Source organism: Streptomyces sp. NPDC037203 (genome assembly GCF_055605065.1).
In genome coordinates, this window is the sequence record NZ_JBVJUC010000004.1 from 113,325 (window position 1) to 169,680 (window position 56,356).

The following is a 56,356-nucleotide window of genomic DNA, read 5'->3' on the forward strand; positions in this document are numbered from 1 at the left end:
TGCGGGAGCAGTCCTCCTTCGCCATACCCGCCCACGGCCGGCTCGTCTTCAAGAGCGGTGGCAACCACCTGATGTTCGAGCAGCTCCGGCACCGGCCGAAGCAGGGCCAGACGGTCACCCTCAAGCTCACCTTCGCCAAGAGCGGGCCCGTCACCGTCACGATGCCGGTGAAGTCCGCCACGTACCACCCGACGACCGGCAACTGAGGGAAGGGACCACCGTGACCCGGACCATCACCCCCCGCCCGCGGACCCTGGCGCTGCTGTTCCTCACCGCCCTGGCCGCACTGCTCGCGGGCGCCGGACCGGCCTCCGCGCACGCGGCGCTGACCGGCAGCGACCCCGCGCAGGGGGTGGTGGTCCAGCAGCCGCCCGCCCGCGTCTCGCTCACCTTCTCCGAGAAGGTCGCGATGAACGGCGACTCGCTGCGCGTCCTCGACCCACGGGGCAAGGCCGTCCAGACCGGCGCCCCCGCGAACGTGCGCGGGACGACGTACGCCGTACGGCTCAAGGGCGGACTCGGCAAGGGCACCTACACCGTCACCTACGAGGTCGTGTCCGCCGACAGCCATCCGGTGGCCGGCGCCTACACCTTCTCCATCGTGGCACCCTCGCCGACCGTCGTCTCCGGCACCGGTCCGACCGTCGGCGGCGGGGTCGTCGGCGGCCTCTACCAGGCCGGGCGTTACGTGTCGTACGCCGGTTACATCGTGCTCGTGGGCGGCGCGGCCTTCGTCCTCTTGTGCTGGCGCCGCGGCGCGGGCGTACGGGCGCTGCAACGGCTGGTCGTCGGCGGCTGGCTGGCGCTGACCGCGGCCACCCTGTGGCTGCTGCTCCTGCGCGGCTCGTACACCACCTCCGGGAAGGTCGCCGACGTCTTCGACCTCGGCCTGCTCGGCCAGGTGCTGGAGACCAAGCCGGGGGCCGCGCTGGTCTCCCGGCTGCTGCTGCTCGCCGCGGCCGCGCTGTTCATCGCCGTCCTGTTCGGCTCGTACCAGCGGCGCGAGGAGGGCGCGGAGAAGCGGGACCTGGCCTTCGGGCTCGGGATCGGGGGCGTGGTCGTCGCGGCCGGGCTCGCGACCAGCTGGGCGCTGTCCGAGCACGCCTCGGTCGGACTCCAGCCGGGCATCGCCATGCCGGTCGACATCGTCCATCTGCTCGCCGTCGCCGCCTGGCTGGGCGGGCTCACCGCGCTGCTGGTCGCTCTGTACCGTGCGCCCGCCGAGACCCCGGTCGAGGCCGCCGCGGTACGCCGCTTCTCCCGGCTGGCCTTCGGCTCCGTGGTGGCTCTCGTCGCCACCGGCGTCTACCAGTCCTGGCGCCAGCTCGGCTCCTGGTCCGCCTTCACCGGCACCCGGTACGGACAGCTGCTGCTGGCCAAGATCGCCTTGGTGGCGGTCATGGTGGGCATCGCATCGGTCTCCCGGCGATGGACCGGACGGCTCGCGGATGAGGGCGCTGCGGGGGAGCCGGCAGCGGAGGAAGAGCGGGCCGCGAAAGGGGAACAGGCCGCGGGCAAGGCAAATGCCGGGAAGGAGTCCGTCACCGCGGTGCCGACGACCGCCGGCCGGGACACGGGGACGGCGGAGACCGAGACGGCGGACCCGACCGGGCACGGCCCCGCCACGGCTGACGCGGCCGAGCCCGACCCCGAGGCCCCCGGCGACTCCCGGCGCGCCGCGCAGCTCGCTCGGCAGCGGGCCGCGGTGGAGGCCGCCCGGCGCAAGCGGCTGCGGGACGGTGACGCGGGGCGTTCCGGGCTGCGCCGCTCTGTGCTCGCCGAGGCCGCCATCGCGGTCGTCCTGCTCGCCGTCACCACCGCGCTGACGCAGACCGAGCCTGGCCGCACCGAGCAGGAGGCCAAGGCCGCCACCGGCGCCGTCACGGCCCCCGCGAACGGCTCCCTGTCCCTCAGCCTGCCCTTCGACACGGGCGGTACGAACGGCAAGGGCGTGGTCGCCCTCGACATCGACCCCGCCCACGCGGGCGCCAATGCGGTGCACCTGTTCGTCCGCAAGCCCGGCGGGCAGCTTTTCGACGTCCCGGAGGTGACGATCGCCCTCACCCTGGAGGCGAAGAAGATCGGTCCGCTCTCCGTGACCCCCGAACACATCACCACCGGCCACTGGTCGGCTGACGGGGTGCAGATCCCGATGGCCGGCGACTGGAAGGTCGCCGTCACCGTCCGCACCTCCGACATCGACGAAGTGACCGTCTCCAAGAACGCGCAGATCGGCTGAACCAGACCATGACCGACCAGTCCACCCAGCAGGCGCGCGGCCCCGAGGCCCCGGCGCATGAGGCCCGTTCCGGGGGCGTCTCCCGGCGCGCTCTGCTCGGCACCGCAGGCGCCACCGGGCTGGTGCTCGGCGCGGCGGGCGGGGCCGCCGGCTATGCCGCCGCGCCCGCCCCGGCCACCCCGCTCACCTCGGTGGGCACCGACCGTGCGATGTTTCACGTGAAACACCAGCCCGGCATCACCGAGGGCCTCCAGGCCTGCGGTCATCTCATCGCCTTCGATCTGGCGGCGGGCACGGGCCGCAAGGAGGCGGCAGCCCTGCTGCGCCGCTGGTCGGCGACGGCCGAGCGGCTGATGGCGGGCGAGCCGGCCCCGCACGACGACACCGATGTGGCGCGGGACGCGGGGCCGTCCTCGCTGACGGTCACCTTCGGCTTCGGGCACAGCTTCTTCGCCCGCACCGGGCTGGAGAAGCAACGGCCCGCCGCTCTCGATCCGCTGCCCGCCTTCTCCTCCGACCACCTCGACAAGGCGCGCAGCGACGGCGATCTGTGGGTGCAGATCGGCGCGAACGACGCCCTGGTCGCCTTCCACGCCCTGCGCGCGATCCAGAAGGACGCCGGGGCGACCGCGCGGGTGCGCTGGCAGATGAACGGCTTCAACCGCACGCCGGGCGCCACCGCCCGCCCGATGACGGCCCGCAACCTCATGGGCCAGATCGACGGCACGGGCAACCCGAAGCCGACGGACCGGGCCTTCGACAAGCAGATCTTCGTGCCCGCCTCGGGCGAACCCGCGTGGATGGCGAACGGCTCCTACGCCGTCGTACGCCGGATCCGCATGCTCCTGGACGACTGGGAGAAGCTGTCCGTCCCCGCCCAGGAGCAGGTCATCGGGCGCCGCAAGTCGGACGGGGCGCCGCTGACCGGGGGGCACGAGACGTCCCCGATGGAGCTGGAGAAGACCGACGCCAAGGGCGATTACGTGATCGCGCTCAACGCGCATGCTCGGATCACCCGGCCGGACCAGAACGGCGGGGCGGCGATGCTGCGGCGCCCGTTCTCGTACCACGACGGCATCGACGCGGACGGGGTGCCGGACGCCGGGCTGCTCTTTGTGTGCTGGCAGGCGGACCCGCTGCTCGGCTTCGTACCGGTCCAGCGCAAGCTCGACCGGGGCGACGCCCTGTCGCGGTTCATCCGGCACGAGGCGAGCGCGCTGTTCGCGGTGCCGGGCGGGGCGGCCAAGGGCGAGTACGTGGGCCAGCGGCTGCTGGAGGGCTGAGCGGGACTCCGGCCCGGCGGGGCAGACAGCCGGGCCGGAAGGCCGACACCTCACGAATTCCCTTAGCCGACATTCCACCGGCTCTGCGGATTTTCCATTTCCAAACCACCCGGTCGAGTGGTCATCTTGAGACGCCTGAGCTACGACGGCCCACGGCCATTAGGGTGAGGACCATGCCAGCGAGTTATGCGTATCTCGGCCCCGAGGGCACCTTCACCGAGGTGGCCCTGCGGACCCTGCCGGAGGCGGCCACCCGTGAGCTGACCCCGTACGTGTCGGTGCAGTCCGCGCTCGACGCGGTGCGGGCCGGCGAGGCCGAGGCCGCGTTCGTGCCGATCGAGAACTCGGTCGAGGGCGGCATCACCGCCACCCTGGACGGACTGGTCGCGGGCGAGCCGCTGACGATCTACCGCGAGGTGCTGCTCTCCATCACCTTCGCGCTGCTGGTCCGGCCGGGCACCCGGCTCGCCGACATCAAGACGGTGTCCGCCCACCCCGCGGCCCAGCCGCAGGTGCGCAACTGGCTGAAGGCCAACCTCCCCGAGGCCGTCTGGGAGTCGGCCGCCTCGAACGCGGACGCGGCAAGGCTGGTCCAGGAGGGCCGCTACGACGCCGCCTTCGCGGGCGAGTTCGCCGCCGCCCGGTACGGCCTGGAGGCACTGGAGACCGGGATCCACGACGCGGAGAACGCGCAGACCCGGTTCGTGCTGGTCGGCCGCCCGGCCCGGCCCGCCGCGAAGACCGGTGCCGACAAGACCTCGGTGGTGCTCTGGCAGCGCACCGACCACCCCGGCGGACTGCGCGACCTGCTCGGCGAGTTCGCCTCGCGCGGCATCAACCTGATGCTGCTCCAGTCCCGGCCGACCGGTGAGGGCATCGGCAACTACTGCTTCTGCGTGGACGCCGAGGGCCATATCTCCGACCGGCGGATGGCGGAGGCGCTCATGGGTCTGAAGCGGCTCTGCCTGGAAGTGCGCTTCCTCGGCTCGTACCCGCGTGCCGACATCACGCCGGACGAGGCACGCGCCGTACGGCCGGGGACCTCGGACGAGGAGTTCATGCGGGCCGCGGACTGGGTGGCGCGCTGCCAGGACGGCCGCTTCTAGTTATCCACAGGAGTTATCCACAGGCCCTCTTCTCGACCTGGGGACAAGTCGACAGCGAAGCGCGACCCGGTCGACAAATCGCTCCACAGCGAGCCGACGGGGTGGCCGTCGGTCGACTCACCCTTCGTCCACCCGTTTCCCTTGGTTCATCTTTTGGGGCGACCGTTTTCCACCCGAAAGTGGGTGTCGATCCACTTTGGCCGGGGAATTCTGCAAGGCGGCCAACGGATCCGGAATGATCAATTCCCGCATCCACAGAGCTTCCCCACACCCTGTGGATAACTCTTCGGCGGGTGTGGATTTCTGTGGACAACCAGGTCGCCAAGTCCCGCTCTCCACAAGGAAATCGAGTCAACCAGGCGCCCGCCGCATGCCCCGTCCCAGGGAGTGAGACACTTTCCCTTGACACGCGCGGCAATTAGCGCATAACGCACGGTAAGCCGCAAATCGAAGCGCGCCGTAATAGGGGTTCGTGAGCGGCATCCCGGCACCGGTAGCCTTGGGCCTGTGATTGACCTTCGCCTGCTCCGTGAGGACCCCGACCGTGTGCGCGCGTCGCAGCGCGCCCGTGGAGAGGACGTCGCGCTCGTCGACTCCCTCCTGTCTGCCGACGAGCGGCGCAGGTCTTCCGGCGTCCGCTTCGACGAACTGCGCGCCGAGCAGAAGCAGCTCGGCAAGCTGATCCCCAAGGCCGACGCCGTCGAGAAGGCCGAGCTGCTCAAGCGCGCCGAGCAGCTCAAGGCCGACGTCAAGGCCGCCGAGGCCGAGCGGGACGCGGCCGACGCCGAGACCCAGGAGCTGCTGCTCCGGCTCGGCAACCTCGTCCACCCCGACGTGCCCGTCGGCGGCGAGGAGGACTTCGTCACCCTGGAGACGCACGGCACCATCCGCGACTTCGGTGCCGAGGGCTTCGAGCCCAAGGACCACCTGGAGCTGGGCCAGCTGCTCGGCGCGATCGACGTCGAGCGCGGCGCCAAGGTCTCCGGCTCCCGCTTCTACTTCCTCACCGGTGTCGGCGCCCTGCTGGAGCTGGCTCTGGTCAACGCGGCGATGGCCCAGGCCACCGCGGCCGGCTTCACCCCGATGCTGACCCCGGCGCTGGTCCGCCCGCAGTCCATGGCCGGCACCGGCTTCCTCGGCCAGGCCGCGCAGGACGTCTACCACCTCGACAAGGACGACCTCTACCTGGTCGGCACCTCCGAGGTGGCCCTCGCGGCGTACCACATGGACGAGATCATCGACGCCGACAAGCTGCCGCTGCGCTACGCGGGCTTCTCGCCCTGCTTCCGCCGCGAGGCCGGTTCGCACGGCAAGGACACCCGCGGCATCTTCCGCGTGCACCAGTTCGACAAGGTCGAGATGTTCTCGTACGTCGACCCCGCCGACTCCCAGGCCGAGCACCAGCGCCTGCTCGCGTGGGAGAAGCAGTGGCTGTCCTCGCTGGAGCTGCCGTTCCGCGTGATCGACGTCGCCTCCGGCGACCTCGGCTCCTCCGCCGCCCGCAAGTTCGACTGCGAGGCGTGGATCCCGACGCAGGGCAAGTACCGCGAGCTGACCTCGACCTCGGACTGCACCGAGTTCCAGTCCCGCCGCCTGTCCATCCGGGTCCGCGACGGCAAGCAGGTCAAGCCGCTCGCCACGCTCAACGGCACGCTGTGCGCCGTACCGCGCACCATCGTCGCCATCCTGGAGAACCACCAGCTGGCCGACGGCTCCGTCCGGGTCCCCGAAGTGCTGCGCCCCTACCTGGGCGGCCGGGAGGTCCTGGAGCCGGTGACCCGGTGAGCTTCCCCTACAGGCTGGTCGCGACCGACCTGGACGGGACGCTGCTGCGCGCGGACGGGTCGGTCTCCCAGCGCACCCGCGACGCGCTCACCGCGGCCACCGCGGCGGGCGCGGCGCACATCGTCGTCACCGGCCGGGCCGTCCCCTGGACCCGTCATGTCCTCGACGACCTCGGCTACGACGGCCTCGCCGTCTGCGGACAGGGCGGACAGGTCTACGACGCCGGGGCGCACCGCCTGCTGACGTCCGTCACCCTGGACCGTCAGCTGGCGGGGGTGGCGCTGGCCAAGATCGAGGCGGAGGTCGGCCCGCTGCACCTCGCGGCGAGCCGGGACGGGCTGGACGGCGAGGTGCTCGTCGGGCCGGGGTACGCCGTCGCGGGGCCGCTGCCCGCGGTGCCCTTCACCGACGCGTCCGACCTCTGGGCCGCGCCGCTGAACAAGATCTACATACAGCATCCGACGATGGGCGACGACGAGCTGGCCGAGGCCGCCCGGCAGGCGGCAGGCGGCTTCGTCTCGGTCGCGATGGCCGGCGCGGGCATCGTGGAGCTGCTGCCCCTCGGCCTCTCCAAGGCGACGGGACTCTCCCTGGCCGCGCGCCGCCTGGGCCTCAGGGCCGCGGACACGATCGCCTTCGGCGACATGCCGAACGACATCCCGATGTTCGGGTGGGCCGCGCGGGGCGTGGCGATGGCCAACGCGCACGAGGAACTCAAGGCGGTGGCCGACGAGGTGACGTCCTCGAACGAGGAGGACGGCATCGCCGAGGTACTGGAAGGTCTGCTGGCGTAGCGCCGTCCGGGGTGCCCGCCGTGACCGGCCGCGGCTCCGCCCCGGCTGGTCGCGCGCCCCGCCGGCGCGGGAGGCTCACCGCCGCCGGCGCCATCCCCGTCGCCGTGCCCGGCTGAAGAACCAGCCCGTCGGCGGCTCGTCGGAGCGCCAGGGCTGCGGTTCCGGGGCCCGGGCGCGCCAGCGGGCGGCCAGCATCCGGGCGCGAGCGGAGGGCTCGGCGGTCTCGGCGGACCGCACGAAGTCCTCGTCCAGGACCAGCCCCTCGAAGGCGTCTCCCTCGGCGCCCCCGCCACCCCCCGTTATCTCCTCCGTCATCCCCGGCCTCCTAGACGTACGTCCCGATTTGCCCAGTCTGCCCGGCCGGGGATGAAGTCCCCGTCAAAGATCCGGGGCCCCTGAAAACTGCCCTACTCCTCCCCCGCCAGCTTCAGCGAGCGCAGCTTCTGGCCCGCGTACCAGGTGGCCAGCACGGTCACCACGATCAGCAGCACCACCGCCGTCGTCAGCCCGACGTCGGACGTGACCAGATCGCCCCCGGTCACCTTGTGCGCGACCGCGAGCGCCCACTGCTGCACGCTCAGCGTGCGCGCCCCCGGCACCAGGGACCCGAACAGCGCCTCCCAGACCAGGGCGTACACCAGGCCGAAGACGACCGCGTGCCGGGACACCGTGCCGAGCAGCAGGAACAGCGCGGAGTAGGCGATGGAGGCCACCAGCGCGGCCACCGTGTAGGCGACGGCGATCTGCTGGCCGTTGCCGTTGAGGATCAGCCCGGCGATCATCGTGGGCACCGCGGAGAACACCATGGTCACCGCGATGGCCACGATCAGCTTGGTGAAGATGATCGTCGGCCGCTTCAGGGGTTTGGCCAGCAGATAGACGACAGAGCCGTCGTCGATCTCCGGACCGATCGCGCCCGTGCCCGCGATGACACCGATGATCGGCACCATGGTGGCGAGCGCGAACCCGCCGAGCACGTTGGCGGCCGTCTGGTCGTCGGCACCGCTGAGGGCGCGTACGGCCACGGCGATCACGATGAGCAGCAGCGGCAGCGCGCCGAGGATGAGGGCCCGGCGGCGGCCGAGCAGGGCCCGGTAGGTGAGTCGGGCGACTGTGGGGTCGTACATCTTCGGCCTCCTACGCCGCGACCAGGTACGAGAACACGGACTCCAGGGACTCGTCCGACGGCGAGACCGTGAGCAGCCGGATGCCGTGGTCCCTGGCGACCTTCGGCAGCAGAGTGGTGAAGCGGCCGAAGTCGACGGCCTGGATGCGCAGCGCGCCCTCGGTGTGGTCGACCTCGATGCCGGCGGTGGACGGGTCGGCGATCAGCGCCGCCGCCAGGGCCCGGTCGTCGCTGGAGCGCACCAGGTAGCGGTGCGGGCGGTCGGTCATCAGGCGGCGGATCCTGCGGTAGTCGCCGCTGGCCGCGTGCCGCCCGGCGACGACGACCTCGATGTGCCGGGCGAGCTGCTCGACCTCCTCCAGGATGTGCGAGGAGAACAGCACGGTGCGGCCCTCGTCGCCCATCTTCCGCAGCAGGTCCATCAGCTGCATGCGCTGGCGCGGGTCCATGCCGTTGAACGGCTCGTCCAGCAGGAGCAGCGAGGGGTCGTGCACCAGGGCGCTCGCCATCTTCACGCGCTGGCGCATGCCCTTGGAGTACGTGGCGATCCTGCGGTCCTGCGCGTACTCCATCTCGACGGTGGCGAGGGCCCGCTGGGCGGCCTTGTCGCCGAGGCCGTGCAGTTCCGCGTTGGCGACCACGAACTCGCGCCCGGTGAGGAAGTCGTACATCGCCTCCCGCTCGGGCACGATGCCGATGTGCCGGTAGATCCCCTCGTTGCGCCACACCGGCTGCCCGTCGAGGGTGACCGTGCCGGTGGAGGGGGCGAGGAAGCCGCCCATCATGTTGATCAGGGTGGACTTGCCGGCGCCGTTGGGGCCGAGCAGGCCGGTCACGCCCGGTCCGATGGTCATGGTGATGTCGTTGACGGCGACCACGTTGCCGAACCAGCGGGAGACATGGTCGATGCTGAGGGTCGTCACAGTCCCACCTTCTTGTAGCGGCGCACCAGGAGGCCGTAGCCGCCGGCGATCAGTGCGAGGGTGACGAGGACGTAGACGATGCCCTCTCCACTCGAAGGAGCGACCCCGCCGGGGTTTGCGGCGGTGGCGCCCAGGAAGGCGGACTGCACCCCGTCGATCAGGGTGACCGGCGAGAACAGGCCGATCCACGGGATCGCCCCGGAGTGCCCCTGGACCTCCGCGATGCCCTGGAGGGTGGAGACCGCCCCGTAGGTGATGACCAGGACGGCGATCACGGCGGCGATGCCGAAGCCGCGGCGGGGGGTGACGGCGGCGATGACCAGGCCGATGCCGGCGAAAAGCAGGGAGAGCAGGGCCACGGAGACCAGTCCCTCGGCGAATTCCTTCGTCTGGTGGGCGAAGCCCAGCTTGGACAGCAGCGCCCCCACGTACATCACCAGCAGGGGAGCGGCGGTGAGGATGAAGATCGCCGAGGCCAGCGCGGCGAACTTGGCGCGCACGTAGTCGGCGGTCTCGATCGGCCGCGAGAAGTACAGCGGCACCGTCTTGAAGCGCAGGTCGCGGGAGACGGCCTGGGGCGCCTGGGAGGCGACGTACAGGCTGATGACGGCCTGGAGCATGATCGCGTACCGGGTGTAGGCGACCGGCAGTTCGTGCGCCTTGGTGGCGACGGCGACGGCCACCATGATGGCGGCGGGCACGCACATGACCGCGAACAACAGCATGGGCAGCACCTTGGACTTCGCCGAGCGGCCGAGGCCGTAGGCGCCGCGCAGGGACTGCGAGTACAGGGAGCGGCGGGCGTAGGCGCGGCCGAGGCGCGGTCCGTCGTAGCCGCGGTAGCCGATGTCGTGGATCCGGGTCGTCTCGCCCGGAGGCGAGGTCAGGGGCTGTTCAACCGCCATGGCCGACGGCCTCCTTCCGCTGCTCGTCACCGCTGCCTTCGGCGGCGTCGGTCGTGAAAACCTCGGAGATGTGGTGCCGGCGCTGCTCCATGCGGACCAGGCCGAGGCCGAGGTCGGCGACCACGTCGCGCACCAGGTCGTACGTCTCCTCGCCCGCGGCGGTCAGCAGCAGGATGTGGCCGGCGCCGGGCAGGCCCGCGCCCTCGTGCCGGGTCTCCACCCCGCGCTCGCGCAGCGCCTCGCGGACCGCGGCGGTGCCGTCGGGGTGCGTGTCGCTGTCGGTGACCTCGATCGCGAGGGTGGTCGTGGTCTGCGTGAAGTCGGTGGTGGAGCTGGAGCGCAGCAGCTTGCCGCCGTCGATGACGACCACGTGGTCACAGGTCCGCTCCAGCTCGCCCAGAAGGTGCGAGGTGACCAGGACGGAGATGCCGAAGTCGGAGTGGACGCGGCGGATCAGGCCGAGCATCTCGTCGCGGCCGACCGGGTCGAGGCCGTTGGTCGGCTCGTCCAGGAAGACCAGCTTGGGGTCGTGCACCAGGGCCTGCGCGAGCTTCACGCGCTGCTTCATGCCGGTGGAGTAGCCGCCGATGGGGCGGTAACGCTCCTCGTAGAGGCCGACATGGCGCAGGATGTCCGCGGTGCGCTCGCGCGCCGCCGTGGGCGGCAGCCCCGACATGCGGGCCATGTGCACGACGAACTCGGTCGCCGAGACGTCCGGCGGCAGGCAGTCGTGCTCCGGCATGTAGCCGACCTGTTCGCGGATGGCGGCGCCCTCGGTGGCGATGTCCAGGCCGAGCACGCGGGCGCTGCCCTCGGTGGCGGGGGACAGCCCCAGCAGGATTTTGATCAGGGTGGACTTGCCGGCGCCGTTGGCTCCGACGAGTCCGGTCACCCCGGAGCCGATGTCCACGGACAGCCGGTCGAGCGCGGTCACCCGTGGGAACCGCTTGCTCAGGCTTTCGGTCGCGATCACAGTCACCCGGTGAACGGTAGTGACCCCGGCCACGCGGGTCATCAGACCACAGAGCCGTCTTCGCGTCCGACCCAGGTATTACAGGGCCCTAGGGGCCGGCCATCCCCCAGGGGTCACCCGGAGTCGTCCCCGGTCTCCACCCCCGCCTATTGACGCCACCTCTAACAACTGCGAGATTCTGCCTGTCAAGTTACGAACGCGTACCGCAGCCGACGTGAATCGGCCGGACCACGGGACGAGGCGGCATGACGACGGCAGTGAGCAGTGGGCTCCCCACCGGGCTGCGGGGGTTCAGAAGGGTGCAGCGCCTCGCCTACGAGTGCGCGGAGGCGGTCGCGGCGCGCCTGGAGCCGGGTGTGACCGAGCGTGCGGCGGCGCGGATGCAGCGGGAGTGGCTGCGCGAGCGCGGGGTGCGGGACTGGTTCCATCTGCCCTTCGCCTGGTTCGGGGACCGTACGGCGTTCGTGAACTTCCGGGTCCCGCTCCAGTTCTTCCCGACCGACCGCGAGCTGGCGCCCGGAATGCCGTTCATCCTGGACATGGCCCCGGTGTTCGAGGGCTGCACGGCGGACATCGGCTACGCGGGGTCCCTCGGGGTGAACCCCGTACAGGACCGGCTGATGTCCGACCTGGAGGCGCACCGGGAGCTGATCCTGCGCGAGGTGCGCGAGCGGCGCTCCCTGCGCGAGATCTACGAGGACGTGGAACGGCTGATGGTCCGGCAGGGCTACGCCAACCGGCACCGCGCCTATCCCTTCGGGGTGATCGCCCACAAGGTGGACCGGGTGCGGGAGCGCCGCTGGTCACCGCATCTCTTCGGATTCGGCGTCCAGTCCCTGAAGGGCCTGGCCGCGGACGCGCTGCACGGCCACCGCGAGGGCTGGTCACCGCTGTGGTCGCCGTACCGCTTCTCGGACCATCCGCCGCAGCCGGGCCTGTGGGCGGTGGAACCGCACCTGGGCTTCCGGGGCACGGGGGCGAAGTTCGAGGAGATCCTCGTGGTCACCGACTCGAAGGACCCCGAGGAGAGCGCGTTCTGGCTGGATGACGACCTGCCGCACGTGCGGCGCTGGGCGGAGGAGAAGTGACGACGCTGAAGGGTGCGCGCGAGCGCACGGTACGGACCGGCGGAATCGAACTGTGCGTGGCCGAACTGGGCGACCCGCGGCAGCCGACGGTGGTCCTGGTGCACGGCTATCCGGACAGCAAGGAGGTGTGGTCCGAGATCGCCCCGCGCCTCGCGGAGCGCTTCCATGTGGTCCTGTACGACGTCCGGGGCCACGGCCGCTCCACCGCGCCGCGGCCGTTGCGCGGCGGCTTCACGCTGGCCAAGCTCACGGACGACTTCCTGGCCGTGGTGGACGCGGTGAGCCCGGAGAGCCCGGTGCACCTCGTCGGCCACGACTGGGGCTCGGTGCAGTCCTGGGAGTTCGTCACGGTCGGCCGCACCGAGGGCCGTATCGCCTCCTTCACCACCATCTCCGGGCCGTCCCTGGACCACTTCGGGCACTGGATCAACGACCGCCTGAAGCGACCGACGCCCCGCCGCCTGGCCCAGCTCCTCGGCCAGGGCGCCAAGTCCTGGTACGTGGGCATGCTGCACACCCCGGCCCTGCCGGAGCTGGCCTGGCGCGGCCCGCTCGGCAAGAACTGGCCGAGGCTCCTGGAGCGGACCGAGGGCGTCCCCACCGGCGACTACCCGACCGCCTCCCTGCCCACCGACGCGGCCCACGGCGCCTGGCTGTACCGGGACAACGTGCGCCCACGGCTGCGCCACCCCCGCCCGGACGCGTACGCGCACGCGCCGGTGCAGCTGATCACGCCCCAGGGCGACGCGTTCCTGTCCGAGCGGCTCTACGACGACCTGGACCGCTGGGTGCCCCAGCTGACCCGGCGCACGCTCCCGGCCAAGCACTGGGCGCCGCGGACCCGGCCCGACCAGCTGACCGCCTGGATCGAGGAGTTCATCGTGTCGGTGGAGGGCGGGCGGCCCGAGCCGGGGGCGACCGGCCCCCATGCGGCGCGATTCGGCGGGCAACTGGTGCTGGTCACCGGTGCGGGCAGCGGGATCGGCCGGGCGACGGCGTTCGCGTTCGCGGAGGCGGGCGCGCGGCTGGTGGCCGTCGACCGCGACGCGGAGGCGGCGGCCCGCACGGCGGAGCTCGCCCGGCTGATCGGCGCGCCCGAGGCCTGGGCCGAGACGGCGGACGTCTCCGACGAGCAGGCCATGGAGAAGCTGGCCGAGCGGGTCCACCGTGCATACGGCGTGCTGGACGTGTTGGTCAACAACGCGGGCATCGGCCTGTCCGGGTCCTTCTTCGCCACGACCACCGAGGACTGGCGCAAGGTCCTCGACGTCAACCTCTGGGGCGTGATCCACGGCTGCCGGCTGTTCGGGGCGCGGATGGCCGAGCGGGGTCAGGGCGGACACATCGTCAACATCGCCTCCGCCGCCGCCTTCCAGCCCTCCCGCGTCCTGCCCGCCTACAGCACCTCCAAGGCGGCGGTCCTCATGCTCTCCGAGTGCCTGCGCGCCGAACTGGCCTCGCGCTCCATCGGCGTGACGGCGATCTGCCCCGGCATCGTCAACACGAACATCACGTCCACGGCGCGCTTCGCCGGTGCCGACGCGGCCGAGGAGCGCCGCCTCCAGAAGAACTCCGCCCGCCTGTACGGCCTGCGCAACTACCCGCCGGAGAAGGTGGCTTCGGCGATCCTGGAGGCGGTGGTGCACAACCGCCCGGTGGTCCCGGTGACGCCGGAGGCGCGGGGCGCGCACTTCCTGTCGCGGGTGATGCCGGGGGCGCTGCGCCGGCTGGCGCGGGTGGAGCCGAAGATGTGAGCCGGGCCGGGTGCCGGGGGCGCGCACCCCAGGGGGGTGCCCGGTGGCGGCGGTTCCCAACACCCCGACCGCGCGGCCCAGTTGTCCACAACGTCGTCCATTCCCCTGTGGATAACCGGGGTTGTCTGTGGATCAAACCTGACCGCGGAAAACGACATGCGTGATCCGCGTCTCCCGCCCACCCTGAACCCATGGACGAAAGACGCACGGTCAAGGTCTCGAAGTACCTCTCCCGGCACCTCCGCCACCAGCCGGCCCGCATCGGCCTCGCCCCCGACCCCGCGGGCTGGGTGGACATCGACGCCCTGATCACCGCGGCGACCGAGCACGGCTTCCCCCTCACCCGCGAGGAGCTCGACCGGGTCGTCGCCACCAACGGCAAACAGCGCTTCACGATCGACGGCACCCGGATCCGCGCCAGCCAGGGCCACACCATCACCGTGGACCTGGGCCTGCCACCGGCCGTCCCACCGCCGTACCTCTACCACGGCACCCATCCCCGCGCCCTGGAGTCCATCCGGGCCACCGGTCTGAAACCCATGGACCGGCACGCCGTGCACCTCTCCCCCGACCGCGACACCGCCACCCGCGTCGGCGCCCGCCGGGGCCGCCCCGTGGTCCTCGTCGTCGACGCCGGCGCCATGCACCGCGACGGCCATGTCCTCCACGTCAGCGCCAACGGCGTCTGGCTGACCGCCGCCGTCCCCCCGCGCTACCTGCGCTTTCCCGGCCCCCGCTGACCGCGCCACCTGGATGCGCGCCGAGCAGTCGGAGTTCCGCGAGGCGTACACCGCTACCCGGACCTGTGCCGCCGACTGGCGCATCGGTGGCGACGCAGGCCCGCGTATCGTCGGGGCCATGCGTCTGAGCACGGTGATCCTCCCCATCCACCGATGGGCCGAAGGACAGAAGATCTGGCGGCAGGCCGAAGACCTCGGCTTCCACGCCGCGTACACCTACGACCATCTCTCCTGGCGAAGCTTCCGCGACGGGCCGTGGTTCGGCGCGATCCCCACGCTGACGGCGGCAGCGACGGTGACGCAGCGCATGCGGTTGGGCACCCTGGTCACCTCACCGAACTTCCGCCACCCGGTCACCCTCGCCAAGGAACTGATCTCCCTGGACGACGTCTCCGGCGGCCGGGTCACCCTGGGCATCGGCGCCGGCGGCATCGGTTTCGACGCCACCGCCCTCGGCCAGGACCCGTGGACCCCGCGCGAGCGCGCCGACCGGTTCGCCGAGTTCGTAGCGCTGCTCGACCGGCTGCTCAGCGAGGACGCGGTGACGTACGAGGGCCGCTTCTACTCGGCGGACGAGGCGCGCAACATTCCGGGCTGCGTCCAGCGCCCCCGGCTGCCGTTCGCCGTCGCCGCCACCGGCCCGCGCGGGCTGCGGCTCGCCGCGCGCCACGGCCAGGCATGGGTGACCACGGGCGACCCGAAGCTGTACGAGACGGGCACCCCGGAGCAGTCCGTCGAGGCGCTGCGCGGACAGCTGGACCGACTGGCCGAGACCTGCGCGGAGGCCGGCCGGGACGCCGCCGGCATGGAGAAGGTCCTGCTCACCGGCTTCACCCCGGACCGCAGCCGCCCGCTCGGCTCGCTCGACGCGTTCGTGGACTTCGCCGGCCGCCACCGGGACCTCGGCTTCACCGAGATCGTCCTGCACTGGCCCATCCCGGACTCCGACTTCGCCGCGGACGAGAAGGTCTTCGAGCGGATCGCCGTGGAGGGCCTCGCGCAGCTGGGCTGAGGTGTCCCGGACGCCTCGTGGGGCGGCAGGGGCACCTGGAGCGTCATCTGTGTCTCATCTGTGCACTCTTCCGCACGCCCGTGCGGGCATATGCGCGAGAATGACCGGATGACCTCAGCGACCAGGCAACCAGGGACCCCCGCCGCCGCGATCCGCCCGCGGCTGATCGCCACCGACCTCGACGGCACCCTGCTGCACGACGACAAGTCGGTTTCCCCGCGGACCGTCGCCGCCCTGGCCGCCGCCGAGCAGGCCGGCATCGAGGTCTTCTTCGTCACCGGCCGCCCGGCCCGCTGGATGGACGTCGTCAGCGACCATGTCCACGGCCACGGGCTGGCCATATGCGGCAACGGTGCCGCCGTGGTCGACCTGCACGGCGGGCCCGGCGCCCACCGGTTCACCAAGGTGCGCGAGCTGGCCCGCGCCAACGCCCTGGACGCCGTCCGGCTGCTGCGCGAGGCCGCGCCCGGCACGGTGTTCGCGGTCGAGCAGACTTACGGCTTCCACCAGGAGCCCGCCTATCCCCGGCTGCACATGGAGGTGCCGGGCCACCGGATGCCCGCGGAGGAACTGCTCGCGCCGGACGGGCCGACCGCCGCACAGCCCGTGCTCAAGATCCTCGCCCACCACCCCACCCTGGACCCCGACGCCTTCCTCACCCTGGCCCGCCTGGCCGTCGGCGAGCGCGCCACGGTCACCCGGTCCAGCCCCAGCGCCCTGCTGGAACTCAGCGGTCCCGGCGTCTCCAAGGCCAGCACGCTCGCCCTGTGCTGTGCCGAGCGCGGCATCTCGCACGAGGAGGTCGTCGCCTTCGGGGACATGCCCAACGACATCGAGATGCTGACCTGGGCCGGGCAGTCGTACGCCATGGGCAACGCCCACCCCGACGCGGTCGCCGCCGCCTCCGGCCGCACCGCCGCCAACACGGAGGACGGCGTGGCGATCGTGATCGAGCGACTGCTCGCCCAGCACGGCTAGACCGGCGCGACCGCGGGTGGGCCCGTCTGTCGGGCCGCCCCGTCCGCCGACGGCCCCTTCGCGGCGCTCCGGGGGTCACCGGGCCCCGACCAGTGACTCCGTCTCCGCCTCGCGGTGCAGCAGCGCGCGCAGCGGACCGTCCACCGCGGCCAGCTCCGCGTAGGGGCCCCGCTGGACGACGCGGCCCGCGTCCAGCACCAGTACCTCGTCCACCTCGTCGAGACCGGCGAGCCGGTGCGTGATCAGCAGCGTCGTACGGCCCTCGGTGGCGGCCAGCAGATCGGCGGTGAGGGCGTCGGCCGTCGGCAGGTCCAGGTGCTCGGCCGGCTCGTCCAGGACCAGCACGGGGAAGTCGGCGAGCAGCGCGCGAGCCAGTGCGAGGCGCTGCCGCTGGCCACCGGACAGCCGCGCCCCGTGCTCGCCGACCAGCGTGTCCAGGCCGTCGGGCAGCCCGTCCACCCAGTCGAGCAGCCGGGCCCGCGCCAGCGCCCCGCGCAGCTCGTCCTCGGTCGCGTCCTTCCTGGCCAGCAGCAGGTTCTCCCGCACCGAGCTGTCGAAGAGGTGCGCGTCCTGAGCGCACAGCCCGACCAGCCGCCGCACATCGTCGCCGGACAGCTCGCGGGTGTCCGCACCGGCGAGGGTGTAGGAGCCGGAGCACGGGTCGAGGAAGCGCAGCAGCACCTGGGCGAGGGTCGTCTTGCCGGCTCCCGAGGCCCCCACCACGGCGATCCGGCGGCCCTGCTCCAGCGTCAGGTCGAGCCCGGCCAGCGCCTCCCCGCGCTGCCCCTCGTGCCGCGCGGCCAGCCCCTTGAGGACGACCGGGAACGGGGTCGCGGGCGCCGGCCGGGGCCGCTCGGGCTCGCGCACCGACTCCGGCGCGTCCAGCACCTCGCGCACCCGCTCCGCGCTGCGCCGCACCCGCTGCCGGTGGCGGACGGCGAGCGGCATCCCGAGTACGGCCTCGAACGCGGCCAGCGGGGTGAGGACGACGACGGCCAGCGCGACGCCACCGAGCCGCCCCGCCGCCACCGCCTGGACGCCGAACAGCGCCATGGCCGTGACGGTCAGGCCCGAGACCAGCGCGGTGAGCCCGTCGCCGAGCGCGGTGACGGCGGCGGCGCGGGAGGCGATCCGGGTCAGCGCCCCGTCCGCCCGCCGGGCCGCGCCGGTACGGGCGGGCAGTGCTCCGGCCACGGTCAGCTCGGCGGTGCCGGTGAGCAGGTCGGTGACGCGGGTCGCGAGTTCACCGCGGGCGGGTGCGAGCCGGCGCTCGGTGTGCCGGGCCGCGGCCGCGGTCACCAGGGGCACACCGGCCCCGGCCGCGAGCAGGCCCACCGCGAGGGCGGCGCCCGCCTCGGGGAGCAGCCAGGCGGTGAAGCCGACGGTCGCGCCGGAGACGAACAGGGCGACGGCGGCGGGCAGCAGCCAGCGCAGCCAGTAGTCCTGGAGCTCGTCCACATCCGCGACCAGGCGGGTCAGCAGATCCCCGCGGCGGGCGTTGCGCAGCCCGGCGGGCGCCAGGCGCTCCAGACGCCGGTAGACGGCGACACGGGTGTCGGCGAGCATCCGCAGCACGGCGTCGTGCGAGACCAGCCGCTCGGCGTAGCGGAACACGGCCCGCCCGATCCCGAACGCCCTCGTCGCCGTCACCGCCACCATCAGGTACAGCACCGGCGGCTGCTGCGACGCCCTGGAGATCAGCCACCCCGAGGTCGCCATCAGCCCCACGGCACTCGCGAGCGCGAGACTCCCCAGCACCAACGCCAGCACCAGCCTCCCCCGCCGCGCCCCAGCGAGCCCCCGGACCCAGCCGAGGGGGCTGCGGGTGTGGTCTGCCGCCTCGGGCGAGCCGGACACCGGCGATGGCGCGAGGGGCGCGGCGGCCAGTGCCTCGGGGTCACCTTCCGGTGCCGGGCCTCGGGTGACGGGTGGGTGAGGACGGGGGTCCAGGGGGTGGCGTCGCGCGGTGGCCCCGCTGTCCCCACCTGCACCCGTCGGCTCCGGCCCGGCGGGCTCCAGCCGTACAACCCTGTCGGCCACCTCCAGCAGCGCGGGCCGGTGCACGACCACCAGCACCGTGCGGCCCACTGCGAGCCGCCGCACCGCCGAGACGACCTCCGACTCGGTCACCCCGTCCAACGCCGCCGTCGGCTCGTCCAGCACCAGCAGCGGGCGATCCGACAGAAACGCCCGCGCCAACGCCAGCCGCTGCCGCTGCCCCGCCGAGAGCCCCGCCCCGTCCTCCCCGAGCACCGTGCCGGCGCCCTCCGGCAGCGCGTCCACGAAGTCCAGCGCCCCCGCGTCCCGCAACGCCGCCCGGACCGCACCGTCGTCCGCGTCCGGCCGCGCCAGCCGCACGTTCTCCGCGATCGTCCCGGCGTACAGATGCGGCCGCTGCGGCACCCAGGCGATCCGCGACCGCCACTGGGCGAGGTCCAGCTCGGCGAGGTCGACACCGCCGACCCGTACCCGGCCGGCGGCGGGCCGTACGAAACCCAGCAGGACGTTCAGGAGCGTGGTCTTGCCGACCCCGCTCGGCCCGACCAGCGCCACGGTCTCGCCGGGCTCGACGGTGAACGACACCTCGCTCACCGCGTCCGCGGACCGTCCGGGGTACCGCACCGTGACCGACTCGAAGGCCACCGCCCCCGACGGCACCGCGCGGGTCCCGGACACCGGCACCGGTGTCTCCAGCACCTCGAAGATCTCCTCCGCGGCGGCCAGCCCCTCCGCCGCCGCGTGGTACTGCGCCCCCACCTGACGCAGCGGCAGATACGCCTCCGGCGCCAGCACCAGGATCACCAGCCCGATGTACAGATCCATGTCGCCGTGGACCAGCCGCATGCCGATCGTCACGGCCACCAGCGCCACCGACAGCGTGGCCAGCAGCTCCAGCGCGAAGGAGGAGATGAAGGCGATCCGCAGGGTCCGCATGGTCGCCTGGCGGTACTCGCCGGTGATCCGCCGGATGGACTCGGCCTGCGCCTTGGCCCGGCCGAACACCTTCAGCGTGGGCAGCCCCGCGACCACGTCCAGGAAGTGGCCGGACAGCCGGGACAGCAGCCGCCACTGCCGGTCCGTCCGCGCCTGCGTGGCCCAGCCGATCAGCATCATGAACAGCGGGATGAGGGGCAGGGTGCCGACGATGATCGCCGCCGACACCCAGTCCTCGGTGACGATCCGCGCCAGCACCGCCACCGGCACCACCACCGCGAGCCCCAGCTGCGGCAGATAGCGCGAGAAGTAGTCGTCGAGGGCGTCGACCCCGCGCGTGGCCAGGTTGACCAGCGAGCCGGTACGCCGGTCGCCGAGCCAGCCGGGACCGAGCGCCGCCGCCCGCTCCAGCAGCCGGCCCCGCAGCTCCGACTTCACCGCCGCGCTCGCCCGGTGGGCGGCGCGTTCAGTGAGCCATGCGACCAGCGCCCGCCCCGCGGCCACCGCCACCAACAGCAACAGAGGGCCGGTCAGTTCGGCGAGGGAGCGCCCGTGCCGGAAAGCACCGACGACCACCTCGGCGATGAGCATCGCCTGGGCGATGACGAGTCCGGCGCCGACGGCGCCCAGGGCGACGACCGCCACCAGGAAGAAGCGGGTGGCGCGGGCATACCGCAGCAGACGGGGATCGACTGGTTTCACGTGAAACAGGCCCTTCGGTCCAGAGGGTGTGTTTCACGTGAAACACACCCCCGGCGGACTCAGTGTGCGGGTTCGGCGATGTGCTGCGTGCCGATCCGCTTGCGGAACACCCAGTAGGTCCAGCCCTGATAGAGCATGACGAACGGGGTGGCGATCACCGCGAGCCAGGTCATGATCTTCAGGGTGTACGGGCTGGACGAGGCGTTGCTGACCGTCAGGCTCCACTCCGGGTTGAGAGTGGACGGCATGACGTCCGGAAAGAGCGACAGAAAGAGCATCGCCATGGCTGCCGCGATGGTGAGGCCGGACAGGGCGAACGCCCACCCCTCGCGCCCGAGTCGGTTGGCGACCAGCGCGCCCACCAGAGCGACGAGCGCCGCGACCAGGGCGACGAGGCTCTTGCCGTCCCCGCTGTCGGCCTGCGTCCACAGCAGGAAGCCCGCCGCCAGCACGGCCGCGACAAGACCGGCCCACAGGGCCAGCCGCCGTGCCCGCCCCCGGATGTCGCCGACCGTCTTGAGCGTGGTGAACACCGCCCCGTGGAAGACGAACAGGGTGAGCGTCACCAGCCCGCCGAGCAGGGCGTAGGGGTTGAGCAGGTCCCAGACGCCGCCGACGTACTCGAAGTGCCGGTCGATCTTGACGCCCCGCACGATGTTCCCGAAGGCCACGCCCCACAGGAACGCCGGGAGCAGGGAGGTCCAGAAGATCGCCGTCTCCCAGTTGCGCTGCCAGTTCTCCTCGGGCCGCTTCGCCCGGTACTCGAAGGCCACGCCTCGTACGATCAGGCAGACCAGGATGGCCAGCAGGGGCAGGTAGAAGCCGGAGAAGAGGGTGGCGTACCACTCGGGGAAGGCGGCGAAAGTCCCGGCGCCGGCCGTGAGCAGCCACACCTCGTTACCGTCCCAGACGGGCCCGATGGTGTTGATGAGCACCCGGCGCTCGGACCGGTCGCGGGCCAGCAGCTTGGTGAGGATGCCGATCCCGAAGTCGAAGCCCTCCAGGAAGAAGTAGCCGGTCCACAGGACGGCGATCAGGACGAACCAGACGTCGTGAAGTTCCATGACTGTTCCCTCGGCCTAGTACGAGAAGGCCATCGGCTTGTCGGCGTCACGCATGTCGCCGCCGATCTTCGTGGGCGGGTTGAGGTCGTCCTCGGTCAGCTCGGGCGGGCCGGCCTTGATGTACTTCGCGAGCAGCTTGACCTCGACCACCGCGAGGACCGCGTACAGCGAGGTGAAGACGATCATCGAGGTGAGGACCTCGCCCTGGGAGACGCCGGGGGAGACCGCGTCCCTGGTCTGGAGCACGCCGTAGACGACCCACGGCTGGCGGCCCGTCTCGGTGAAGATCCAGCCCCAGGAGTTGGCGATCAGCGGGAAGGCCATGGTCCAGGTCGCGATGCGCCAGTACCAGGGCGCCAGCCGGGAACCGAGCGCCTTCTCGCGGAACAGCACCAGGTGCGGCACCTCGTCCTCGCCGACGCGCAGGTGCTCCGGCAGCATGAACTTCTTGCGGGTCAGCCAGAGCCCGGCCAGGCCGATGGCGAAGGACGCCATGCCGAAACCGATCATCCAGCGGAAGCCCCAGAAGGCCACGGGGATGTTGGGCCGGTAGTCGCCGGGCCCGAACTTCTGCTGCTCGGCCTTGTTGACGTCGTTGATTCCCGGGACCTCCGACGAGAAGTTGTCGTTGGCGAGGAAGGAGAGGAGGCCGGGTATCTCGATCGCGACCGTGTTGTGGCCCTTCTCCACATCGCCGTAGGCGAAGATCGAGAACGGCGCCGGCTTCTGGCCGTCCCACAGCGCCTCGGCGGCGGCCATCTTCATCGGCTGCTGCTTGAACATGACCTTGCCGAGAGTGTCGCCGCTGACCGCGGTGAGCATGCCGGCGATGACCACGGTGATCAGACCGAGCCGCAGCGAGGTCTTCATCTCGCGGATGTGCTTCTTGCGGGCCAGGTGGTAGGCGGAGATGCCGACCATGAAGGCGCCACCGGTGAGGAACGCGGCAGTCAGCGTGTGGAAGGCCTGGCTCAGCGCGGTGTTCTGGGTGAGCACCGCCAGGAAGTCGGTGAGCTCGGCGCGTCCCTTGGCCTTGTCGATCTTGTAGCCGACCGGGTGCTGCATCCAGGAGTTGGCCGCGAGGATGAAGTACGCCGACAGGATCGTGCCGATCGAGACCATCCAGATGCAGGCCAGATGGATCCTCTTCGGGAGCTTGTCCCAGCCGAAGATCCACAGCCCGATGAACGTGGACTCGAAGAAGAACGCGATCAGCGCCTCGAAGGCGAGCGGGGCGCCGAAGATGTCACCGACGAAGCGCGAGTAGTCGGACCAGTTCATGCCGAACTGAAACTCCTGCACGATGCCGGTGACCACGCCCATCGCGATGTTGATCAGAAAGAGCTTGCCCCAGAACTTCGTCGCCCTGAGGTACTTCTCCTTCTCCGTGCGCACCCAGGCCGTCTGCAACCCGGCCGTGAGAGCGGCCAGGGAGATCGTCAGCGGGACGAACAGGAAGTGGTAGACGGTCGTGATGCCGAACTGCCAGCGCGCCAGCGTCTCCGGCGCCAAAGCCAGGTCCACGTCGTCACTCTCCTTACTACGCCGTGGTACTGCGGCGATTCGCCCCGTCTGTCACCTACAAACGGGGCAAACGGGACGCGCTTGTGAACGCGTTCACATTCACAAGCCATTATGGCGCACTGGTTTTCGGCCAGGAAGTCCGGGGTCGCTCCCTTGCCCCGAAGTCAAGATCCCGGATGTCCCCCAGGGGCCCCTCCGAGGGGGACGTCCTGCGGGCATGGAGCTTCGGACCGTGGGTAACCCCCGCCCTGAGCAGCGGATATGTCGCTGATGCCCCGTTTCACGTGAAACGGGCACCCGGCAGAGCCGGGTGCCCGTGGTCGTCTCCGGCGTGAGCCGGATTACAGCTGCTTCGTGAGGCGGACGACAGATGCCTCGTGAGCGGGATTACAGCTCCTTGCGGAAAGCCTCCGCCACCTTCAGGAAGATGTCGTTCGCCTCGGCCTCACCGATGGTGACCCTGGCGCCCTCTCCCGCGAACGGCCGCACCACGACGCCGTGCTCCTCGCAGACCTGCGCGAACGCCGTCGTACGGTCCGCGAGCCGCATCCACACGAAGTTGGCCTGGGTCTCCGGCACGGTCCAGCCCTGCGCACGCAGCGCGTCGACCACGCGGTTGCGCTCGCAGACCAGCGAGCCGACCCGGCCCAGCAGCTCGTCCTCGGCCCGCAGCGAGGCGATCGCCGCCTCCTGCGCGAGCTGGCTCACGCCGAACGGCACGGCCGTCTTGCGCAGCGCGGCGGCCACCGGCTCATGGGCGATCGCGAAACCGACGCGCAGCCCGGCGAGGCCGTACGCCTTGGAGAAGGTCCGCAGGACGCAGACGTTGGGCCGCTCCCGGTACAGCTCGACGCCGTCGGGCACCTCGGGGTCGCGGATGAACTCCCGGTAGGCCTCGTCCAGCACCACCAGGACGTCCTTCGGCACCCGGTCCAGGAAGCGCTCCAGCTCGGCCCGCCGCACCACGGTACCGGTCGGGTTGTTCGGGTTGCAGACGAAGATCAGCCGCGTCCGGTCGGTGATCGCCTCCGCCATCGCGTCCAGGTCGTGGACATCGCCGGGCGTGAGCGGCACCTGGACCGAGCGGGCCCCGCTGATCTGCGTGATGATCGGGTACGCCTCGAAGGACCGCCAGGCGTAGATCACCTCGTCGCCGGGGCCGCTGGTGGCCTGGATCAGCTGCTGGGCGACACCCACCGAGCCCGTGCCGGTGGCCACGTGGGAGGCCGGCACCCCGAAGCGCTCCGCCAGCTCCTCCGTCAGAGCGGCACAGGCCATGTCGGGGTAGCGGTTGAAGGACGCCGCGGCCGCGGTCACGCTCTCCAGCACACCGGGCAGCGGCGGGTACGGGTTCTCGTTCGAGGACAGCTTGTAGGCGACCGGTCCCTCGGACGCGGCCGGCTTGCCCGGCTTGTAGGTGGGGATACCCTCCAGCTCGGCGCGCAGCTTGGGGCTCGTCTCGCTCACCGCAGTCCTCCTCGCGACCACCGGCGGACCGTCGACGCCGCCGGCTTCCAATACTGCTCACCATATGAGGATTCGGCTGCCCTGAGTACTGCCCATGGGCAAAGCTCTCGGGCCCCTCACCACAAGAAGGGCATCACCGGGCATCGCCCCCGAAGGCGGAACATTCAGGGGGCGCGTCGCACATATATCTATGCGCCGGTGGCTTGCGCCGTAGCGCGCATCCCCCGTGCAGGTGAGTTGAGACCTCTTCGAAACATCGGACCATTGGCAGGCCCATGCGCGCCGTTACGCTATGTCTTGCAAAGAAAGCGCCCAACTTCCTTTGATTCAGAGGCAGTTAGCGCATCGTCGCCATGCAGAAACGTGCCTGTCAACGCGTGCATATGCGTCCGCACTACCCCACCGCATGAGCCCTACTATCGGCTCGCCATGACAGCAGCAGGGAAGCACCAGGTGAGCCGCGCGGAAACCTCACGACGAGGCAGCCGGCCGGGCCGGGCGGGCATCAGGGACGTGGCCGCCGCCGCCGGGGTCTCCATCACGACCGTCTCCGACGCCCTCAACGGCAAGGGCCGGCTCCCGGACGCCACCCGCCGCCATGTCCGCGAGGTCGCCGACCGGCTGGGGTACCGTCCCTCGGCCGCCGCCCGCACCCTTCGTACCGGCAAGTCGGGGCTGATCGGCCTGACCGTGACCACGTACGGGGATGAACCTTTCACCTTCACGGAGTTCGCGTACTTCGCCGAGATGGCGCGGGCCGCCACCTCGGCCGCGCTGGCACGGGGCTACGCCCTGGTCATCCTCCCCGCGACCTCCCGCCACGACGTCTGGTCCAACGTCGCCCTCGACGGCACCGTCGTCATCGACCCCTCCGACCAGGACCCGGTGGTGAGCGAGCTCGTCCGCCAGGGCCTGCCCGTCGTCTCCGACGGCCGCCCGGCCGGCGCGCTCCCGGTCACCGCCTGGGTGGACAACGACCACGAGGCCGCCGTCCTCGGCATCCTCGACCACCTCGCCGCCGCCGGCGCCCGCCGGATCGGCCTGCTCACGGGCACCTCGACCGACACGTACACCCATCTGTCGACCACGGCCTATCTGCACTGGTGCGAACGGGTCGGCCAGGACCCGGTCTACGAGTCCTATCCCGCCCACGACCCGTGCGCGGGCGCCGTCGCCGCCGACCGGCTGCTCGCCCGCCCCGACCGGCCCGACGCGGTCTACGGACTGTTCGACCCCAACGGCACCGATCTGCTCGCCGCCGCCCGCCGCTACGGGCTGCGCGTCCCGGACGACCTGCTGCTGGTGTGCTGCAGCGAATCCACCGTGTACGCCAGCACCGAGCCGCCCGTCACCACGCTCTCCCTCAAGCCGCGCCGCATCGGTACGGCCGTCGTCCAGCTGCTCATCGACGCCATCGAGGGCGTGGAGTCGGAGCAGCCGGTCGAGCAGGTGATACCGACCGAACTGATCGTGCGCACCTCCTCCCAGCGGCGGCCCCCGCGCACGACGGTCAGCCCGCCCCGGACCCCGGACGACGCGTAGGGGGCGGGCCGGGCGGTGGCGGCGCGGTCACCGCCCGGCGGCGGTGCGGAGCCCTTCCGGCGGTGACGCCGCGCGGGCCGCACCGGGCCGGCGGCCCCCGACCACCGGCGAACACCTGCACAAACGGGACGAAAGCCACGGCGAAGCGGACTCTTGCTCCGATTCACCACCCCTGGGTCATCACATGGCGCGACGCGCATTCCTATGATGGGCCCACGACACCGCGGACCGCTGCGACCAGGCAGTCCGAAGCGGTGCAGATGCGGCGCGATGGTGGAGGGGTCTGATGACTCAGGGGGCCGGTCAAGGACCCGAGGTGGAGCGGACGGCGACGCTGCGCGACTTCCGGGTGCCCGCGTACGTGCACGAGACCGGTCCGTACGTCGCCCACACCCAGCAGGACGAGATCGCGCCGCCCGCCGAGGAGTCGTACCCCGACGGTTACACGCCCACCCAGCGCGATCTGCCCGTCGTCCACCGGGGCGACACGGTCCAGGTCCCCGTCGGCACGGCGCCCGCCGCACCGGCCGCGGGCCCCGCGGCCGGCCCCGGCCCGCTCTACGTCGTCGGCGATGTGCACGGCTATCTCGACGAGCTGATGGCCGCCCTGCGGGAGCAGGGGCTGATCGACGAGGCGGGCCAGTGGTGCGCCGGCACCACCCGGCTGTGGTTCCTCGGCGACTTCACCGACCGCGGCCCGGACGGCATCGGCGTCATCGACCTGGTGATGCGGCTGTCCGCCGAGGCGGCCGCGGCCGGCGGCTACTGCAAGGCCCTCATGGGCAACCACGAGCTGCTGCTGCTCGGCGCCAAGCGGTTCGGCGACACGCCCGTCAACTCCGGTGCGGGAACGGCCACCTTCCAGGCGGCCTGGCTGCTCAACGGCGGCCAGAAGACCGACATGGACCGCCTCCAGGACCACCATCTCCAGTGGATGGCCCGCCTCGACGCGCTGGAGGAGGTCGACGGCTATCTGCTCGTGCACTCCGACACCACCGCCTACCTCGACTACGGGGACTCGATCGAGGCCGTCAACGACACCGTCCGCGAACGGCTCACCCGCAATGACGCGGACGAGTGCTGGGACCTGTTCCGCAAGCTCACCAAGCGCTTCTCCTTCCGCGACGAGGGCGGCGCCGACGCCGTGCGCTCCCTGCTGGACACCTACGGCGGCACCCGGATCGTGCACGGCCACAGCCCCATCCCCTACCTGCTGGGCGAAGTGGGCTCCGAGGACGGCGAGGAGAGCGACGACCCGGTGGTCGAGGGTCCGCACGTCTACGCCGACGGACTCGCCATCGCCATGGACGGCGGAGTGACCATGGCCGGAAAGCTGCTGGTGAGGCAACTCCCCCTGGAGCACTGACCGTTCTCCTGTACGGCCCCGTCGCACCGGAGTACGCGCAGGCCGGGACGCAATTTCCGGCAATCCCCTGTCACCACGCGCCGTCACGGCTCTACCATCGGCTTACCCGTAGCAGGCTCCCCTCCGTCTCTACCCGACGGCTCGCCGCTGCGCGAGCCCCAAGCCCTACGGAGCATCGGGGGATGCACATGAACAGCCTTCCGCAGCACCTGCGGAGCGAGGACCGCCGGGAGTTCGAGCGGCTCCTCGACGAGGTTCTGCGCTCCGCACCGCACCGACCGGAACTGGCCGCCGTGGGACAGCGGCTCAACCCCGCGCAACTGCGCACCATGGCCATCGCCGCCTCCGCGCTCATCACGGCGGCCGCGGCCACCGAGTACCAGCGCTATGTGCGGATACGCGACGAACTACGCCACCCCGAGCAGGCCCCGAGTACGGCCGGTGCCGCGCTCGGGGAGCCGGATCCGGCCGCGGCGGACCTCGCCGCCGCGCACGGCGCGGGCGCGGTCGCGGTCGTCGCCGTCCTGGCGCCGCTCCTGTCCGCGACCGCGGCGGTGATATTCCTGCTCATCGGCTACATCCTGAGAACCCTGGACCCCGGCCAGTCCCTCGCCGGCACCATGCTCACCACCGGCTGGATGTTCGGGGCCCTGGCCGTGGCCGCGATCCTCGTCGCCGCCGCCGGACTGCTCCTCACCGCCCTGCGCAACGGCTCCTCCCCCGAATCACGGGCCCGCGACGCCGCCGCCGAAGAGGTAGCCAGAGCCAGAACCGCCTGGGAGAACGCCCTCCTGGAACGCGGCATCATGCCCTTCCTCCGGGAGGCACTCGCCGACCACCCCCACTACACCGGCTCCGACCACGCCGACCCGGAACGCCAGCCGGACTGACCCCGACCGGGCGGGGGCCTGCGGCTCGACGAGACGCCGCTCCGGGACCGCTGGCCCGGCCGGAGCGGCGCCCCCCGCCTCGTCAGTCCGCGATCGGCAGGTACACCCGGTTCCCCGCCTCGGCGAACTCCTTCGACTTCTGGGCCATGCCCTCCTCGATCTCGGCCCGGTTGCCGCCGTGTTCGCGGCGGATGTCCTGCGAGATCTTCATGCTGCAGAACTTCGGTCCGCACATGGAGCAGAAGTGGGCCGTCTTGGCGGGCTCGGCCGGAAGGGTCTCGTCGTGGAAGTCACGGGCCGTGTCCGGGTCGAGGGCCAGGTTGAACTGGTCCTCCCAGCGGAACTCGAAGCGCGCGTCCGACAGCGCGTCGTCCCAGTCCTGGGCCCCCGGATGCCCCTTGGCGAGGTCGGCCGCGTGGGCGGCGATCTTGTAGGTGATGACGCCGGTCTTGACGTCGTCCCGGTTGGGCAGGCCCAAGTGCTCCTTCGGTGTGACGTAGCAGAGCATCGCCGTGCCCCACCAGGCGATCATCGCGGCGCCGATGCCGGAGGTGATGTGGTCGTACGCCGGTGCGATGTCCGTGGTCAGCGGGCCGAGCGTGTAGAACGGCGCCTCGTCGCAGATCTCCTGCTGGAGGTCGATGTTCTCCTTGATCTTGTGCATCGGGACATGTCCGGGGCCCTCGATCATCGTCTGCACATTCAACCGCCGGGCGATCCGGCCGAGTTCCCCGAGCGTGCGCAGCTCCGCGAACTGGGCCTCGTCATTGGCGTCCGCGATGGAGCCGGGCCGCAGTCCGTCGCCCAGCGAGTACGTGACGTCGTACGCGGCGAGGATCTCGCACAGCTCCTCGAAGTTCTCGTACAGGAACGACTCCTTGTGGTGCGCCAGGCACCACGCGGCCATGATGGAGCCGCCCCGCGAGACGATGCCGGTCTTGCGATTGGCCGTGAGCGGCACGAACGGCAGCCGTACGCCCGCGTGGACGGTCATGTAGTCCACGCCCTGCTCGGCCTGCTCGATGACGGTGTCCTTGTAGATCTCCCAGGTCAGTTCCTCGGCCCTGCCGTCGACCTTCTCCAGTGCCTGGTACAGCGGCACCGTGCCGATGGGGACGGGGGAGTTGCGCAGCACCCACTCGCGGGTGGTGTGGATGTTGCGGCCGGTGGAGAGGTCCATGACCGTGTCGGCGCCCCAGCGGGTCGCCCAGGTCATCTTCTCCACCTCCTCCTCGATGGACGAGGTCACCGCGGAGTTGCCGATGTTGGCGTTCACCTTCACCAGGAACCGCTTGCCGATGATCATCGGCTCGATCTCCGGGTGGTTGACGTTGGCCGGCAGCACCGCCCGGCCCGCCGCGATCTCCTCGCGCACCACCTCGGGGGAGACGTTCTCCCGAAGGGCCACGAACTCCATCTCCGGCGTGATCTCGCCCCGGCGCGCGTACGCGAGCTGCGTCACCGCCTGTCCGCCACGGCCCCGGCGTGGCTGGCGCGGACGGCCCGGAAAGACCGCGTCCAGGTTCCGCAGCCCGCCGCGCGGCGCGGTGTGCTTGATCCCGTCGTCCTCGGGACGGACGGGACGGCCCGCGTACTCCTCGGTGTCGCCGCGGGCGATGATCCAGTTCTCCCGCAGCGGCGCCAGCCCCCGGCGGACGTCGGTGTCGACGAGCTGATCGGTGTACGGGCCCGAGGTGTCGTACAGCGTGACCGACTGCCCGTTGGTGAGGTGCACCTGACGGACCGGCACGCGCAGGTCGGGGCGCGAGCCCTCGACATACGCCTTGTGCCAGCCGATGGACTTCCCGGCCTCCGAGGACATGTCGTCCTGGGCGGAGGCAGGCGTGCGTGCGTCCTTGTTGGTCATGAGACCTACTCCCTACGCCGGCATTACCCGGTAACAGGTTCGGCGGTCGACGCAGCGATTCCCGTCGTCCGAGGTCTCTCGGGGAACATCGCATGTTCCACGTGAAACATCGCTCTACGGAGGTCAGCGCCCTCTCAGCCCGGTGCTCCGAGCTCCCGCGTGTGCAAAGGTGTCTCCACGCTAGCGTCATCCGTGACGCGATGAACAGTGGGCCCTCCCCGGTTCTTGCGATGATCTGGCGATGACCCGGATGGACCAGCACCCGTACCAGCCGCCCGGACCGCGCCGGCCCGACGGCTCGGAGCCCTTGAGCCGGGGCCACCGCCACGACCACGGCCACGCGCGAGCCGCGTCTGAGGGCCCGGCTCCGGCCCACGGTCACGCACAGGGGCACGGGCACGGTCGGGAGCAGGGGCAGGGGCACAGTGCCGGTCATGGACACGGGCACGGTCACAGCCATGGGCCCGCCGCGCCCGTCTCCCGGCATCTGCGCAAGGTGATCGCGGCGATCCTCGTCCCGTTCACCGCTGCGGTCGTGGCCGGTCTGGTGGTGCTCTGGCCCGGTGGCGCCCCCGCGCACAAGCACAGCGGCGTCGGCTTCGACCGGCAGACCCAACAGGCCACCGTCACCCGTGTGATCGAGGTGAGCTGCGCCTCGGTGAGCGCGGGCGGCGGGGCACCGAGCGGTGATGCCCCCGGCGGCGCCCCGGCGGGCCGGCAGTCCGGCGGCAGCTGCAAGAAGGCGACGGTCCGGGTCGACACCGGCAAGGACAAGGGCCGTACGTTCACCGAGATCGTGCAGCCCGACCAGCCCCGGCAACTGCGTCAGGGCGAGCAGGTCATCGCCGCCTACGAGCCCACCGCCCCCGAGGACCTCCAGTACTCGGTCGCCGATGTGAACCGCAAGTTCCCCATGGCGCTGCTCGCGGGCATCTTCGCGCTCGCCGTCGTGGTGGTGGGCCGGCTGCGCGGTGTCATGGCCCTCGTGGCGCTGGCGGTGAGCTTCCTGGTGCTGAACCAGTTCATCCTGCCCGCGATCCTCCAGGGCTCCAACCCTCTGCTGGTGGCGGTGATCGGGTCGAGCGCCATCATGCTGATCGCCCTGTACATGTGCCATGGACTGTCGGCCCGTACGTCGGTGGCGGTGCTCGGCACGCTGATCTCGCTGACCCTGATCGGTCTGCTCGGCTCCGTGTTCATCGGCTGGGCCGCCCTGACCGGCAACACCGACGACAGCACCGGTCTGATCCACGGGCTGTACCCGAAGATCGATATGAGCGGTCTGCTGCTGGCCGGAGTCATCATCGGATCGCTCGGCGTCCTGGACGATGTGACGGTCACCCAGACCTCCGCCGTATGGGAACTGCACGAGGCCAACCCCACGATGGGCCCGCGCGGTCTGTACCGGGCAGCCATCCGCATCGGCCGCGACCACATCGCGTCCGTCGTCAACACCCTCGTGCTCGCCTACGCGGGCGCCGCGCTGCCGTTGCTGCTGCTGTTCTCCATCGCGCAGAGCAGCGTGGGGACGGTGGCCAACAGCGAGCTGGTGGCCGAGGAGATCGTGCGCACCCTGGTGGGCTCCATCGGCCTGGTCGCCTCGGTCCCGGCCACCACCGCGCTCGCCGCGCTGGTGGTGGCGGCCGATCGCAGCGCCCCGGCCCCGGAGACCCCCACCGGTACCCGGTCCCTGCCCGCTCGCGGTGGCCGGGGGCGGCGCCGGAAGCGGTGAGGCGGGGCGGGCTGTCCGGCTTGCCCGGTCCATGCGGCAGGGTGCGGAAATCCCTGAAGAAGCGTTCCTGCAAAGCCCCGTACCACCGAGCGGAGCGTCCGCGCTCCGTCCCGCGGTGTCTCAGCCCGCGCTCTGCTCCTCGGCCAGGATGCGGTCCAGCGCCTCGTCCAGATGCGTGTCGAAGTCGGCGAGCGCACCCTCCTGTCCGAGCGGCACCAGCTTGTCCGTGCGATCGAGGAAGGCCACGAGCGGCGAAGCCGACGAGCGGAACAGGGCCTGGTCGCTGCCGACCTGAAGCCGGATCAGCACCTCGCCCAGCACCTCGGCCTCGACCGGGGAGATGCGCACATCCCCTTCCCCGCACGGCCGTCCGACGCCGTCGATCAGCAGTTCCCGGCCGAAGACCCAGGTGACCGGGGCATCACCCGGCAGATGGAAGGTGAGCCGCACGGCGTAAGGATCGCCGGTCTCGTAGCGCAACTCCACCGGAATGCGGAAGGAGAGCTCCTCCGAGACGAGAAAGCTCATCATGACCTCTGCCTGTACGGACTCGCGCATCGCCTACCCCGTCATATGACATCGACTGGCCGGGTTTGATCCCTCTGACCGTGGTAAATCTTGCTGAAAGTACACGGTGGATCACAAGGAGTAAGTTTTCAGATGCTGATAGAAAGGGTCAGGGATCCCAGATGCCGTCCGACCTCGGTCTGCAGCCGCTGGGCCGCGGGCAGCAGCCGGTCGGCCTGATGGGCGGGGAGGGAGAGGGCCACGGTGGCCGCGGTCGTGCCGACCGTGATGGGTACTGCGGCGCAGACCGTGCCCAGCGCGTACTCCTGGCGCTCCGTCACCGTCTCCATGCGCCGCACCCGCGCCAGCCGGCGCAGCAGGGCGTCGCTGTCCCGCACGGTGTAGGGCGTGAGGCCCTGGACCGGGTAGCGGGCGAGATGGTCCTGCCGGGCGCTCTCGTCCAGCTGGGAGAGCAGGCACTGCCCGATGGCGTGCGCGTGCCCGGTCTCGCGGAAGTCGGCCCACTCCTCGGCCGCGGGTGACTCACGGGAGTCGGCGACGCACAGGACCTCGATCTCCCCGTCCCGGTACATCGCGTAGTACATCGGGGCGCCGATGGAATCGCGCCAGTGCGCGAGCGTCTCCGCGACCCTGCCGCGACGTTTCTCCCGTGCCCCGCTGCTGCTCAGCAGCTCGGCCGCGTCACCGAGGTAGAAGAGGCCCTTGTCGCGGCGCAGATAGCCCTCGTGCACGAGGGTGCGCAGCAGGTGGTAGGTGGTGGGCAGGGCCAGGCCGGTGGCGCGGGCGAGCTGTTTGGCGGGGGCGCCGTACGGGTGGGCCGCGACGGTCTCCAGCAGCCGCATGGCGCGCTGCACGGAGCCGATGAGGGTGGTCGTGGGGGCCGGCTGCGGCGGGACCGCCATCCCGGACGGCCGCCGGGCGGGAGGGGTGCGGGGGCGTGGCTGGGCGGGGAGTGCGGGGGTTTTCGCCGGTGCGGTGTCGACCGTGGCCAAGGGTTACTCCGGAAGCGCGAAGGGGCAGCCCGTGCGGGGGTGGGGAGCACGGAGGGGGTTCTGCGCCTCCCGCGGGGCCGCACCCCGCGGGAGTTCCGGACTCTAACCGCCTGCCACCGCCTGTGGCCGGGCTCCCGGGGAAACTTCCCTCCCCCGAGGGAACCGGCACCCCCTTACCGGTCACCGGCTCCCGCGTGCCTCACCAGTCGCCGTGGGAGGAGGAGTTGGACATGAACTTGCGCACGATGTAGATCAGGCCGCCGACCAGGGCCACGAAGACCAGTGCCTTGAACAGCAGGCCGATCACGAATCCGACGATGTTCGCTATCAGGCCGCCGAACACGACCAGGGCGATGACCGGCACCGCGACCCACTTCACCCACCACGGCAGTCCCGCGAAGATCCCTCGCATGGCCTCGTCCTTCTCGTCTCGTGCGTACGTGTACGTCGCGTACGGTCCCGATGTCCTGCACTCGATGCTAGAGCCGCGGGAGGGCCCCACGGGGGCCGCGCAGCCCTTGTCCTCCCCTGAACCGTCCCCTAGGGAACCCGGAGAGCGACCCTCACGCCTCGGGTGGAGAGAAGACGACGAGAACCCTCAGATCCTCGCTGATGTGGTGGAACTTGTGGGCGACACCCGCGGGCACGTACACCACGCTGCCCCGCGCCACCTCGGTCGTCTCCAGACCGACGGTGATCGACGCCCGGCCGCTGACGACGAAGTACACCTCGTCCTGCTTGTGCGGCTGCTGCGGGTCGTGCGCGCCCGCGTCGAGGGCGTAGAGGCCGACCGACATGTTCCGCTCCCGCAGGAACTGTAGATAGGCACCCTCGTTGGCGGCGCGCTCCGCCTCCAGGTCGTCCAGCCGGAATGCCTTCATCCGCTTCGTCGCCCTCGCCTCACTGCTCGCTGCCGATCCGGTCTGCCACGATCAGACACATGAAGAATTTCGTAGTCAAGACGATCGTGAACGCGGGCGCCCTCGCGGTGGCGGTCTGGCTCCTCGACAAGATCACCCTGACCGGAGCGAGCACCGCCAAGAAGGCCGGCACGCTGATCGTCGTGGCGCTGATCTTCGGCCTGGTGAACTCGCTGGTCAAGCCGGTCCTGAAGGTGCTCACCTTCCCGTTGTTCATTCTGACCCTGGGCCTGATCACCCTGGTCGTCAACGCGCTGATGCTGCTGCTGACCTCCTGGGTGTGCGGCAAGCTCCAGTTGAGCTTCCACGTGGAGGGCTTCTGGACGGCCGTGCTCGGCGGTCTGATCATCTCGGTCGTCTCCTGGGCCCTGCACATGATCCTGCCGGACGAGGACTGAGCCTCCATGACCTACCGCGTCTGCTTCGTGTGCACCGGCAACATCTGCCGTTCCCCGATGGCCGAACACGTCTTCCGCGCTCGGGTCGCGGAGGCCGGACTCGCGGACCTGGTGGAGATCGACAGCGCGGGCACCGGCGGCTGGCACGAGGGCGAGGCCGCCGACCCGCGCACCGTCGCCGTCCTCCAGGACCGCGGCTACGACTGCGACCACATCGCACGCCGGTTCCAGCCGTCCTGGTTCGCCCGCCGGGACCTCGTGATCGCCCTCGACGCCGGGCATCTGCGGGCCCTGCGCCGCCTCGCGCCCAGCGAGGACGACGCACGGAAGGTCCGCCTGCTGCGCGCATACGCCCACTGGTCGCCCGGTTCCCTCGCACCGGACGAGCCGCCGGGCGGCGACCTCGACGTGCCGGACCCGTACTACGGCGGGCCTGAGGGCTTCGAGGAATGCCTTGAGATGGTGGAAGAGGCGAGCGCCGGTCTGCTCGCCGCCGTACGGGAGCACCTGGAGGGACGGGCCGCATGAGCGACGCAACCACGGACGGGGGGCCCGTCGGCGAGGGGCCGGTGGGCGACGGCACGCGTGCGGTGCGGGCCGGGCTGCCCGAGCCGGTCAAGCACGAGCCAACGCTGCCCGGCCCGGTGTTCGCCGCGCACTTTCATCTGCCGGGCGACGTGACCGGGCCGTACTCCTACGGCCGTGACGACAACCCCACCTGGACGTTGCTGGAGAACGCCATCGGCGAGCTGGAGGCGCCCGGACGGGAGGATGTCGAGACGCTGGTGTTCGCCTCGGGCATGGCCGCGATCTCCGCCGTGCTGTTCTCCCAGCTGCGCGCCGGGGACGCGGTGGTGCTGCCGTCCGACGGCTACCAGGCGCTGCCGCTGGTCCGCGCCCAGCTGGAGGCGTACGGCGTCGAGGTGCGCACCGCCCCCACCGGCCAGGACGCCCAGCTGGACGTCCTGGAGGGGGCCAGGCTGCTGTGGATCGAGTCCCCGTCGAATCCGGGGCTCGATGTCTGCGACATCCGGCGGCTGGCGGTCGCGGCGCACGCGCAGGGCACCCTGGTGGCCGTCGACAACACCCTCGCCACCCCGCTCGGCCAGCGCCCGCTGGCCCTGGGCGCCGATTTCGCCGTGGCCAGCGGCACCAAGCAACTCACCGGGCACGGCGACGTCCTCCTCGGGTACGTGGCCGGCCGCGATGCCGGGGCGATGGCCGCCGTTCGTCGCTGGCGCAAGATCGTCGGGGCGATCCCCGGCCCGATGGAGGCATGGCTCGCGCACCGCTCCATCGCCACGCTCCAGTTGCGCGTCGACCGGCAGAACGCCACCGCGCTCGCCGTCGCCCAGGCCCTGCGGCAGCGGCCGGAGGTCACCGGCCTGCGCCATCCGGGGCTGCCGGACGACCCCGCGCACCAGACCGCCTCGCGCCAGATGCGCCGCTACGGCTGCGTCGTGTCCTTCACGCTGCCCACGCGTGCGCGCGCCGAACGCTTCCTCGCCGCGCTGCGCCTGGTGGAGGACGCGACGAGCTTCGGCGGGGTGCGCTCCACGGCCGAGCGCCGCGGCCGCTGGGGCGGAGACGCCGTCCCGGAGGGCTTCATCCGGATGTCCGTCGGCGCGGAGGATCCCGAGGACCTGGTGGCGGACGTCCTGCGCGCCCTGGACGAGTCGGCGGAGTGATCGGCCGGGGCGGTGCCGGCGGCCCGGTGTCGCACGACGGTCCGAGCCTCCCCCCTCGTGGCTCGGACCGTCTCCGGTTCCGTTTGCGAAGAACCGTGCGATCCAGGCTAGTTGACTCCCTGTCAGTGTCCAATCACGCTAGCGACAGGGGCCTATCGACATATTTATAGTTGATGCCTGCCGGGGCCGGACGAGGGCGGGGGCAGGGGAGGGCATGCCATGGACCTGGCCTTGCTGCGCACCTTCGTCACCGTGCACCGGGCCGGTTCCTTCACCCGCGCCGCAGCCCTGCTCGGTCTCTCCCAGCCCGCCGTCACCTCGCAGATCCGCACCCTGGAACGCCAGCTGGGCAAGCCCCTCTTCCTGCGCCAGGCGCGCGGGGTCACCCCGACCACCATCGGCGACGAACTCGCACACAAGGCCGCGCCCCACCTCGACGCGCTGGTGGAGATAGCCGAGGGTCCGCTCGACGACGAGTCCTCGCCGACGACGCTGCACCTGGCCGGGCCCCCGGAGTTCACCGCCGAACGAGCCCTGCCCGCCCTCGCCGAACTGGCCGGAGAGGGCCGCCGGGGCTTCGCACTGCGCGCCTCTTTCGGGACCCCGGACGAGGTCCTGGAGGGACTGGCGGCCGGCCACCACGACCTGGCCATCAGCACCGCCCGGCCGCGCGGCGCCCTGTTCACCGCGACACCGCTCTGCGACGAGGAGCATGTGCTGGTCGCCGCTCCCCGCTGGGCGGAGCACCTCGACCCGGACGCTTTACGGCTGAAGGGAGCGCCGGTCCTCCAGGATCTGCCCATGGTCGACGTCCACGAGTCGCTGCCGTTCGTCTCCCGCTACTGGGCGTCCGTCTTCGATGCCCGCCCCGCCGCTCCCGGCACGGTCGTCGCGCCCGATCTGCGGGCCGTGCTCGCCTGTGCGAGCGCGGGCGCGGGTCTGGCCGTACTGCCCCGCTATCTCTGCGCACCTGCCCTCGACCAGGGTGCGGTCGTGGCCCTGTACGACCCGGTGGTGCCGCCGCTGCGCACCTATTTCCTGGTGGTCCGCACGGGCACGCTCGCCCTGCCGCCCGTGGCCCGCGCCCATGAAGGGCTGCTGCGTGCGGCCGCGGGCTGGAGCTGACGCGCTCGCGGCCACGGAGCGCGGTCGACCGGTTCCACTTTGCGATGTTTCACGTGGAACCAGCCGGGCCACATTTCTCCCATGACCGTCCGACCCGTGGTCAAGCGCACCGCCCGCGCCGTTCTGCTGGACGGTGACGACCTGATCCTGATCAAGCGCACCAAGCCCGGCGTCGATCCCTACTGGGTGACCCCCGGAGGCGGGGTCGAGCCCGGAGACTCGACCGTCGTGGACGCCCTGCACCGGGAGGTGTACGAGGAACTCGGCGCCAAGATCAGCGACGTGGTGCCGTGTTTCGTGGACACCGTGGAGCACATCGGTGAGGACGGCGGCGCGACCGGTGTGAAGGTGCAGCACTTCTTCGTCTGCCGGCTGGAGTCCATGGACCCGTCCCTGCGCCATGGCCCCGAGGTGGAGGAACCGGTCGGCGAGTACGAGATCGTCCACGTCCCGTTCACCCGCGTCGGCATCGCATCCGTCCATCTCGTCCCGCTGTCACTGCGGCACTATCTGGACGGCAACATCGAGGGCGTGCGGGCCATGCACGCTCCCGATCTGGGATAGGGGGCGCATCCCGCCGGGTGGACGACGGGCCGATGTTTCACGTGAAACCGGTGGACGCCGGGGGGTTGCTTCGGACAGCCTGACGTGCGTGCCAACTCCTTCCCTCGACGCACTGCCCATCCGTCGTCTGACGCTGCGCGATCTCACCGCCTGCGCCGACCTGTCCGAGGACCGGGGGTGGCCACGCGAGGAACACAAGTGGGGGTTCCTCCTCACCGCGGGCCGGGGCTTCGGCATCGACGACCCGCAGGGCGGTCTCGTCGCCGCGTGCGTCATCACCGAGTACGGCTCCTGGGGACGGCCCGAACTCGGCGCCGTCGGCATGGTCCTGGTCGCCGAGCGCCACGCCCGCCGGGGTGTCGGTCGCCGCTTGATGCGGCACGTGGTGTCCGCCATGGACGGCACCCCGCTGACCCTCTACGCCACGGAGAGCGGCCGTCCTCTGTACGAGGAGCTGGGCTTCAAGGTGACGGGACGGGCGGAGATGCTCAGGGGTCGTTTCACCCCCGGCGGTCCGGAGCTCGGGGTGAAGACGCGGGCCGCCACCGCGGAGGATCTCCCCGCGCTGCTGCGACTGGACGAGGAGGTGTTCGGCGCCGACCGGACACCGCTCATCGCACGGCTGCCCGCCTTCGCGGACCAGCTGCGGGTGGCCGAGGAGGACGGCCGGATCACCGGATACGCGGCGGCGTGGCCCAACATGAACACCCATGTCGTCGGCCCGCTGATCGCCCGCGACACGGAGACCGCGCGGGCGCTCATCGCCTCGCTGGCGGCCGGCACAGACCGCCCCCTGCGCACCGACATCGACGTACGCCACGAGGACCTGCGGTCCTGGGCCAAGGATCGGGGCCTGGTCTCGGTGACGTACAACTCCGTGATGACCTACGGCATCCCCGAGCTTCCGGGCGACTGGACGCGCCGGTTCGCCCCACTGACGGTCGCCGCCGGCTGAGACGTCGTACGACGCCGGCAGGCCCCGCCGCTCGGAGCGGCGGGGCCTGCCAGCTGCGGACGGGGTGATCAGGCGAGGGCCTCTACAGCCGTGGTGGCGAAGCCGTGGTCCTGCTGCGGGGTACCGCCGCCGACACCCACCGCGCCGATCAGCCGGCCGTCGCGGTGGACGGGGACGCCGCCCGCGATGAACAGCAGCGGCCGGTCGAGGGCCGTGGGCAGGGTGTGGAAGAGGCCGCCCGGCTGGACGGCGTCGACGAGGTCGGCCGTCGGGGCGTTCAGCTGGAGAGCGGTGTAGGCCTTGCGGGTGCTGGTCTCGCCGGAGATCAGCACCGCGCGGTCGTCCCGGCGGAAGGCCAGCAGATGGCCGCCGGCGTCCAGGACGGTGACGCTGACGGTGACTCCCGCCTCTTCGGCCGCCCTACGGGCCGCGCCGACGAGCAGTTCGGCGTCCTCGGTGGTGAGCGGGGCGACGGCGGTGGTGGTCATGGAAGGTTCTCCTCGGTGGTGCGGTGGGGGTGTCGCTGTGCGGGAGGCCGCACAGCGGTTCGGTGCGGTGGCCGGGGGCTCCGGTGGGGTGGCCGCGGGCCGTGGTTCGGTGCAGGGGGGCCGGGTCCTGGTTCGGGCGGCTCAGTGGTGGACGGCGGTGCGCCGCTCGGCGGGCGACCCGGAGGCGGCCGCGGTGGTGCCGTGCGGAGCGTCGCGGCGCTCCAGGGCAGCCGAGAGAACGGCCAGGACCAGGGCGGCCGCGGCGAGCGCCACGCCGACCCAGTTGGGGGCCGTGTAGCCGAGGCCGGCCGAGATCACCAGACCGCCGAGCCAGGCGGAGAGGGCGTTGCCCAGGTTGAAGGCGCCGATGTTCACGGCCGAGGCGAGCGTCGGGGCGCCGTGGGCGTGGTCGAGCACGCGCTTCTGCAGCGGCGGGACGGTGGCGAAGCCGAGAGCGCCGATCAGGGCGATGGTCACGGCGGCGGCGATCTTGTTGTGGGCGGTCAGCGTGAAGAGGGCCAGGACGACGGCCAGGGCGCCGAGCGAGATGTAGAGCATGGGCATCAGGGCGCGGTCCGCGAACCTGCCGCCGACGAGGTTGCCGCCGACCATGCCGAGGCCGAACAGGACCAGGAGCCAGGTGACCGAGCTGTCGGCGAAGCCGGTGACATGCGTCATCATCGGCGCGATGTAGGTGATGGCCGCGAAGACGCCGCCGAAGCCGAGGACGGTCATCGCCATGGCGAGCAGGACCTGGGCGTTCTTGAAGGCCGCCAGCTCGTGGCGCAGGTGCACGCCCTCGGGCCGGGGCAGGTCGGGCACCAGCTTGGCGATGCCGGCGAGGCCGACGACACCGAGCGCGGCGACGACCGCGAAGGTCACACGCCAGCCGGCGTGCTGGCCGATCAGCGTGCCCATCGGGACACCGACGACATTGGCGACCGTCAGACCGGTGAACATCATGGCGATGGCGCCGGCCTTCTTCTGGGGCGCGACCAGCTCGGCCGCGACGACCGAACCGATGCCGAAGAAGGCGCCGTGGGCGAACGAGGCGACCACGCGTCCGATCACCATGACCGCGAACGCGGGGGCGAGGGCGGACAGCAGGTTTCCGGCGATGAAGAGACCCATCAGCAGCATCAGCATCCGCTTGCGCGGGATCTTGGTGCCGAGCACGGTCATCAGCGGGGCTCCGACGACCACGCCGAGCGCGTAGCCGGTCACGAGCAGGCCGGCCGTGGGGATGGAGACACCGAAGTCGCCTGCGACCTCGGGCAGCAAGCCCATGATCACGAACTCGGTGGTACCGATTCCGAAGGCCCCGATCGCGAGGGCCAGAAGCGCGAGAGGCATGGGGGGTACACCTTCCCAGACGATTGCATGAGCGCTTTACGTGCTCTGACAATACTTGCAGACGCGGTTTAAATGCAAGAGCAGGCTATTGCGGAGAGTGGACTACCCTGGGAGCAACCGCTCCGAGTCGGAGGAGAAAGCCCATGACAGCGACGGACCCCGCGCTCACCGCCCTCGCCCATGGCTGGTGCGCCCTCTCTGCGCTGCACGGAAAGATCGAGGCGCACATCGAGCGCGCTCTGCAGGCGAAGCACGACCTCAGCGTGCGCGAGTACTCGTTGCTCGACGTGCTGAGCCGGCAGCACGACGGCGAGGGCGGGCACCTCCAGATGAAGCAGGTCGCCGAGGCGGTCGTACTCAGCCAGAGCGCCACCACGCGCCTGGTGACCCGGCTGGAGGACCGCGGCCTGCTGGAGCGCTATCTGTGCCCCACCGACCGGCGTGGCATCTACACCAACGTCACCGAGGCCGGACTGCGACTTCTCGATGAGGCGCGCCCGACCAATGACGGCGCCCTGCGCGAGGCCCTGGACGACGCCTCGGAGAACCCCGAACTGGCGCCGCTGGTACGGGCGGTGGAGTCGCTGAACGTACCCGCGTAGGGTGCGGGCATGGCTGATCTTGAGATACGGGCCGCGACCGCCGACGACCTTTCGGCGATCGTCGCGATGCTCGCCGACGATCCCCTGGGAGCACAGCGGGAGTCTCCCGACGATCTGGCCCCGTACCGGGCGGCGCTGAAGCGGCTGACGGCGGATCCGAACCAGCACCTCGTCGTCGCCGTGCGCGACGGCCGGGTGATCGGCACCCTCCAGCTCACGATCATCCCTGGACTGTCCCACCGGGGCGCGACCCGTGCGCTCATCGAGGCGGTTCGTATCCACGCCGACGAACGCGGCAGCGGACTGGGCACCGAGCTGATCCAGTGGGCCATCGGCACGGCCCGGCGGCTCGACTGCCTGATGGTGCAGCTGACGTCCGACAAGAAGCGTCCCGATGCCCACCGTTTCTACGAGCGGCTCGGATTCACCGCCTCGCACGAGGGCTTCAAACTGCGCCTTTGACGCTCTCCGTACCGGTGGCGCAGAACAGGGCAGGGCGGAGGGGTCGCACCGCCTGTTTCACGTGAAACACGAGAACCGGCGGCGCAACCCCCCAGCAGGACCGCTACTTGACGCCCCGCCAGCCCTGCGGGTCCACGCCGCCGGGAACCGGAGCCTCGGGGTCGTACGGCTGCCGGGTGAACACGAACGAGCCGAGGTCGAGGTGGCTCAGGGATCCGTCCGGCCGCCGCACGGGCCGCAGCAGCTCCCCGGCGTAGTAGCCCTCCAGGCCCGTCCAGGTGCCATCGCCGTTCGACCGGAAGCGGGACCGGCGACCGCCGCCGGTCAGCGGGCCGAGCGAGATGAGGCCGTCGGCCATCACACGCAGGCCAAAGGCGGCGGTGCCCCAGTACCACTGCCCGGCCAGCTCCAGCACCGCCGGGTCGACCTCACGCAGCGGACGCCAGGGCTCGGGGATGCGGGGCTCCGCCTCGGCGACGATCCGTACGAGGTCGTCGCCCAGCGCGCCCACGGACGGCCCGCTGGTGCAGTTGGTGAGCACCACGGCCGCCACGTCGTCCTCCACGCTGATGACGAGGTTCGCCAGGAAACCGGGCAGTGAGCCGGAGTGGCCGACCAGCAGCCGCCCGTCACGGGAGTGGAGCTGCATGCCGAGCCCGTAGGTGACGCCGTCCACCACATCGGCGGCCTCGGCCGGCGCCGCCGGGGTACGCATTTCGCGCACCGACTCCGCGCCGAGGACCCGGTCGTCACCACGGGCCAGGAACACCGCGAACTTCGCCAGGTCACCCGTGGTGGACCACAGTTGGCCGGCAGATGCCATCCGGCCGAGGTCCTCCACCGGCTCCGGCAGCAGGGCGTCGGCCCACGGGTGCACCGCCCAGCCACCCGCGTACGGGGCCTGCGGCTGAGTGGTGGTCCGGTGCAGGCCGAGCGGTTCGAGGATCTCCCGGCGCAGCACCTCCTCCCAGGGGGCGCCGCGCAGTTCCTCCACCAGCGCGCCGAGCAGTGTGTAGCCGGGGTTGGAGTAGTGGTGCCGGCGGCCGACGGGGTGCAACACGGGCTGCTCGCCGAGCACATCGCCCAGCTCGGGCCGCAGCGAGCCCGGCGTCCGCTCCCACCAGGGGCCGGGCGACTCGGCCGCAACGCCGGACGTGTGCGCGAGCAGCTCCGCGATCGTGGCGTCCCCCACGCCGGTGCCCGGCAGATGCTTGTCCAGCGGATCGCCGAGGTCGAGCAGGCCCTCGTCGCGCAACCGCAGCACCAGTACGGCCGTGAAGGTCTTGGTGATCGACCCGATCCGGTACTGCACGTTCTCGTCCGGCGCCTGCCCGTCCACCGAACTCCGCGCACCGTGCCACACGGCCCGCCCGTCCCGCACCACCGCGGCGACCAGCGACGGCGCTCGCCCCTCGCTCTGCGCGACGGCGATCCTGTGCAGCAACGCGCGCCGCGTACCCGGAAGCAGCGCATCCTGTGAAGTCGTCATCCCCTCAGTCCACCTGCTGGAACGCCGGGCGTCGAATCCATTTCCACCGCACGCGCCGCGTCCGGGCACGGCCCATGAGCCGGGCACTCGGATCGGGGCATCCGGCTGTCACCGGGCGTCGCGCCCTGCGCCGAGCTGGACGAGGCGGCTTGGGCCGCGTCGCCGACCAGGGTCAGGCGGCCTCGGGTCCAGGTCGGGACGCTCGGCAACTGCGGACCGGCGGGCTCTCCTGGACGAAGGAGCAGTTGGACGCCCTCGCGGGGAGCCCGACGGAGTGGGTGAAGCAGACCGCGCGCCGATGAGTTCCCCGCGGCGCGCCGGTCCTTACGCCGTACTCCACGGATGGAAGGCTGGGCCATGCGGAAACTGATCTACGGCATGAACCTCACCCTGGACGGCTACATCGCCGCGGCAGGCGACGACATCGGCTGGAGCGGACCGCCGAGCGACGAACTGTTCCAGTGGTGGCTCGACCACGAAAAGGCGAGTGGCCTGTCGCTGTACGGGCGCAAGCTGTGGGAGACGATGAGCTCCTACTGGCCCACCGGCGACCAGCAGCCCAACGCCACTCCGGCGGAGATCGAGTTCGCGCGGAACTGGCGGGACACGCCGAAGGTGGTGTTCTCCTCGACGATCGACAAGGTCGGCTGGAACACCCGCCTGGTCACCGGCGACGCGATCGCCGAGATCACCCGGCTCAAGGCCGGCGACGGCGGTCCGATGACCATCGGCGGCGCGACGCTCGCCGGGGCGGCGATGCGTGCCGGGCTGATCGACGAGTACGTGATCGTCGCCCATCCGGTCCTGGTGGGCGGCGGCACGCCGTTCTTCACCGCGCTGCCCCGCCGGGTGGACGTGAACCTGCTGGAGACGCGGACGTTCCCCGGCGGCGTGGTCCTGACCAGGTACAGGACGAGGCACTGAGCAGCCACGCACTCCCGGCCCGAAGGACCGGAACCCCGACACCCGAAAGGACGGACGCCGCGCCGATCAGGTCTGCGCCATGTCCACGAACCGCGAGTAGTGGCCCTGGAAGGCGACGGTGATGGTGGCCGTGGGGCCGTTACGGTGCTTGGCGACGATCAGGTCGGCCTCGCCGGCGCGGGGGGACTCCTTCTCGTAGGCGTCCTCGCGGTGCAGCAGGATGACCATGTCGGCGTCCTGCTCGATCGAGCCGGACTCACGCAGGTCGGAGACCATCGGCTTCTTGTCGGTGCGCTGTTCGGGGCCACGGTTCAGCTGGGACAACGCGATGACCGGGATCTCCAGCTCCTTGGCGAGGAGCTTGAGGTTACGGGACATGTCCGAGACCTCCTGCTGGCGGCTCTCGGCGCGCTTGGAGCCGCCGGACTGCATCAGCTGGAGGTAGTCGATGACGACGAGCTTCAGGTCGTTGCGCTGCTTCAGGCGGCGGCACTTGGCCCGGATCTCCATCATCGACAGGTTCGGGGAGTCGTCGATGTAGAGCGGGGCGGCCGAGACGTCCGGCATCCGGCGGGCGAGCCGGGTCCAGTCCTCGTCGGTCATCGTGCCGGACCGCATGTGGTGCAGCGCGACGCGGGCCTCGGCGGACAGCAGGCGCATCGCGATCTCGTTGCGTCCCATTTCGAGCGAGAAGATGACGCTCGGCAGGTTGTGCTTGATCGATGCGGCCCGCGCGAAGTCCAGTGCGAGCGTCGACTTACCCATGGCCGGACGGGCCGCGATGACGATCATCTGACCGGGGTGCAGTCCGTTGGTGAGCGAGTCGAAGTCGGTGAACCCGGTGGGCACTCCGGTCATCTCGCCGCTGCGCGAGCCGATCGCCTCGATCTCGTCGAGCGCGCCCTCCATGATGTCGCCCAGCGGCAGATAGTCCTCGCTGGTGCGCTGCTCGGTGACGGCGTAGATCTCGGCCTGGGCGCTGTTGACGATCTCGTCGACGTCGCCGTCGGCCGCGTATCCCATCTGCGTGATCCGCGTGCCGGCCTCGACCAGGCGGCGCAGTACGGCGCGCTCGTGGACGATCTCCGCGTAGTACTCGGCGTTGGCCGCCGTCGGCACGGTCTGGACGAGGCTGTGCAGATACGCGGCACCGCCGACCTTGTTGATCTCGCCGCGCTTGGTGAGTTCCGCGGCGATGGTGATCGGGTCGGCCGGCTCGCCCTTGGCGTAGACGTCCAGGATCGCCTGGTAGATCGTCTCGTGCGCGGGCTTGTAGAAGTCGTGGCCCTTGAGGATCTCGACGACGTCGGCGATGGCGTCCTTCGACAGCAGCATGCCGCCGAGCACCGACTGCTCGGCGTCGAGGTCCTGCGGGGGCACCCGTTCGAAGGAGGAACCGCCGCCGTCCCAGCCGGAGTTGTCCCGGCCCCGGTCGTGCTGTTCGTCACGACCCCGGCCGCCCTCGGGTCGCCGACGGGAGGCCGGCAGACGATCACTGGGTCCGCTGTCGGCCCACGGATCGTCCAAGGGCTCGGAAATGCTCACCGAGCCACCTCCTCCCGTCACACGGCGGACCTCGCCGTGTCCTCTTTTGTACGGCACGACACTGACAAATCGAGAGGCCCAACTCCGCTCAAGGCGCGTCGGTTTTGTGCCGTTTCCGAAGCCTCGGAGGCTTCGCCTGCCGGGGCCCGGAGAAGGAGCGGGCGCCGGACAACGGTAGGCCCCGCGGCACCGTCAGCCAATCTGGTTATCCACAGGCCATGTGGACGACGGCCCGGATGCTGTGGAGAACTCGCCGAAACCTGTGCACGACCCGGTGGACAGCCCTGTGAACAAGCCCTCGATCCCGCCTAGGCCACGCCCCTGACCTGCGGCTTCGGCGTCCACCGGCTGTGCAGAAGAAAAACTTTCCCGGTCGGACCAAGATCGGTTCGAACGGTGCGCGAGCGGACGGCGGCCAGGATCACAAGTAAGGGTCACAATGCAATTGCATCTCTTACCTGTGGACGATTACATTAGCGCCCATGACCCAGGCTCCCGAGATCCCCGAGGCCACCCGCCGACGGCACGACCGAGAGATCGTCGCGCTGGCCGTCCCGGCCTTCGGCGCGCTCGTCGCGGAGCCTCTCTTCGTCATGGCGGACAGTGCCATTGTCGGCCACCTCGGCACCGCCCAGCTCGCCGGTCTCGGCGTCGCCTCCGCCCTCCTGACCACCGCCGTGAGCGTCTTCGTCTTCCTCGCCTACGCCACCACGGCCGCCGTGGCCCGCCGGGTGGGCGCGGGCGACCGCCAGGGCGCCATCCGCCAGGGCATGGACGGCATCTGGCTGGCGCTCCTGCTCGGGATCGCCGTCATCGCCGTCGTCCTCCCCCTGGCGCCCGGCATCGTGGACCTCTTCGGCGCCTCCACCACGGCGGCCCCCTATGCCACGACCTATCTGCGCATCTCTTCCCTGGGCATCCCGGCCATGCTCATGGTGCTCGCCGCCACCGGAGTGCTCCGCGGTCTCCAGGACACCAGGACGCCGCTCTATGTCGCCGTCGCCGGATTCATCGCCAATGCCGCCCTCAACGTGGGCCTGGTCTACGGCGCAGGTCTGGGCATCGCCGGTTCCGCGTGGGGCACGGTCATCGCGCAGTGCGCCATGGTGGCCGTCTATCTGACCGTGGTCGTACGCGGCGCCCGCCGGCACGGAGCGTCCCTGCGCCCGGACGCCGCCGGGATCCGGGCCTCGGCGCAGGCCGGTGTCCCGCTCCTGGTGCGCACCCTGTCGCTGCGGGCGATCCTCATGATCGCCACTGCGGTCGCGGCCCGTCTCGGTGACGCGGACATCGCCGCCCACCAGATCATCCTGTCCCTGTGGAACCTGCTGGCCTTCGCGCTCGACGCCATCGCGATCGCGGGGCAGGCCATCATCGGCCGCTACCTCGGCGCGGACGACGCCGAGGGCGCCCGCGCGGCCTGTCGGCGGATGGTGCAGTGGGGCATCGCCACCGGGGTCGTACTCGGACTGCTGGTCGTCGCCGCCCGGCCGCTCCTCCTGCCGCTGTTCACCAGCGATCCGGTGGTCACGGACACGGCGCTGCCCGCGCTGCTCGTGGTGGCGTTGTCGCAGCCCGTCTGCGGGATCGTCTTCGTCTTGGACGGGGTGCTGATGGGCGCGGGCGACGGACCGTATCTGGCCGGGGCGATGCTGGTGACCCTGGCGGTGTTCGTGCCGGCGGCCCTGCTCGTTCCGGCGCTCGGCGGCGGGCTGACCGCGGTCTGGGCCGCGATGGCGCTGATGATGACCGTCCGCATGGCCACCCTCTGGTGGCGCAGCCGCTCGGGCCGCTGGCTCGTGACGGGCGCGACCCGCTGACCAGCACGAGCCGATGGTCAGCACGAGCCGAGGGCCGGCGCCATCCGCTGACCAGCACGATCCGCTGACCGTTTCACGTGAAACATGCGCCGGGCGCCCCGCAGGACGCGCCGGCATGGAAGAGGGGCCGTACCCGCGATGGGTACGGCCCCTCTCAGCTGCTCAGACCGAGCGCTGGGTCACGCAGAGACGACCTCGATGGCGACCTTGGCGGCCACCTCGGGGTGCAGACGCACGGACGTCTCGTGGGAGCCCAGGGTCTTGATCGGGGCGCCCAGCTCGATGCGGCGCTTGTCGACCTCGGGGCCACCGGAAGCCTTGATCGCGGACGCGATGTCGGCCGGGGTGACGGAACCGAAGAGACGACCGGCGTCGCCGGAGCGAACGGCCAGACGGACCTTCACGCCCTCGAGCTGGGCCTTCACCTGGTTGGCCTGCTCGATGGTCTGGATCTCGTGGATCTTGCGCGCACGACGGATCTGCGCGACGTCCTTCTCGCCACCCTTGGTCCAGCGGATAGCGAACTTCCGCGGGATCAGGTAGTTGCGAGCGTAGCCGTCCTTGACGTCGACAACGTCGCCGGCGGCACCGAGGCCGGAGACCTCGTGGGTGAGGATGATCTTCATGAGTCGGTCACCCTTCCCTTATCGCGCGGTGGACGTGTAGGGCAGCAGCGCCATCTCACGGCTGTTCTTCACGGCCGTGGCGACGTCACGCTGGTGCTGCGTGCAGTTGCCGGTCACGCGGCGGGCACGGATCTTGCCGCGGTCGGAAATGAACTTCCGCAGCATGTTCGTGTCCTTGTAGTCCACGTACGTGACCTTGTCCTTGCAGAAAGCGCAGACCTTCTTCTTCGGCTTGCGCACAGGCGGCTTCGCCATGGTGTCTCTCCTGTGTGATCAAGAAGTGTGGGATACGAGCCCTAGAAAGGAGGCTCGTCCGAGTAGCCGCCGCCACCGCTGCCGCCGGAGCCACCGCCCCAGCCGCCGCCACCCTGGTTGCCACCGGCGGGAGCGCCGGTCGCCCACGGGTCGTCGGCAGGAGCGCCGCCCTGCTGACCGCCACCGGGGCCTCCGCCCCAGCCGCCGCCCTGCTGGCCGCCACCGCCGCCGCCGTAACCACCCTGGCCACCGCGGCCGCCACCACCGGAGGTCTTGGTGACCTTGGCCGTGGCGTTGCGCAGGCTGGGGCCGACCTCGTCGACGTCCAGCTCGTAGACCGTGCGCTTGACGCCCTCACGGTCCTCATAGGACCGCTGCTTCAGCCGGCCCTGCACGATCACGCGCATGCCTCGCTGGAGCGACTCGGCGACGTTCTCCGCCGCCTGGCGCCAGACCGAGCAGGTCAGGAACAGGCTCTCGCCGTCCTTCCACTCGTTGGTCTGACGGTCGAAGGTGCGGGGAGTGGACGCGACGCGGAACTTCGCGACCGCCGCACCGGACGGGGTGAAGCGCAGCTCGGGGTCGTCGACAAGATTGCCGATGACCGTGATGACGGTCTCGCCTGCCATGGGGGAACCTCTCGGCGGGTTTGCTGCTGGCTGCTTGCTGCTACTCGAATCCCGAGATGCACTGAGCCGTGGCTCAGTGCATCTCGGGACGGAGGACCTTGGTCCGGAGGACCGACTCGTTCAGGTTCATCTGACGGTCGAGTTCCTTGACGACCGCAGGCTCGGCCTGCAGGTCGATGACCGAGTAGATGCCCTCGGGCTTCTTCTTGATCTCGTAGGCGAGACGACGACGGCCCCAGGTGTCGACCTTCTCCACCTTGCCGCCGCCATCACGGACGACGGACATGAAGTTCTCGATCAGCGGGGAGACAGCACGCTCCTCGAGATCGGGGTCGAGGATGACCATCACCTCGTAGTGACGCATGTGGAACCCACCTCCTTTGGACTCAGCGGCCACGGTCGTTCCGTGGCAGGAGGGTCTAATGCGTTCGCAACGGTATCGGCCGGCACTGACAATCAGGGGAGTGCTCTGAAGATCAGGGGCTCCGCGAGGATTCCCCGCCGCGGATCCGGGCAGACACCGGTGCAGACGGTACAGACTACCCGCACACCCGCTTCCGGTTGAAATCCGGCCGTGAGGGCCGACAATCTGTACACGTCGGGTGTGTACGGCGCTACGATGCGCCGCCTTCCGCAGGAGGTGCCCCATGGCACAGGCTTTGCAGCCCAACACCGCCGGATCCCTCTTCGCCAGCGACGGCAAGACCCATCCGCTCCCGGACATCCTGATGGCCGTGACGCTGGTCCTGGGCCTGCTGTCCTTCATCACCGCGTTCTTCCCCGGTCTGCACCTGCTCACGTCCTGGGCCGGCCTGGTCGGTATCTTCACCGGCGCCTACGGGCAGTGGGTCTCGGTGACCACGCGCGAGCGCTTCGGGCTGATCCTCGGCCTCGGTGCCTCGGGCGTCGGCCTGCTGATCGGCATGGCGCACGGCGGCCTGTTCGGCGGCCTCTTCTGACGGCCCGGTCCCTCCCGGAGCGGCCTGCGCGAAGACGATCTCCGTGCGGGCCGCCCGGCGCGGGCGGCCCCTTCTAAGCCGTCCGCCCCATCGGGGCGCTCAGCGGGCGCAGTAGGCTTCGGCGCGAGAGCCGGAGCCCCTGTACCCATGGGGACACACCAGCCCGAGGAGCGCCCCGACATGAGCCTGACCCTGAGGACCATCAGCCGAGAGCAGCATCTGGCATTCATCCAGAGCCTGCCGTCGGCGAGCCACATGCAGGTCCCGGCCTGGGCCGACGTGAAGGCGGAGTGGCGCTCGGAGAGCCTCGGCTGGTTCGACGAGCGCACCGGTCACCTGGTCGGCGTGGGCCTGGTGCTCTACCGTCAGCTGCCCAAGATCAAGCGCTATCTCGCCTATCTGCCCGAGGGCCCGGTCATCAACTGGTTCGCGCCGAACCTGGACGACTGGATCCAGCCGATGCTCGCGCACCTGAAGCAGCAGGGCGCCTTCTCCGTGAAGATGGGGCCGCCGGTGATCATCCGGCGCTGGAACGCCGAGACGATCAAGAAGGGCATCCAGGACCCGGACGTCAAGCGCCTGCGCGACCTGGAGGCCGACTACATCGAGCCGCGCGCCTTCGAGGTCGCCGACAAGCTGCGCCGCATGGGCTGGCAGCAGGGCGAGGACGGCGGCGCGGGCTTCGGCGACGTCCAGCCGCGCTACGTCTACCAGGTGCCGCTGGCGAACCGCTCCCTGGAAGAGGTCCACAAGAACTTCAACCAGCTGTGGCGCCGCAACATCAAGAAGGCCGAGAAGGCCGGCGTCGAGGTCGTCCAGGGCGGCTACCAGGACCTCGCCGAGTGGCAGCGGCTGTACGAAATCACGGCCGTGCGCGACCACTTCCGGCCGCGCCCGCTGTCGTACTTCCAGCGCATGTGGACGGCCCTCAACACCGAGGACCCCAACCGCATGCGGCTGTACTTCGCCCGGCACAACGGCGTGAACCTGTCCGCGGCCACCATGCTGATCGTCGGCGGGCACGTCTGGTACTCCTACGGCGCCTCCGACAACATCGGCCGCGAGGTCCGGCCGTCGAACGCGATGCAGTGGCGCATGCTGCGCGACGCCTACGCGCTCGGGGCCACCGTCTACGACCTGCGCGGCATCTCCGACTCGCTGGACGAGTCGGACCACCTGTTCGGCCTGATCCAGTTCAAGGTCGGCACGGGCGGACAGGCCGCCGAGTACCTCGGCGAATGGGACTTCCCGCTGAACAAGCTGCTCCACAAGGCGCTCGACATCTACATGTCGCGCCGCTGAGCCGTCGGCGTTTGATTCCATAGGGTGCACAGCACTCACACCCCCGATACACCTCAGCCACGAGAAAGGGTCCGGGTCCGGCCATGGCGCTCACGCTCTACGTCGACACCGCGCGCTGGCGGGCGCACCACAAGCACGTGCAGGAGCAGTTTCCGGGCCTGGTCCCGGTCTGCAAGGGCAACGGCTACGGCTTCGGGCACGAACGGCTCTCGGAGGAGGCCACCCGGCTCGGCTCGGACCTGCTCGCCGTCGGCACCACGTACGAGGCCGCGCGCATCAAGGACTACTTCGGCGGCGACCTGCTGGTGCTGACGCCCTACCGGCGCGGCGAGGAGCCGGTGCCGCTGCCCGACCGGGTCGTGCGTTCGGTCTCCTCGATCGACGGCGTGTACGGCCTGGTGGGCGCCCGTGTCGTCATCGAGGTGATGTCCTCGATGAAGCGGCACGGCATCAGCGAGCAGGACCTGCCGCAGCTGCACCAGGCCATAGAGAACGTCCGCCTGGAGGGCTTCGCCATCCATCTGCCGCTGGACCGCACCGACGGCTCGGACGCCGTCGAGGAGGTCATCGGCTGGATGGACCGGCTGCGCGCGGCCCGGCTGCCGCTGCACACGATGTTCGTCAGCCACCTCAAGGCCGACGAACTCATCCGGCTCCAGCAGCAGTTCCCGCAGACCCGGTTCCGTGCCCGCATCGGCACGCGGCTGTGGCTGGGGGACCATGAGGCGACCCAGTACCGCGGTGCCGTCCTGGACGTCACGCGGGTGACCAAGGGCGACCGGTTCGGTTACCGGCAGCAGAAGGCGGCCTCCGACGGCTTCCTGGTGGTCGTGGCGGGCGGTACGTCGCACGGGGTGGGCCTGGAGGCCCCGAAGGCGCTGCACGGCGTCATGCCGCGCGCCAAGGGCGTCGCCCGCGCCGGTCTCGCCACGGTCAACCGGAACCTCTCCCCGTTCGTCTGGGGCGGCAAGCAGCGCTGGTTCGCCGAACCGCCGCACATGCAGGTGTCGATCCTGTTCGTCCCCTCGGACGCCCCGGAGCCCAAGGTCGGCGACGAGCTGGTGGCCCATCTGCGGCACACCACCACGCAGTTCGACCGCATCGTGGACTGCTGACACCGGTTTCGCGGCCCGCCGGTCCGACAACGCCTGTCGGCGACATCGCTCCGCAGCAGCGGGAAGGCCGTACACGGAGCTCCGTGTACGGCCTTCTTCCTGCCCTCGGTCCCTGCCTCGGGACGAAGCCGCGTGTGGACTCAGCCGAGGCGTTCGCTCACAGCGAACGGCCCTGCGGAGACGCCGATTCCGGCCTGCCCCACTCCACCTGCGGCGCCTCGGGCCGGCCGGCGTGCCGGGGCGGCGGGTTCACCGCGGCGAAGGCGAAGACGTCCTCCGCCCCGTCGAGCACCCCGCCCGAGGGGTCGTCGTCCCCGGACCGGCGCACCACGTCCCGCTCCGGCATCAGGATGTCGCGTACGACGAGAGCGCACAGGTACAGCGTGCCGAGCAGGTGCACCGCGATCGCCCACTGGTAGCCGTGCGTCGGCAGTCCCTTGTGGGCGTCTCCGCTGGTCGTGTAGGCGAGGTACATCCAGATACCGAGGAAGTACGCCACCTCGCACGCCTGCCAGATCAGGAAGTCCCGCCACTTGGGCCGGGCGAGGGCCGCCAGCGGCACCAGCCAGAGCACGTACTGCGGCGAGTAGACCTTGTTGGTGAGGACGAAGACCGCCACGATCAGGAAGGCCAGCTGCGCGAAGCGCGGCCGGCGGGGGGCGGTGAACGTGAGCACGGCGATACCGAGGGAGCACAGCACCATCAGCACGGTGGCGGCGGTGTTCACGAAGTCGGTGCTCGGCGGGTGGTCGGAGTTCTGGGACCAGATCAGCCAGAACGAGCCGAAGTCGACGCCCCGGTCGTGGCTGAACGAGTAGAACTTCGACCAGCCGGGATAGGCGAACAGCATCACCGGCAGGTTCACCACCAGCCAGGCGACCACGGTTCCCGCCACGGCCTGCCCGAACTCCCGCCAGCGGCCCGCCCGCCAGCACAGCACGAGCAGCGGGCCGAGCAGGAGCACCGGGTAGAGCTTGGCGGCCGTGGCGAGCCCCAGGAGGACGCCGAAGGCGACCGGGCGGCTGCGGGACCACATCAGCATCGCGGCGGCCGTCAGCGCCACCGCCAGCAGGTCCCAGTTGACGGTGGCGGTCAGCGCCGCGGCGGGCGCCAGAGCGACCAGCAGGCCGTCCCAGGGGCGCCGGCGGTGGGTGCGGGCCACGCAGACGGCGAGCACGGCCGTGCAGACCATCAGCAGGGCGGCGTTGACGAACCAGTACCACTGCTCCTGGTGCTGGATGCCGCCGCTGTGCGGGGTCAGCCACGAGGCCACCTGCATGAACACACCGGTCAGCACGGGGTACTCCAGATACCCCATGCCGCCGGAGAGGTCGTCCGGGAGCCGGTCGAAGTAGGGCACGAGGTGATCGGCGAAGCCGCGGCCCTGGTAGAGGTGCGGGATGTCGGAGTAGCAGGCCTTGGTGTACTGGGAGCTGGCACCGAAGAACCAGGCGCTGTGGTAACACGGCGCCTTCTGGACCAGGCCCAGGGCGAACATGCCGATCGCCACGAGTGCGACGACCCGCACGGGCGTCCACCAGGAGGTTCCGAGCAGGGCGTACCGCCCGATGGGGCCTCCGACCAGCTCACTGCCGGCCGCGGCGACCTCGTCCTCCCTGGTCGGCCGCACCGGTTCCGGTGGGGCGGGCCGCTCCGGCTCGGGCTCGTACACGCCCGGAGGTGTCGTCTCTGCGCTGGGCATGTCCCACATCCTGCCGTACCAGTCCATGAAAACGCGGAGGGCCGCCGCACCCGGTGAGTGCGGCGGCCCATGTTTCACGTGAAACAGGCATGGCGGGCGATACGACCGCCAATCGGTCGGAGCGATCGGGCTAGCCCGTCGCGCCTCCCCAGAGGGTGCCTCCGTTCCCGTTGCCGTTGCCGTTCCCGTTGCCTCGGGTGCCTCCGTCGGTGCCGGGGACGGTGGACGTCGAGGGCGACGGCCCGCCGTCCACGCCTCCGGTGCCGTCCCCTCCGTTGCCGTTGCCGTTGGCGCCGCCGTTGCCGTTGCCGCCGTCGGTGCAGCCGAAGAAGCCACAGCTCTGGCTGCTCGACGGGCTCGGGGAGGTGCTGACGCTCGGTGACGGGCTCGTCGACGGGCTGGTGGACGGGCTCGGTTCGGTCGACTGGGACGGCGACGGGCTCGGGTCGGCGTTCAGGACCTGGCCGATGGGCTGGGGGGCCTGGAACGTCAGCGCCGGCTGCCCCTGAAGCGCCTCGGTCATGTAGTCGTGGAAGATCTCCGACGGGAACGAGGCACCGTGGATCTGCTTCTGGCCGCCCGTTCCGTACATCTGCAGGAACGTCCGCTGCTTGTTGTTCGCGTTGTCGTCCAGGCGGAACATGCTGATCGCGGTGGACAGCTGCGGGGTGTAGCCGACGAACCAGGCCGACTTGTTGCCGTCGGTGGTTCCGGTCTTGCCGGCCACCTCGCGGCCGGGCAGCTGGGCGTTGGTACCCGTGCCCTTGTCGACCACGGTCCGCAGGACGTCGGTGACGTTGTTCGCCACGTTCGCCGGGTAGGCCTCCTTCGGCTTCACCTCGTGTGTGTAGACGACCCCGTCCTTGCTCTCGACCTTCTCGACCGAGTACGGGTCGTTCTGCTTACCGCTGTTGGCGAAGGTGCCGTAGGCGCCGGCCATGCGGATGGCGCTCGGGTCGGAGGTGCCGATCGAGAAGGACGGGTAGTTGGAGCTGGCCAGGCTGCCCTTGAGCAGGCCCGCGGACAGTGCGGACTGTTCGACCTTGTCCAGGCCCACGTCCATGCCGAGCTGCACATAGGCGGAGTTCACCGAGAACTGCATCGCCTCGCGGAGGTCGATCTTGTAGTCCGGTGGGCTGCCGACGGAGTCATTGCCGTCGTTGGTCTGCAACCACTCCTTGCCGTCCTTGTCCGTCCAGACGGTGTGGTCGTATTTCTCGATCTTGAGCCTGTTCTTGCCGCTGTACAGGCTCTTGGGAGAGGCGATCGTGCGCTGGTCCGGACCCTGGTCCGGCGGCCCGTGCGGGTCACGCACACCCCACTTCATCGCGGCGGCCAGCACGAAGGGCTTGAAGGTCGAACCCACCTGGGCCCCGGTCGAGTCGGCGTTGTCGGTGAAGTGCTTGGTCGCATCCTCACCGCCGTAGATGGCCTTGATGGCACCCGACGACGGGTCGACCGAGGCGCCGCCGAACTGGACGTAGGTGTCGTACTTCGGACGTTCCTTGGGCTTGATGTTCGCCTTCTGGACCTTCTTGATGGCCGCTTCCAGCGCGTTGACCTTCTTCTTGTCGAAGGTCGTGTGGATCCGGTAGCCGCCCTTCTGGAGATCCTCCGCGGTGACGTGCGTCTTGTCGCTGTTGTTGATCAGGTACGACTTGGCGAGGTCGACCAGGTAACCGATCTGGCCGCTGAGCCGGCTGTTCGACCGCGGGTTCTGCCAGTGCGGCAGCGTGCGGTACTTGTCCCGCTCGGCGGCACTGAGATGGCCGTACTTGACCATCTTGTCGAGGGTGTCCTGCATCTGGCCGAGAGCGCGCTTCTGGTTCGCCTGGGCCGTGGCGGCGGGGTCGAGCGAGGTCGCGCCGGCCGGGTCGTAGTAGGTGGCACCCTTCAGCATCGCCGCGAGGAAGGCGCACTGACCCGGATTGAGGTCCTTGGCGTCGATGTTGAAGTACGCGCGCGAGGCCGCCTGGATGCCGTAGGCGCCGCGGCCGAAGTACGCCGAGTTCAGATAACCGGCCATGATCTCCGACTTGGGCACCGTGGCACCCACCTTGATCGCGACGAAGATCTCCTTGAACTTGCGGGAGAGCGTCTGCGACTGGTCGTCGAGCATGG

At 70.8% G+C, this 56,356-nt stretch carries 52 protein-coding genes (2 of these 52 only partly in view); 28 read left to right on the forward strand and 24 right to left on the reverse strand.

The window, feature by feature from the left end; translation table 11 throughout:
* From ACZ7EC_RS13940 to ACZ7EC_RS13965, 6 genes are all read left to right on the forward strand, one after another.
* On the forward strand, positions 1–206 hold the 3' end of the coding sequence (locus ACZ7EC_RS13940; RefSeq protein WP_471062279.1) for a copper chaperone PCu(A)C. Its footprint begins 253 nt before the window's first position; the window shows 206 of its 459 coding nt (coding positions 254–459); its start codon lies beyond the left edge, outside the window; its stop codon occupies positions 204–206.
* Positions 207–220: 14 nt separating this feature from the next.
* Positions 221–2,239: a copper resistance CopC/CopD family protein gene (locus ACZ7EC_RS13945; protein ID WP_471062281.1), complete on the forward strand. Its 2,019-nt coding sequence runs from the start codon at positions 221–223 to the stop codon at positions 2,237–2,239.
* Between the two features lie 8 nt (positions 2,240–2,247).
* Positions 2,248–3,522, forward strand: a complete 1,275-nt coding sequence (efeB, locus tag ACZ7EC_RS13950; RefSeq protein WP_471062282.1) for an iron uptake transporter deferrochelatase/peroxidase subunit — start codon at positions 2,248–2,250, stop codon at positions 3,520–3,522.
* A gap of 173 nt (positions 3,523–3,695) precedes the next feature.
* Positions 3,696–4,628 carry a prephenate dehydratase gene (pheA, locus tag ACZ7EC_RS13955; RefSeq protein WP_471062284.1) on the forward strand — a complete coding sequence of 311 codons (933 nt, stop codon included), beginning with the start codon at positions 3,696–3,698 and terminating at the stop codon, positions 4,626–4,628.
* Between the two features lie 507 nt (positions 4,629–5,135).
* Positions 5,136–6,413, forward strand: coding sequence for a serine--tRNA ligase (serS, locus tag ACZ7EC_RS13960; RefSeq protein WP_471062286.1), 1,278 nt, complete (start codon positions 5,136–5,138; stop codon positions 6,411–6,413).
* Entirely contained in the window at positions 6,410–7,207 is a 798-nt protein-coding gene (locus tag ACZ7EC_RS13965) for an HAD family hydrolase (protein ID WP_471062288.1), read from the forward strand. Before serS ends, ACZ7EC_RS13965 begins: the two co-directional genes overlap by 4 nt.
* 75 nt (positions 7,208–7,282) lie before the next feature.
* Here ACZ7EC_RS13965 and ACZ7EC_RS13970 read toward each other — a convergent pair whose 3' ends face one another.
* From ACZ7EC_RS13970 to ACZ7EC_RS13990, 5 genes are all read right to left on the reverse strand, one after another.
* Positions 7,283–7,522 carry an SGM_3592 family protein gene (locus ACZ7EC_RS13970; protein ID WP_471062290.1) on the reverse strand — a complete coding sequence of 80 codons (240 nt, stop codon included), beginning with the start codon at positions 7,520–7,522 and terminating at the stop codon, positions 7,283–7,285.
* Positions 7,523–7,614: 92 nt separating this feature from the next.
* Positions 7,615–8,334 (reverse strand): ABC transporter permease subunit, encoded by a 720-nt coding sequence (locus tag ACZ7EC_RS13975; RefSeq protein ID WP_471062292.1) that lies wholly within the window; start codon positions 8,332–8,334, stop codon positions 7,615–7,617.
* A 10-nt stretch (positions 8,335–8,344) separates the two neighbouring features.
* Positions 8,345–9,256 (reverse strand): ABC transporter ATP-binding protein, encoded by a 912-nt coding sequence (locus ACZ7EC_RS13980; protein ID WP_471062294.1) that lies wholly within the window; start codon positions 9,254–9,256, stop codon positions 8,345–8,347.
* On the reverse strand, positions 9,253–10,161 hold the full coding sequence (locus ACZ7EC_RS13985) for an ABC transporter permease subunit (protein ID WP_471062296.1): 909 nt from the start codon (positions 10,159–10,161) through the stop codon (positions 9,253–9,255). The genes ACZ7EC_RS13980 and ACZ7EC_RS13985 overlap by 4 nt, the downstream gene beginning before the upstream one ends.
* Entirely contained in the window at positions 10,151–11,134 is a 984-nt protein-coding gene (locus ACZ7EC_RS13990) for an ABC transporter ATP-binding protein (RefSeq protein ID WP_471062873.1), read from the reverse strand. Before ACZ7EC_RS13990 ends, ACZ7EC_RS13985 begins: the two co-directional genes overlap by 11 nt.
* Before the next feature lie 245 nt (positions 11,135–11,379).
* On the opposite strand from ACZ7EC_RS13990, the gene ACZ7EC_RS13995 reads away from it, so the two are divergent.
* From ACZ7EC_RS13995 to ACZ7EC_RS14015, 5 genes are all read left to right on the forward strand, one after another.
* A complete protein-coding gene (locus tag ACZ7EC_RS13995) occupies positions 11,380–12,222 on the forward strand; it encodes a M24 family metallopeptidase (RefSeq protein WP_471062297.1) in 843 nt (280 codons plus the stop codon).
* A complete protein-coding gene (locus ACZ7EC_RS14000) occupies positions 12,219–13,976 on the forward strand; it encodes an SDR family oxidoreductase (RefSeq protein WP_471062299.1) in 1,758 nt (585 codons plus the stop codon). The genes ACZ7EC_RS13995 and ACZ7EC_RS14000 overlap by 4 nt, the downstream gene beginning before the upstream one ends.
* 191 nt (positions 13,977–14,167) lie before the next feature.
* A complete protein-coding gene (locus tag ACZ7EC_RS14005) occupies positions 14,168–14,716 on the forward strand; it encodes an RNA 2'-phosphotransferase (protein ID WP_471062301.1) in 549 nt (182 codons plus the stop codon).
* Between the two features lie 118 nt (positions 14,717–14,834).
* A complete protein-coding gene (locus ACZ7EC_RS14010; RefSeq protein ID WP_471062303.1) occupies positions 14,835–15,728 on the forward strand; it encodes an LLM class flavin-dependent oxidoreductase in 894 nt (297 codons plus the stop codon).
* A 108-nt stretch (positions 15,729–15,836) separates the two neighbouring features.
* Positions 15,837–16,706 (forward strand): HAD-IIB family hydrolase, encoded by an 870-nt coding sequence (locus ACZ7EC_RS14015; protein ID WP_471062305.1) that lies wholly within the window; start codon positions 15,837–15,839, stop codon positions 16,704–16,706.
* Between the two features lie 75 nt (positions 16,707–16,781).
* Here the strand turns inward: ACZ7EC_RS14015 and cydD are convergent, their stop codons facing one another.
* The 4 genes from cydD to hisC all read right to left on the reverse strand — a co-directional run bounded on the left by cydD (position 16,782) and on the right by hisC (position 24,397).
* A complete protein-coding gene (cydD, locus tag ACZ7EC_RS14020; RefSeq protein WP_471062307.1) occupies positions 16,782–20,342 on the reverse strand; it encodes a thiol reductant ABC exporter subunit CydD in 3,561 nt (1,186 codons plus the stop codon).
* 59 nt (positions 20,343–20,401) lie between these two features.
* Positions 20,402–21,406: a cytochrome d ubiquinol oxidase subunit II gene (cydB, locus tag ACZ7EC_RS14025; protein WP_471062309.1), complete on the reverse strand. Its 1,005-nt coding sequence runs from the start codon at positions 21,404–21,406 to the stop codon at positions 20,402–20,404.
* 15 nt (positions 21,407–21,421) lie between these two features.
* Positions 21,422–22,930 carry a cytochrome ubiquinol oxidase subunit I gene (locus tag ACZ7EC_RS14030; RefSeq protein ID WP_471062311.1) on the reverse strand — a complete coding sequence of 503 codons (1,509 nt, stop codon included), beginning with the start codon at positions 22,928–22,930 and terminating at the stop codon, positions 21,422–21,424.
* Positions 22,931–23,317: 387 nt separating this feature from the next.
* Positions 23,318–24,397, reverse strand: coding sequence for a histidinol-phosphate transaminase (hisC, locus tag ACZ7EC_RS14035; RefSeq protein ID WP_471062313.1), 1,080 nt, complete (start codon positions 24,395–24,397; stop codon positions 23,318–23,320).
* 429 nt (positions 24,398–24,826) lie between these two features.
* Here hisC and ACZ7EC_RS14040 point away from each other — a divergent pair, with 429 nt between their 5' ends.
* The 3 genes from ACZ7EC_RS14040 to ACZ7EC_RS14050 all read left to right on the forward strand — a co-directional run bounded on the left by ACZ7EC_RS14040 (position 24,827) and on the right by ACZ7EC_RS14050 (position 28,195).
* Positions 24,827–25,939, forward strand: coding sequence for a LacI family DNA-binding transcriptional regulator (locus ACZ7EC_RS14040; protein ID WP_471062314.1), 1,113 nt, complete (start codon positions 24,827–24,829; stop codon positions 25,937–25,939).
* Positions 25,940–26,225: 286 nt separating this feature from the next.
* The gene (locus ACZ7EC_RS14045; protein WP_471062315.1) at positions 26,226–27,305 is read left to right on the forward strand and encodes a metallophosphoesterase; all 1,080 of its coding nucleotides are present in this window, start codon (positions 26,226–26,228) and stop codon (positions 27,303–27,305) included.
* A gap of 188 nt (positions 27,306–27,493) precedes the next feature.
* The gene (locus ACZ7EC_RS14050; protein WP_471062317.1) at positions 27,494–28,195 is read left to right on the forward strand and encodes a hypothetical protein; all 702 of its coding nucleotides are present in this window, start codon (positions 27,494–27,496) and stop codon (positions 28,193–28,195) included.
* An 82-nt stretch (positions 28,196–28,277) separates the two neighbouring features.
* Here ACZ7EC_RS14050 and thiC read toward each other — a convergent pair whose 3' ends face one another.
* Positions 28,278–30,062: a phosphomethylpyrimidine synthase ThiC gene (gene thiC / locus ACZ7EC_RS14055; RefSeq protein ID WP_471062319.1), complete on the reverse strand. Its 1,785-nt coding sequence runs from the start codon at positions 30,060–30,062 to the stop codon at positions 28,278–28,280.
* 241 nt (positions 30,063–30,303) lie between these two features.
* On the opposite strand from thiC, the gene ACZ7EC_RS14060 reads away from it, so the two are divergent.
* Entirely contained in the window at positions 30,304–31,794 is a 1,491-nt protein-coding gene (locus tag ACZ7EC_RS14060; RefSeq protein WP_471062320.1) for a YibE/F family protein, read from the forward strand.
* 120 nt (positions 31,795–31,914) lie between these two features.
* On the opposite strand, the gene ACZ7EC_RS14065 is transcribed toward ACZ7EC_RS14060, so the two are convergent.
* The 4 genes from ACZ7EC_RS14065 to ACZ7EC_RS14080 form a co-directional block, all read right to left on the reverse strand.
* A complete protein-coding gene (locus tag ACZ7EC_RS14065; RefSeq protein ID WP_471062321.1) occupies positions 31,915–32,352 on the reverse strand; it encodes an SsgA family sporulation/cell division regulator in 438 nt (145 codons plus the stop codon).
* Positions 32,353–32,450: 98 nt separating this feature from the next.
* Complete coding sequence (locus tag ACZ7EC_RS14070) at positions 32,451–33,314, reverse strand: IclR family transcriptional regulator (RefSeq protein WP_471062322.1); 864 nt, start codon at positions 33,312–33,314, stop codon at positions 32,451–32,453.
* Positions 33,315–33,513: 199 nt separating this feature from the next.
* A complete protein-coding gene (locus ACZ7EC_RS14075; protein WP_471062323.1) occupies positions 33,514–33,726 on the reverse strand; it encodes a DUF5326 family protein in 213 nt (70 codons plus the stop codon).
* A 151-nt stretch (positions 33,727–33,877) separates the two neighbouring features.
* A complete protein-coding gene (locus ACZ7EC_RS14080; protein ID WP_159703016.1) occupies positions 33,878–34,195 on the reverse strand; it encodes a cupin domain-containing protein in 318 nt (105 codons plus the stop codon).
* 59 nt (positions 34,196–34,254) lie between these two features.
* Here ACZ7EC_RS14080 and ACZ7EC_RS14085 point away from each other — a divergent pair, with 59 nt between their 5' ends.
* The 6 genes from ACZ7EC_RS14085 to ACZ7EC_RS14110 all read left to right on the forward strand — a co-directional run bounded on the left by ACZ7EC_RS14085 (position 34,255) and on the right by ACZ7EC_RS14110 (position 38,964).
* On the forward strand, positions 34,255–34,632 hold the full coding sequence (locus ACZ7EC_RS14085) for a phage holin family protein (RefSeq protein WP_471062326.1): 378 nt from the start codon (positions 34,255–34,257) through the stop codon (positions 34,630–34,632).
* Between the two features lie 6 nt (positions 34,633–34,638).
* Positions 34,639–35,160 carry a low molecular weight protein-tyrosine-phosphatase gene (locus ACZ7EC_RS14090; RefSeq protein ID WP_471062328.1) on the forward strand — a complete coding sequence of 174 codons (522 nt, stop codon included), beginning with the start codon at positions 34,639–34,641 and terminating at the stop codon, positions 35,158–35,160.
* Positions 35,157–36,320: a cystathionine gamma-lyase gene (locus tag ACZ7EC_RS14095; RefSeq protein WP_471062330.1), complete on the forward strand. Its 1,164-nt coding sequence runs from the start codon at positions 35,157–35,159 to the stop codon at positions 36,318–36,320. The genes ACZ7EC_RS14090 and ACZ7EC_RS14095 overlap by 4 nt, the downstream gene beginning before the upstream one ends.
* A 219-nt stretch (positions 36,321–36,539) precedes the next feature.
* Complete coding sequence (locus ACZ7EC_RS14100) at positions 36,540–37,445, forward strand: LysR family transcriptional regulator (RefSeq protein WP_471062332.1); 906 nt, start codon at positions 36,540–36,542, stop codon at positions 37,443–37,445.
* 81 nt (positions 37,446–37,526) lie between these two features.
* Positions 37,527–38,009, forward strand: coding sequence for an NUDIX hydrolase (locus ACZ7EC_RS14105; protein WP_471062333.1), 483 nt, complete (start codon positions 37,527–37,529; stop codon positions 38,007–38,009).
* 88 nt (positions 38,010–38,097) lie between these two features.
* On the forward strand, positions 38,098–38,964 hold the full coding sequence (locus tag ACZ7EC_RS14110; protein ID WP_471062335.1) for a GNAT family N-acetyltransferase: 867 nt from the start codon (positions 38,098–38,100) through the stop codon (positions 38,962–38,964).
* A 68-nt stretch (positions 38,965–39,032) separates the two neighbouring features.
* Here ACZ7EC_RS14110 and ACZ7EC_RS14115 read toward each other — a convergent pair whose 3' ends face one another.
* Positions 39,033–39,452 carry a GlcG/HbpS family heme-binding protein gene (locus tag ACZ7EC_RS14115; RefSeq protein WP_471062337.1) on the reverse strand — a complete coding sequence of 140 codons (420 nt, stop codon included), beginning with the start codon at positions 39,450–39,452 and terminating at the stop codon, positions 39,033–39,035.
* Between the two features lie 141 nt (positions 39,453–39,593).
* Positions 39,594–40,805, reverse strand: coding sequence for an MFS transporter (locus ACZ7EC_RS14120; RefSeq protein ID WP_471062339.1), 1,212 nt, complete (start codon positions 40,803–40,805; stop codon positions 39,594–39,596).
* Positions 40,806–40,948: 143 nt separating this feature from the next.
* Between ACZ7EC_RS14120 and ACZ7EC_RS14125 the strand changes: the two genes are divergently transcribed.
* Together ACZ7EC_RS14125 and ACZ7EC_RS14130 are read left to right on the forward strand one after the other, a co-directional pair.
* A complete protein-coding gene (locus ACZ7EC_RS14125; RefSeq protein WP_471062341.1) occupies positions 40,949–41,407 on the forward strand; it encodes a MarR family winged helix-turn-helix transcriptional regulator in 459 nt (152 codons plus the stop codon).
* 9 nt (positions 41,408–41,416) lie between these two features.
* Positions 41,417–41,869, forward strand: coding sequence for a GNAT family N-acetyltransferase (locus ACZ7EC_RS14130; protein ID WP_471062343.1), 453 nt, complete (start codon positions 41,417–41,419; stop codon positions 41,867–41,869).
* Positions 41,870–41,972: 103 nt separating this feature from the next.
* On the opposite strand, the gene ACZ7EC_RS14135 is transcribed toward ACZ7EC_RS14130, so the two are convergent.
* Positions 41,973–43,358, reverse strand: coding sequence for a serine hydrolase domain-containing protein (locus ACZ7EC_RS14135; RefSeq protein ID WP_471062344.1), 1,386 nt, complete (start codon positions 43,356–43,358; stop codon positions 41,973–41,975).
* A gap of 357 nt (positions 43,359–43,715) precedes the next feature.
* Here ACZ7EC_RS14135 and ACZ7EC_RS14140 point away from each other — a divergent pair, with 357 nt between their 5' ends.
* Entirely contained in the window at positions 43,716–44,282 is a 567-nt protein-coding gene (locus tag ACZ7EC_RS14140) for a dihydrofolate reductase family protein (RefSeq protein ID WP_471062345.1), read from the forward strand.
* A 66-nt stretch (positions 44,283–44,348) separates the two neighbouring features.
* Here the strand turns inward: ACZ7EC_RS14140 and dnaB are convergent, their stop codons facing one another.
* Entirely contained in the window at positions 44,349–45,827 is a 1,479-nt protein-coding gene (dnaB, locus tag ACZ7EC_RS14145) for a replicative DNA helicase (RefSeq protein ID WP_397985071.1), read from the reverse strand.
* Between the two features lie 482 nt (positions 45,828–46,309).
* Between dnaB and ACZ7EC_RS14150 the strand changes: the two genes are divergently transcribed.
* The gene (locus ACZ7EC_RS14150; protein WP_471062346.1) at positions 46,310–47,647 is read left to right on the forward strand and encodes an MATE family efflux transporter; all 1,338 of its coding nucleotides are present in this window, start codon (positions 46,310–46,312) and stop codon (positions 47,645–47,647) included.
* Positions 47,648–47,826: 179 nt separating this feature from the next.
* Here the strand turns inward: ACZ7EC_RS14150 and rplI are convergent, their stop codons facing one another.
* The 4 genes from rplI to rpsF all read right to left on the reverse strand — a co-directional run bounded on the left by rplI (position 47,827) and on the right by rpsF (position 49,521).
* On the reverse strand, positions 47,827–48,273 hold the full coding sequence (gene rplI / locus ACZ7EC_RS14155; RefSeq protein ID WP_397985069.1) for a 50S ribosomal protein L9: 447 nt from the start codon (positions 48,271–48,273) through the stop codon (positions 47,827–47,829).
* A gap of 18 nt (positions 48,274–48,291) precedes the next feature.
* Positions 48,292–48,528: a 30S ribosomal protein S18 gene (gene rpsR, locus ACZ7EC_RS14160; RefSeq protein WP_003949403.1), complete on the reverse strand. Its 237-nt coding sequence runs from the start codon at positions 48,526–48,528 to the stop codon at positions 48,292–48,294.
* A gap of 41 nt (positions 48,529–48,569) precedes the next feature.
* Complete coding sequence (locus tag ACZ7EC_RS14165) at positions 48,570–49,157, reverse strand: single-stranded DNA-binding protein (protein ID WP_471062348.1); 588 nt, start codon at positions 49,155–49,157, stop codon at positions 48,570–48,572.
* A gap of 73 nt (positions 49,158–49,230) precedes the next feature.
* On the reverse strand, positions 49,231–49,521 hold the full coding sequence (rpsF, locus tag ACZ7EC_RS14170) for a 30S ribosomal protein S6 (RefSeq protein ID WP_037650441.1): 291 nt from the start codon (positions 49,519–49,521) through the stop codon (positions 49,231–49,233).
* A 283-nt stretch (positions 49,522–49,804) separates the two neighbouring features.
* Between rpsF and ACZ7EC_RS14175 the strand changes: the two genes are divergently transcribed.
* From ACZ7EC_RS14175 to ACZ7EC_RS14185, 3 genes are all read left to right on the forward strand, one after another.
* Positions 49,805–50,116, forward strand: a complete 312-nt coding sequence (locus ACZ7EC_RS14175) for a hypothetical protein (protein ID WP_471062349.1) — start codon at positions 49,805–49,807, stop codon at positions 50,114–50,116.
* A 180-nt stretch (positions 50,117–50,296) separates the two neighbouring features.
* A complete protein-coding gene (femX, locus tag ACZ7EC_RS14180) occupies positions 50,297–51,418 on the forward strand; it encodes a peptidoglycan bridge formation glycyltransferase FemX (RefSeq protein ID WP_471062351.1) in 1,122 nt (373 codons plus the stop codon).
* Between the two features lie 83 nt (positions 51,419–51,501).
* Positions 51,502–52,533 (forward strand): alanine racemase, encoded by a 1,032-nt coding sequence (locus ACZ7EC_RS14185; RefSeq protein WP_471062352.1) that lies wholly within the window; start codon positions 51,502–51,504, stop codon positions 52,531–52,533.
* A gap of 157 nt (positions 52,534–52,690) precedes the next feature.
* On the opposite strand, the gene ACZ7EC_RS14190 is transcribed toward ACZ7EC_RS14185, so the two are convergent.
* Positions 52,691–54,235, reverse strand: coding sequence for a glycosyltransferase family 87 protein (locus ACZ7EC_RS14190; protein ID WP_471062354.1), 1,545 nt, complete (start codon positions 54,233–54,235; stop codon positions 52,691–52,693).
* 130 nt (positions 54,236–54,365) lie between these two features.
* Positions 54,366–56,356, reverse strand: partial view of a transglycosylase domain-containing protein gene (locus tag ACZ7EC_RS14195; RefSeq protein ID WP_471062356.1) — the 3' portion only. The gene runs 718 nt beyond the window's last position; only the last 1,991 of its 2,709 coding nucleotides appear in the window; its start codon lies off the right edge, out of view; its stop codon occupies positions 54,366–54,368.

Bases quoted from the DNA above. Each gene is read 5' to 3' on its own strand.
- efeB (WP_471062282.1), top strand. From the start codon at position 2,248: ATGACCGACCAGTCCACCCAGCAGGCGCGCGGCCCCGAGGCCCCGGCG.
- pheA (WP_471062284.1), top strand. From the start codon at position 3,696: ATGCCAGCGAGTTATGCGTATCTCGGCCCCGAGGGCACCTTCACCGAG.
- ACZ7EC_RS13970 (WP_471062290.1), bottom strand. From the start codon at position 7,522: ATGACGGAGGAGATAACGGGGGGTGGCGGGGGCGCCGAGGGAGACGCC.
- ACZ7EC_RS13975 (WP_471062292.1), bottom strand. From the start codon at position 8,334: ATGTACGACCCCACAGTCGCCCGACTCACCTACCGGGCCCTGCTCGGC.
- ACZ7EC_RS13985 (WP_471062296.1), bottom strand. From the start codon at position 10,161: ATGGCGGTTGAACAGCCCCTGACCTCGCCTCCGGGCGAGACGACCCGG.
- ACZ7EC_RS13995 (WP_471062297.1), top strand. From the start codon at position 11,380: ATGACGACGGCAGTGAGCAGTGGGCTCCCCACCGGGCTGCGGGGGTTC.
- ACZ7EC_RS14005 (WP_471062301.1), top strand. From the start codon at position 14,168: ATGGACGAAAGACGCACGGTCAAGGTCTCGAAGTACCTCTCCCGGCAC.
- ACZ7EC_RS14010 (WP_471062303.1), top strand. From the start codon at position 14,835: ATGCGTCTGAGCACGGTGATCCTCCCCATCCACCGATGGGCCGAAGGA.
- ACZ7EC_RS14015 (WP_471062305.1), top strand. From the start codon at position 15,837: ATGACCTCAGCGACCAGGCAACCAGGGACCCCCGCCGCCGCGATCCGC.
- cydB (WP_471062309.1), bottom strand. From the start codon at position 21,406: ATGGAACTTCACGACGTCTGGTTCGTCCTGATCGCCGTCCTGTGGACC.
- ACZ7EC_RS14040 (WP_471062314.1), top strand. From the start codon at position 24,827: ATGACAGCAGCAGGGAAGCACCAGGTGAGCCGCGCGGAAACCTCACGA.
- ACZ7EC_RS14045 (WP_471062315.1), top strand. From the start codon at position 26,226: ATGACTCAGGGGGCCGGTCAAGGACCCGAGGTGGAGCGGACGGCGACG.
- ACZ7EC_RS14050 (WP_471062317.1), top strand. From the start codon at position 27,494: ATGAACAGCCTTCCGCAGCACCTGCGGAGCGAGGACCGCCGGGAGTTC.
- thiC (WP_471062319.1), bottom strand. From the start codon at position 30,062: ATGACCAACAAGGACGCACGCACGCCTGCCTCCGCCCAGGACGACATG.
- ACZ7EC_RS14060 (WP_471062320.1), top strand. From the start codon at position 30,304: ATGACCCGGATGGACCAGCACCCGTACCAGCCGCCCGGACCGCGCCGG.
- ACZ7EC_RS14065 (WP_471062321.1), bottom strand. From the start codon at position 32,352: ATGCGCGAGTCCGTACAGGCAGAGGTCATGATGAGCTTTCTCGTCTCG.
- ACZ7EC_RS14075 (WP_471062323.1), bottom strand. From the start codon at position 33,726: ATGCGAGGGATCTTCGCGGGACTGCCGTGGTGGGTGAAGTGGGTCGCG.
- ACZ7EC_RS14080 (WP_159703016.1), bottom strand. From the start codon at position 34,195: ATGAAGGCATTCCGGCTGGACGACCTGGAGGCGGAGCGCGCCGCCAAC.
- ACZ7EC_RS14085 (WP_471062326.1), top strand. From the start codon at position 34,255: ATGAAGAATTTCGTAGTCAAGACGATCGTGAACGCGGGCGCCCTCGCG.
- ACZ7EC_RS14090 (WP_471062328.1), top strand. From the start codon at position 34,639: ATGACCTACCGCGTCTGCTTCGTGTGCACCGGCAACATCTGCCGTTCC.
- ACZ7EC_RS14095 (WP_471062330.1), top strand. From the start codon at position 35,157: ATGAGCGACGCAACCACGGACGGGGGGCCCGTCGGCGAGGGGCCGGTG.
- ACZ7EC_RS14100 (WP_471062332.1), top strand. From the start codon at position 36,540: ATGGACCTGGCCTTGCTGCGCACCTTCGTCACCGTGCACCGGGCCGGT.
- ACZ7EC_RS14105 (WP_471062333.1), top strand. From the start codon at position 37,527: ATGACCGTCCGACCCGTGGTCAAGCGCACCGCCCGCGCCGTTCTGCTG.
- ACZ7EC_RS14115 (WP_471062337.1), bottom strand. From the start codon at position 39,452: ATGACCACCACCGCCGTCGCCCCGCTCACCACCGAGGACGCCGAACTG.
- ACZ7EC_RS14120 (WP_471062339.1), bottom strand. From the start codon at position 40,805: ATGCCTCTCGCGCTTCTGGCCCTCGCGATCGGGGCCTTCGGAATCGGT.
- ACZ7EC_RS14125 (WP_471062341.1), top strand. From the start codon at position 40,949: ATGACAGCGACGGACCCCGCGCTCACCGCCCTCGCCCATGGCTGGTGC.
- ACZ7EC_RS14130 (WP_471062343.1), top strand. From the start codon at position 41,417: ATGGCTGATCTTGAGATACGGGCCGCGACCGCCGACGACCTTTCGGCG.
- ACZ7EC_RS14135 (WP_471062344.1), bottom strand. From the start codon at position 43,358: ATGACGACTTCACAGGATGCGCTGCTTCCGGGTACGCGGCGCGCGTTG.
- ACZ7EC_RS14140 (WP_471062345.1), top strand. From the start codon at position 43,716: ATGCGGAAACTGATCTACGGCATGAACCTCACCCTGGACGGCTACATC.
- ACZ7EC_RS14150 (WP_471062346.1), top strand. From the start codon at position 46,310: ATGACCCAGGCTCCCGAGATCCCCGAGGCCACCCGCCGACGGCACGAC.
- rplI (WP_397985069.1), bottom strand. From the start codon at position 48,273: ATGAAGATCATCCTCACCCACGAGGTCTCCGGCCTCGGTGCCGCCGGC.
- rpsR (WP_003949403.1), bottom strand. From the start codon at position 48,528: ATGGCGAAGCCGCCTGTGCGCAAGCCGAAGAAGAAGGTCTGCGCTTTC.
- ACZ7EC_RS14165 (WP_471062348.1), bottom strand. From the start codon at position 49,157: ATGGCAGGCGAGACCGTCATCACGGTCATCGGCAATCTTGTCGACGAC.
- rpsF (WP_037650441.1), bottom strand. From the start codon at position 49,521: ATGCGTCACTACGAGGTGATGGTCATCCTCGACCCCGATCTCGAGGAG.
- ACZ7EC_RS14175 (WP_471062349.1), top strand. From the start codon at position 49,805: ATGGCACAGGCTTTGCAGCCCAACACCGCCGGATCCCTCTTCGCCAGC.
- femX (WP_471062351.1), top strand. From the start codon at position 50,297: ATGAGCCTGACCCTGAGGACCATCAGCCGAGAGCAGCATCTGGCATTC.
- ACZ7EC_RS14185 (WP_471062352.1), top strand. From the start codon at position 51,502: ATGGCGCTCACGCTCTACGTCGACACCGCGCGCTGGCGGGCGCACCAC.
- ACZ7EC_RS14190 (WP_471062354.1), bottom strand. From the start codon at position 54,235: ATGCCCAGCGCAGAGACGACACCTCCGGGCGTGTACGAGCCCGAGCCG.